Here is a 56,472-nt window from a genome sequence, read left to right as displayed (position 1 = left end):
CGACGGCCACACCTTCTACGCCTACCTGCCGGGCGGCGCGTCCGGCGGCATTTTGCCGGCATCGATGGACGACATTCCGCTCGATTTCGGCACGCTGGAGAAATACGGCTGCTTCATCGGCTCGGCCGCGATCGTGATCCTGTCGCAGAAGGACAGCGTGCGCGCCGCCGCGCTCAACCTGATGAAGTTCTTCGAGGACGAGAGCTGCGGCCAGTGCACGCCGTGCCGCGTCGGAACCCAGAAGGCGGCGCTGCTGATGCAGAAGCCGGTCTGGAACCGCGCCTTGCTGGAAGAATTGAGCCAGGCGATGCGCGATGCCTCGATTTGCGGGCTCGGACAGGCGGCATCGAATCCGCTTGCCACCGTGATCAAATATTTCCCTGACGAGTTCAAGGAAGCGGCCGAATGACCAAAATCACGTTCGAGCTCGACGGCAAGCAGGTCGAGGCAAGTCCCGGCGAGACCATCTGGCAGGTCGCAAAACGCCAGGGCCGCGACATTCCGCATCTGTGCTACTCGCCGGCGCCCGATTATCGCCCCGACGGCAATTGCCGCGCCTGCATGGTCGAGATCGAGGGCGAGCGCGTGCTCGCCGCATCCTGCAAGCGCACGCCGTCGGTCGGCATGAAGGTGAAGACCGAAAGTGCGCGCGCGGTTTCGGCGCAGAAGATGGTGATGGAGCTGCTCGTCGCCGACCAGCCGGCGCGCGAGACCTCGCACGATCCGGATTCGAAGTTCTGGCATTGGGCCGAGGCCACCGGCGTCACCGAGAGCCGCTTTCCCGCCGCCGAGCGCTGGGCGACCGACGCCAGTCATCCGGCGATGCGCGTCAATCTCGATGCCTGCATCCAGTGCGGCCTGTGCGTGCGCGCCTGCCGCGAGGTCCAGGTCAACGACGTCATCGGCATGGCCTACCGCAATCATGGCTCGAAGATCGTGTTCGACTTCGACGATCCCATGGGCGAGTCCACCTGCGTCGCCTGCGGCGAATGCGTGCAGGCCTGCCCGACCGGCGCGTTGATGCCGGCCGTGATGCTCGACGAGAAGCAGACCCGCGTCACCTATGCCGACAGGAAGGTGGACTCGCTCTGCCCGTTCTGCGGCGTCGGCTGCCAGGTCACCTATGAGGTCAAGGACGAGAAGGTGATCTATGCGGAGGGCCGTGACGGTCCCGCCAACCGCAACCGTCTCTGCGTCAAGGGCCGCTTCGGCTTCGACTACATCCACCATCCGCATCGCCTGACCAAGCCGCTGGTGCGGCTGCCCAATGCGAAGAAGGATGCCAACGACCAGGTCGATCCGGCCAATCCCTTCACCCATTTCCGCGAAGCGAGCTGGGAGGAAGCGCTCGACATCGCCGCCAAGGGTCTCGTCAAGATCCGCGACACCAATGGCGTGAAGGCGCTGGCCGGCTTCGGCTCGGCCAAGGGCTCGAACGAAGAGGCCTATCTGTTCCAGAAGCTGGTGCGCACCGGTTTCGGCTCCAACAATGTCGACCACTGCACCCGGCTCTGCCACGCCTCGTCGGTGGCGGCGCTGTTCGAAGGTCTCAGCTCGGGCGCGGTGTCGGCGCCGTTCTCCGCGGCGATGGACGCCGAGGTGATCATCGTGATCGGCGCCAACCCGACCGTGAACCATCCGGTCGCCGCGACCTTCATCAAGAACGCGGTCAAGCAGAATGGCGCCAAGCTGTTCGTGATGGACCCACGCCGGCAGACGCTGTCGCGCCACGCGACCAAGCATCTGCAGTTCAAGCCCGGCTCCGACGTCGCCATGCTGAACGCGATGATCAACACGATCATCACGGAAGGCCTGACCGACGACCAGTACATCGCCGGCTACACCGAGGGCTTTGAGGACCTCAAGGAGAAGATCAAGGAATTCACGCCGGAGAAGATGGAGACGATCTGCGGCATCCCGGCGCAAACGCTGCGCGAGGTTGCGCGCACCTATGCGCGGGCAAAGTCGTCGATCATCTTCTGGGGCATGGGCATCAGCCAGCATGTCCACGGCACCGACAATGCGCGCTGCCTGATTGCGCTGGCGTTGATCACCGGCCAGGTCGGCCGCCCCGGCACCGGCCTGCATCCGCTGCGCGGCCAGAACAACGTCCAGGGTGCCTCCGACGCCGGCCTGATCCCGATGTTCCTGCCGGACTACCAGCCGGTCGGCCGCGACGACTTGCGCGGCGCCTTCGAGAAGCTGTGGCAGCAGGATCTCGATCCCGTGCGCGGCCTCACGGTGGTCGAGATCATGAACGCGATCCATGCCGGCGAGATCAAGGGCATGTATATCGAGGGCGAGAATCCCGCGATGTCGGACCCCGATCTCCAGCATGCGCGCCACGCGCTCGCCATGCTCGATCATCTCGTGGTGCAGGATCTCTTCGTCACCGAGACCGCGTTCCACGCCGACGTCATCCTGCCGGCCTCGGCCTTCGCCGAGAAGGACGGCTCCTTCACCAACACCGATCGCCGCGTGCAGCTCGCGCGCCAGGTGGTCAAGCCGCCGGGCGATGCGCGGCAGGATCTCTGGATCATCCAGGAGATCGGCAAGCGCATGGGCCTGCCGTGGAATTATGCCGGCCCCGGCGAGGTCTACACCGAGATGGCAGAGCTCATGCCGTCGCTCAAGAACATCAGCTGGGAACGGCTGGTGCGCGAAGGTGCCGTCACCTATCCGGCGGACGATCCGAACAAGCCGGGCAACGAGATCATCTTCACCACCGGCTTCCCGACCGCGAGCGGGCGCGGCAAGATCGTGCCGGCCCACGTCATCCCGCCGGACGAGCTTCCCGACGCCGAATATCCGATGGTGCTCTCGACCGGCCGCGTGCTTGAGCATTGGCACACCGGCTCGATGACCCGCCGCGCGCAGGTGCTCGACCAGATCGAGCCGGAGGCGGTCGCCTTCATGAGCCCGAAGGACATGCACAAGAAGCAGCTCGCGCCGGGCGACTTCATTCGCCTGGAGACCCGCCGCGGCGCCGTCGAGGTCAAGGTCCGCTCGGATCGCGACGTGCCGGAGAACATGGTGTTCATGCCGTTCTGCTACGCGGAAGCGGCTGCGAACCTCCTGACCAACCCGGCGCTCGATCCGTTCGGCAAGATTCCGGAATTCAAGTTCTGCGCGGTCAGAGCCGAGCGCGCCGAGATGCGGGACGCGGCGGAGTAGGCGCTAGTCGCACTCCGTGGTTTTTGACGCGACAAGAAGGCCAAACCCTCGGTGTCGTCCTGGCGAAAGCCAGGACCCATACCGCGTGATCTATCGATTGGGATTGGTGATGGTACCGCGCACCACGAATCTTCGCCAAACGCCTCCCTGGGGTAATGGGTCCTGGCTTTCGCCAGGACGACGGCTGAGGGCGCGACCCCAGGCACTTCGCTCCTCGCAGCGGCGGTGGTAAACATCGCCCATGTCCAAGGTCACTCCCGCCACACGTGCGCTCGCGGCCGCCGGTGTTGCCTTCACCGTGCACGCTTACGACTATGATCCCGATGCCGAGAGCATCGGGCTCCAGGCCGCCGCCGCGCTTGGCGAGAATCCCGCGCGCGTCCTGAAGACGCTGATGGCGCTCGTCGACGGCAAGCCGGTCTGCGTGATCGTTCCGTCCGACCAGGAAGTCTCGATGAAGAAGCTCGCCGCGGCGGCGAGCGGCAAGTCGGCGCAGATGATGAAACCGCCGGAGGCAGAGCGCGTGACCGGCTTCAAGGTCGGCGGCATCAGCCCGTTCGGGCAGCGCAAGCCCGTGCGCACCGTGATCGAGCAGAGCGCGCTCGCGCATGACTACGTCTATCTCAATGGCGGCCAGCGCGGACTGCAGGTGCGGCTCAAGCCCGCCGACGTCCGGGATGTCTCCAAGGCGGTCGTCGCGGATGTGCTGGCGTGAAGGCGACGGAGCGGGATCATGAGGCGGGCCCGGCTGCTGTGGCTCGCGGCTCTGCTCGGCGCCTGCTTTTCCGCTGAGGCGCATCAGGTCAACCTCGCGACGGCGCGCGTGGCGCTGACCGGCGATCGCACGGTGACCGTCGAGCTGGGATTGAAAGGCAGCGACGTCGATCGCCTGATCGGCACGAAGATTTATGATGCGAGGCAGGATGCGGTCGATCCGGCCGCGGTCGAAGCGGCCAGGACTGCCATCCTTGCCTATCTCGACGGGCATCTGGCCGTGACAGCCGGCGGCACGGCTTGCGCGCCAGGTGTTGCGGCGATCCTCCCGGATGATGATGGCGTCGTCTATCGCAACAGTTTCGCCTGCGCGAACACGGCCGGCGATATCGTCTATCGCTCCACCGTGCTGACCGAGAAGGACAGGGCCGCGCGTCAGGTGGTGCTGATCGCGCAGGGCAGGTCCGAGGCGCAGGCCCTGCTCGACGCCGGCAACACGACGGTCACGCTCTCGACGGCGCCGCCATCGCTGTCCTCGACCATGCAGCGCTATCTCGTCGCCGGCATCGAGCACATCTTCCTCGGCTACGATCATGTCGCGTTTCTGGTCGCAGTCATGCTCTGGGCACGCCGGCTTGTTCCGGTCATCAAGATCGTTACCGCCTTCACCATCGCCCATTCCATGACGTTGTCGCTGGCGGCGTTGAATGTCCTCGTCATCCCGGGCCGCACCGTGGAGCCTGCGATCGCGGCCTCGATCGTGTTCGTGGCGGTGGAGAATTTTGTCTCGCGCGATATCGACAAGCGCTGGCGCGTGGCCTTTCTGTTCGGCCTGATCCACGGCTTCGGCTTTGCCGGCGCGCTTCGGGAGATCGGCTTGCCGCCGAATGCCATCGTCCCGGCGCAGGCCGCCTTCAACGTCGGCGTCGAGATCGGGCAGATTGCGATCGTTGCGGTCATGCTGCCGATGCTCGGCCTGTTGGACCGGCTGACCAGTGCCGGCCGGACCGAGCCGGTGCGAACTGCGAAGCTCGTCTACACGGTGTCCGCAATCATCAGCCTGCTCGGTGGCTATTGGCTGCTGACGCGCGTGTTCGAGGCGTGATCGGGCGGACGATCGGCCTATTGCTTCTGCAACAATTTCAGCCGGCAGCGCAGCGCCTCGCGGATGTGTGCGCGCGCGAGCCGTTCGGCCCTGTCGCCGTCGCGCGCGGCGATCGCGTCGATGATGGCCTGGTGCTCGCCGTGGCTGGTCGTGGGACGTCCCGTCACCGTGAAGGTGGTCGGGCCGAGCAGGGCGATCCAGTCCTGTAGTTCGCGGGAGGCGTTGTCGAGATAGCGGTTGCGCGCGGCGCGGCAGATCGCCTCGTGGAAGGCGCGGTTGAGCCTTGCCATCTCGGTGGCGTCGGTCTCGGACGCCTCGACAAAGGTCTGCTCGATGTCCCTGAGCGCGTCGATCTCCGTCGCCGAGGCGTGCTCCGCGGCCAGGCGCGCGGCGGCGCCTTCCATGATCTCGCGCATGGCGTAGAGCTCGAGCACCTCGGAAATATCGAGGTTGCGGACGATCAGGCCGCGGCCGCCGGCGGGCTCGACGAAGCCGCGCGCGGCGAGGCGGCCCAGCGCTTCGCGAACCGGCGTGCGACTGACCTTCAGCCGCTGTGCCACCTCCTCCTCCCGCAGGCGATCGCCCGCGCGGTAGCTGCCGGCCTGGAGCGCTTCGCACAGTGAGCGGAACACGGCTTCGCCCAGCGCGACGCCCGCGCCGCGCGCGATCGATCCTGCCTTTGCCGGGCGTCTGGTCATGCATCCTCGAAGCGCCAAGCGCATCCTGCCCATGCAGAGATGCCGCTTGCGCAGTTTCTGTATATCTTTGTATACAAAAGTACGCAATGGCGGACCGGTTGACCGAGGCCGCCGGCGGGCAGAATGTCTCCAACTTCGTCGCATCGGGCAGACGGCATGAGCAGCAAGTACGACGTGCTGGTGATCGGCGGCGGCAATGCGGCGCTGTGCGCGGCGATCGCGGCGCGTCGTGGCGGCGCCTCGGTGCTGGTGCTCGAAGGCGCGCCAAAATTCTATCGCGGCGGCAACACCCGCCACACCCGCAACATGCGCTGCGCCCACGACGCCGCCACCGAAATCCTGACCGGCCCCTACACCGAAGAGGAGTTCTGGGAGGACCTGCTGCGCGTGACCGGCGGGCAGACCGACGAAGTGCTGGCTCGCCACATGATCCGCGAATCCAAGGACATCCTGAACTGGATCGTGGAGCAGGGCGTGCGCTGGCAGCCTTCGCTCGGCGGCACGCTGAGCCTCGGCCGTACCAACTCCTTCTTCCTCGGCGGCGGCCGGGCGATGCTGAATGCGCTCTACCTCACCGCCGAGCGGCTCGGCGTCGATGTCGAATACGATGCCGAGGTCATCGACCTCGTGATCGAGGACGGCATGTTCCTGGCCGCGCGCCTCAAGCGCCCGATCAAGGGCGAGACCGAGATCCGCGCGACGTCGCTGGTCGCCGCGGCCGGCGGGTTCGAGGCGAACATCGAATGGCTGAAGCAATATTGGGGCGAGGCCGCCGACAATTTCCTGATCCGCGGTACGCCCTATAACCGCGGCTCGATCCTGAAGATGCTGCTCGACAAGGGCGTGCAGGAGGTCGGCGATCCCACCCAGTGCCATGCGGTCGCGATCGACGCCCGCGCGCCGAAATTCGACGGCGGCATCATCACCCGCCACGACTCCGTGGTGTTCGGCATCGTGGTCAACAAGCACGCCCAGCGCTTCTACGACGAGGGCGAGGACATCTGGCCGAAGCGCTATGCGATCTGGGGCCGGCTGGTCGCCGCGCAGCCCGACCAGATCGCCTACATCATCTTCGATTCGACTGTCGTCACGAGCTTCATGCCGACGCTGTTTCCGCCGATCGCCGGGCAGACGGTGGCCGAGCTCGCCGGCAAGCTGGAGCTTGATCCGGCCGCGCTGGAAAAGACCGTCACCGAATTCAACGCCGCGGTGCGGCCCGGCACCTTCGATCACACCATCCTGGACGACTGCCGCACCGAAGGCATCACGCCGCCGAAGACGCATTGGGCGCGGCGGATCGAGACGCCGCCCTATCTCGCCTATCCGGTGCGGCCCGGCATCACCTTCACCTATCTCGGCACGCGCGTGACCAGGGAGGCGCGGATGCTGATGGCTGACGGCAAGCCGTCGCCGAACATGTTCGCGGCCGGCGAGATCATGGCCGGCAATGTGCTCGGCAAGGGCTATGCGGCGGGCATGGGCATGACCATCGGCAGCGTGTTCGGGCGGATCGCAGGACGGGAAGCGGCACGCCATGCGAAGAACTAGAATGAAGAAAAGACTCTGGGAGGAACCATGTCACGCATTGCGATTGCGTCGATCACGGCATTGCTGATCGTCGGCCAGGCCCGCGCCGCCGAGCCGATCACCCTGCGCGACATGGGTTCGTTCCATGTCGGCGGGCGTCTTGTCGAAATCTCCGGCAAGCCGGTGAAGGAGGTCGTGTTCGCGCCTGGCGGCGTACCGGCCAAGGTCGATCCCAACGGCACCTATCAGGTCGAGCAGATGTACGTGCAATATTTCCTGCCGGCGAACGAGAAGGGTGCCTATCCGCTGCTGATGTGGCACGGCGGCGGACTGACCGGCGTCACCTACGAGACCACGCCTGACGGACGCGAAGGTTGGCTGAACTATTTTCTGCGCAAGGGGTGGGCGGTCTACAATTCCGACGCGGTGGAGCGCGGACGCGCAGGCTGGGCGCAATACCCCGACGTCTTCAAGAGCGAGCCGGTCTTCCTCACCACAGCCAATCCGTTCGAACGTTTCCGCATCGGCGATGGGCCGAATTCCTACGACCCCGATCCCGCCAAGCGAAAGGTGCTCCCGGGCAACCAGTTTCCCGTCGAGGGCTACGAGAATTTCGTCAAGCAGAACGTGCCGCGCTGGACCACGACTGACGATGCGACCATCGCCGCCTATATCGCCGAGATTGATCGCGTCGGCCCCTCGGTGATCCTGTTCCACAGCCAGGCTGGCAGCTTCGGATTCAAGGTCGCGCAGGCCCGGCCTGACAAGGTCAAGGCGCTGATTGCGATCGAGCCGGCCGGCATCGGCGATCCCGCCAGGGCGGATGTGCTGAAGAACATTCCGACCCTCATCATCTACGGTGACTATATCGAGCGCGATTCGCGCTGGCCCAAGATCCGCGCCAACGGCATCGCCTTCGCGGACGCCATCAAGGCGGCTGGCGGCAGCGTCGATATCGTCGACCTCCCGCAGGCCGGCATCAAGGGCAATTCGCATCTGGTGATGATGGACAAGAACAACCTCGAGGTCGCAGCCCTGATCCAGAAATGGCTCGAGGGAAAGGGCCTGACGAAGTAAAGCTATGCACGGAACCCAAATTTTGGACGAAGCCGACCGTCTGATGACGGTCTGCAATTCCTGCCGCTATTGCGAGGGATTGTGCGCGGTGTTCCCGGCGATGGAGATGCGCCGTGCGTTCTCCGACGGCGACCTCAACTATCTCGCCAACCTTTGCCATGCCTGCGGCGCCTGCTACGTCGATTGCCAGTTCTCGCCGCCGCACGAATTCAACGTCAACGTCCCGAAGACGCTCGCGGTCGCGCGCGCGGAGTCCTATGCGGCCTATGCCTGGCCGCAGGCGCTGTCCGGCGCCTTCGCGCGCAATGGTCTCGTCATCAGCATCGTCGCCGCGCTCAGCATGGCGCTCTTCATCCTCGGCTTCGCCGCCCTGAACGACCGCGGCGTGCTGTTCGGTGTCCATACGGGGCCGGGCGCATTCTACAGACTGATGCCGCACAATGCGATGGCCGCGCTGTTCAGCGCCGCGTTCCTCTATTCCATCCTCGCGCTGGTCATGAGCGTGCGCGCCTTCTGGCGCGATATCGGCACGCCGATCGGCGGCCGCGCCGACGGAAGTTCGATTGTCCAGGCGATCCGCGATGCCGGTGAGCTGCGCTATCTCCATGGCGGCGGCGTCGGCTGTTACAACGAGGACGACAAGCCGACCGACCGGCGCAAGCTTTTCCATCACCTGACGTTCTACGGCTTCCTGCTGTGCTTTGGCGCGACGTCTGTCGCCACGCTCTATCACTATCTCCTTGGACGCGAGGCGCCGTATCCGTGGTGGGATCTGCCCGTCGTGCTCGGTGCGCTCGGCGGCATCGGCCTCATCGTCGGGCCGATCGGCCTGTTCGTCGCGAGATTGCGCAGGGCGCCGGAATTGCTCGACGAGCAGCGCTACGGCATGGATGTCGGCTTCATCGCCATGCTGTTCCTGACCGGGCTCACCGGCATGCTGCTTCTGATCCTGCGCGAGACGGCCGCCATGGGACCGCTGCTGGCGCTGCATCTCGGCGCGGTGTTCGCGCTGTTCATCACCATGCCCTACGGCAAGTTCGTGCACGGCATCTATCGCTTCGCGGCGCTGGTGCGCTATGCACAGGAACGGCGGACGGCGCCGTGACCCGTTACCCCGACTGAAAACGGCCTTCACGCAGGAAGGCGATCGTCTGTGCGATCGCGGCGGCGTGACGCGGCAGCCCGGTGTGGGATGCCTTCACCACGATATGGTAGGCCATGCCGGCCAGCATCGCGCTTTGCACCGACACCCGGCCGTCGTTGGGCTTCGGCAGGACGAACAGGCCGGCGACGGGATCGATGAAGCGGCTTCCTGCGATCACGCCGACGGGATAATCCACAGCGGGCAGGGCGTCCGGCTGGGCCACAGTGGTGAGCTCGAGTCCGGCGGGTCCGTAGAATGCGCGGTAGAGGCGAGATCCGCTCAGGAGATCGGCGACCTCACTGCCGCCGTTCGGCGTGCCCAGCATCACGATTCCGGCAAGCCTGGCCGGCCGGTATTTTGCGATGTAGGCGCGCGCCACGAGGCCGCCCATCGAATGCGCGACGAAATGCAGCGGCGCGTCACGTTCGGCGAAGCTGACGATGGCCGGATGGATGTCGTCCGCGAGCGCTGCGATCGGCCTGCTGCGGCTGGCATAGTCGATGTTGAGCGTCGCGAACCCGCTCGCCTGAAGCTCCCGTTCGAGCCTGGTCAGGGATGCCGAGGTGCGCGCGATGCCGTGGAGCAAAACCACTCCCGGGCGTCGCGCGCTGCCTGTTTCAGGCGCCTCGTGCATCCGGCTTACGCCACCTCGCGTTCCGGCGGGGACGCCTGCTCACGGGCCATCGTCGTTGCCGTGACATAGTCGGTCTTGCCGGTGCCGAGCAGCGGCACCTTGTCGACCACCATGATCGCGGCGGGAACGGTCAGCTCGGAGGCGCCGATCGCCTTGGCCTGGCCCTGCATCGCGCTGCGCTCGGCGTTCTTTTCCGTCGTCAGCAGCACGATGCGCTCGCCCTTGCGCGGGTCGGGGATCGACACGGCGACCGAGCCGGCCTGCGGCCACAGCGTCGCTGCGATGCTTTCGACCGCCGACAGCGAGACCATTTCGCCTGCGATCTTGGCAAAGCGCTTGGCGCGGCCCTTGATGGTGATGAAGCCGGCCGCGTCGATCGCCACGATGTCGCCGGTGTCGTGCCAGCCCTCCGCGAGCACCTCGAGCACGCCGGGATTTTCGGCCCGCAAGTAGCCGAGCATCACGTTCGGTCCGCGCACCGAGAGGCGGCCACCTTCTTCGATGCCGGGGACCGGATCGAGGCGGCTTTCCATCAGCGGCGACAGGCGGCCGACGGTGCCGGGGCGGTTGGCCATCGGCGTGTTCATCGCCAGCACCGGCGCGGTCTCGGTGACGCCATAGCCTTCGAAGATGCGGATGCCGTAGCGCTCCATGAACACCTGCCGCGTGCGATCCTTGACCGCTTCGGCGCCGGCGATCACGAGACGTAAGGTGCGGAAGTCGTAGGCATGCGCCGAGCGCGCATAGCCGGTGAGGAACGTATCGGTGCCGAACAGGATCGTGGCGCCGGTCTGGTAGATCAGCTCCGGCACGATCCGGTAGTGCAGCGGCGAGGGGTACATGTAGATCGGAATACCCGCGAGCAGCGGCATCATCATTCCGCCGGTCAGCCCGAAGGAATGGAACACCGGCAGCACGTTGAACACCTTGTCGTTGGCGTTGGCATCGACGCGCGCCAGCGCCTGTGCGGCGTTGGCAAGGATGTTGCGGTGGGACAGCACCACGCCCTTGGGCGTGCCTTCCGAGCCCGACGTGAACAGCACGACGGCCGGATCGTTGGCCTGGCGGGTGACACGCGGCGCGGTACCTGCGAGCAGGCCTTTGATCTTGTCGGCCGTCCCGATCGAGGCGCGGACATCCTCGAGATAGACGATTCGGGCCTCCGCGGAGATCGCGGCCATCAACTTGTCGAGCTTGCCCTTCTCGATGAAGGCCTTCGAGGTCAGCACGGTCTTGACCTGCGCGGCCCTCATGGCGGCAAGCACGTTGACCGGGCCGGCCGAGAAGTTGAGCATGGCCGGCACCCGGCCGATGTTTTGCAGCGCCATGAAGACGACGGCGACGCCCGCGGAATTCGGCAGCAGCACGCCGACATTCTCGCCGACGGAGGTGCAGTCTTCCAGCTTCCGGCTCAAGACCTGCGCGCCCAGGATCAGCTTGCGATAGGTCAGCTTGGTGCCGAGCGCGTCCTCGACGATGACCTTGCCGGTGTCGCGGTCGCGATAGGCGTGTCCGAGCGCTTCGAACAGCGTGTGATCGAGCATGGCGTTCTTGACGAGAGCGTCGATCATCACGTCCTGGAGCGCGGCGCCGGCGGCATTGCGGCGCGCCTTGCCCTTCAGCGACGGATCGACCGGCAGCTTGACCGGCGGCAGGATCGTGACCGTCACCCGCGGAAACCACGAGCGCTTGATCTGGCTGCTGTCGAGATAGCTGAGATGTGAGCGCTGCGCGCCTTCGATGCGCACCGGCACGACCACCGCGTCGGCCTTGTCGGCGATCATCGCGGTGCCGTCATAGACCTTCATCAGCGAGCCGGAGACGGTGATGCGTCCTTCCGGGAAGATCACCACCGGCTCGCCGGCGGCGACCAGCTTGATCAAGTCGCGCGCGGCCAGCGGCTTGGTCGGGTCCATGGTGTAGTGCTTCACCACCCGCAGGAACGGCTTGGCCCACCAGGCCTTGGAGATGCCGGTATCGACCGCGAAGCTCGCGTCGATCGGCAGCACGGCGTGCAACAGCGGGCCGTCGATCAGGCTGACATGGTTCGGCGCGATCAGCATGCGCGTGCCGGCAGGCGGCAGGTTCTCGAGCCCGCGAACCTCGGTGCGGAACAGCGCGCGGAACAAGAGCCCGCCGAAGTCGCGCACGCCTTCCTTGCCCCACTTGGTCAGCACGAACCACACCGCGCCGAAGCTGGCGACGCCGAGGCCGAAAAAGATCCAGCCGACATGCAATCCGCCCGCCTGCAACAGCGCGACGAACAGCGAGCCGACCACCATGAAGGCGGCTTGCAACACGTTGCCGGCGGCGATGATGCGGGCGCGCTCGGACGGTGCCGACCAGGCCTGCACGGCGGCGAAGGACGGGACGACGAACAAGCCGCCGCCGAATGCGAAGGCGACGAAGTCGATCAGCATGCGCAGGCCCGCGAACGAGGTTGCGAAGTCGAGCGCGGTGATCTCGTGTCCCTTGCTGGTCACGCCGATGGCCCAGGCGAGGTCGAGGCCGGCAAACCCCATGATGATGGCGCCGATCGGCACCAGCGCGAGGTTCGGGCGAACGTGGCTCAGTTGCGCCGCGAACAGCGAGCCGATGGCGATGCCGATCGCGAAGATGGCCAGACACAGCGTCACCACGCCTTCGGTGCCGCCGACGACCTCCTTGACCAGCGACGGCAGCAGCGACAGCACGATGGCGCCGACCAGCCAGAACCAGGAGACGATGACGGTGCCGTCCCACAGCCGGTGATCGGCATGGAGCGTCTTCAGCAGGCCAAGCGTCGAGGTCCAGGGATTGGCGTCGACGGGCAGATCGGGCGCGGATGGCGTGGTCGCCGGGATGCGCGAGGCGAAGGCCCAGGACAATAGGGCCAGCACGACCACGGCCGACGCGACCCAGCCCATATGGGCGGAGCCGGCCACGAACTGGCCGCCGGCGACGGTGCCGAGCAGGATGGCCATGAAGGTCGCGCCTTCCACCAGCGCGTTGCCGGTCGCGAGCTCGCCGAGCTCGAGCTGGTCCGGCAGCATGGAATATTTCACGGGGCCGAACAGGGCGGCGATGATGCCGAACAGCGCGAGCGCTGCGAACAACAGCGGCACCGAATGCAGGAAGAAGCCGGCGGCGGCGAAGCCCGCGGCGAAGATCTCGGCGAATTTGAGCCGCCTTGCGACGACGGATTTGACGTATTTGTCGGCGAGCTGTCCGCCGAGCCCGGACAGGATGAAATAGGGGAAGATGAAGACGGCGCCTGCCACCGTCACCAGAGCATCGCCATGGCCGGTTGCGGCGCTGTAGAGCAAGATGATGACGAGTGCGTTCTTGAGCACGTTGTCATTGAGCGCCGAGAAGAACTGCGCCCAGAACAGCGGCGCGAAGCGGCGTGACGACATCAATTCCCTGATCATGACTAGTCCTGTTTTGGAAAGGCAGCCTGAGGTTGTTTCGGTGGCGGTAAAAGCGTCACGACCGGAAGGGCATGGGACGAACGATTGCAGGGTGACGATTGTCGTCGGCCTGCCTCTGTCCCCTCGATCCCTCCGATCCTGTTGGTCTCCAAATGGTCTCGTTAGGTTCGCAAATTTCCGGTTGCGGCCGCGTCGGCTTTGGGTGGAAGGGCCGCGCTGACCCGGATATGCGACGGGCCGTGAGCAAAAACTGAACCGTACCGGTAAGGCCCGCGACATCGGCTGCGAATGTCGGCAAATGGTAAGTCCTTCATTGCAGCCTTTTCTTGCATTCGAACCGCTTCGCGGCGCGCGCCTCAGGTGAGATGGGCGAGGTGGCGAAAGGGTGAGAAGCGACCAAGCAGGCTGGACCTGCGGCCTTCGCGGCGGGCGCGGCTACGGTTGGCGCGCCACATCCGGAACGTCGCGCGACGCTCAGCGAGCACGCCGGCAATGTCGCAGGCATTGGCGATGCGATCGATCGGCGCCATCGCGCGCTTGAGGGCGGCCCGGCCAAGGCCGGTCACGAGGGCGGCGGCGTCATCGATGAAGGTGGCGGCGATATCAACAGCGAGGGTTTGCATTTTGCAGGTCTCCAGGTTAATTTGAACAATGTTCACATGAGTAGCTTGAAAATGAACAATGTTCAAGAAGAATCGTTGCGGGACCAGAAAAAAAATCGGCGGCGGCTCCTGATCCTGGAGATCGCCCGCACCATAATTTCAACTAAGGGATTGAAATCACTGAAGGTTCGTGACGTCGCCGAAGCCGCCGGCTGCTCGGTCGGCAGCGTCTATAACGAGTTCGGCGACTTCGACGGGGTGATCCTGACCGTCAATCAGGAGACGGTTCAGGCGCTCACGGCGCGGCTTGCCGGGGTTTCGGCCGAGGATCCGGTTCGCCAGCTCTACGGGCTTGCCGAGACCTATCTCGAATTCTTCGCGGAGCACGCCAATTTGCTGCGTTCGCTGTTCGAGCATCGGATGGAGGACGATCGCCCCTATCCGGACGACATCCTTCAGATGGTGATGGACGCGTTCGCGCTGATGCACCCGCCTCTGGTGCGGCTGCTACCGGATGCGGATGACGTGAAGATAGCGCTGCTGTCGCGCACCCTGTTTTCGGCGGTGCACGGCATCATCTCGCTCGGTCTCGAGGAGCGCATGGTGGCCGTGCCGCCCCAGTTGCTGCGCCAGCAGGTTGAGCAGTTCCTCGACGCGCACCTCGCGGGCCTCGGGATTCTGCCTTTGCGGTGACAGGGCAAGGCAGCCTCAGGCGCGTGCAGCTTCGCGTGGCCGCGCTGCAATGAGGACGACGTCGGGCCGCACTCCGTCGACCTGAACCCGGTTGCGTCCCTTTTCCTTGGCGCGATAGCAGGCGGCATCCGCGCGCCGCATCGCGTCCTCGAGCGTGGTGTCGCGGTCGGTGATGCAGGTGACGCCGATGCTGGCGGTCACTGCAAAGCAGCGATCGTCCCAGGCGAAGCTGAACAGCTCGAGCGATCGCCGCAGCCGTTCGGCGATGTCGGCTGCGTCGAACGGCGAGCACTGCGGCAGGATCAGGCCGAATTCGTCGCCGCCGAGCCGGGCCACCAGATCATGCGGCCGCCTGTCCTGTTGCAGGAGGCGCGAGACCTGGCAGAGCAGGCGGTCGCCCGCAAGATGGCCGCAGCTGTCGTTGACGTTCTTGAACTGGTCGAGGTCGAGCAGGATCAGGCCCAGCGAGCCTGCCGCGACATTGTCCAGCTCGCCTTGCAGGCGCGCCTCGAAGGCGCGGCGGTTGGCAAGGCCTGTCAGCCAGTCGTGCGAAGCCTGCCAGGCCAGGCGCTCCTTCTCGGCATGCAGGGCATCCTCGAACGCCTGTCGTTCAGCACCAATCGCCGCGTATGCCAGATCAGCAGCAGGATCAGCGTCACGGCGGTGACGATGTTGATGCAGGTCAGCGTCAACTTGATCGCGCGGGAGCCTTCGCCCAGGACCGTGGAGAAGCGGTTCGCATGCACCGTGAACTGGGTGTTGAGCTCCGAGAGCCGCAACGACAGGAATTGCAGGCGGCTGCCGTCCCGAACCGGGCCGTTCTCCAGCTCCGACCGGATGACCTCGCCGAATACGCTCAGCTCCAGCAGCATGGGATCGGTGGCGGCCCACTCGCGGATGGCTTCCTGGAGAAAGCTGACGCGGTTGAAATAACGAAACAGCCAGATCAATCCGGGAACGTCATCGGGATGGTTGCCGCCCTGCAGGAAGCCGATGCGGGCGGCCTCGACGTCGACCGGATCGCGCTCGAGCGCCCAGCGCGCGAACTGGTCGCCGATGGGGACGGCGAGCGAGGCCCGGTATTGCGCGAACTGGCTCGGCTCGCCCGAATGCAGATAGCGATTGAGGAAATAGACGGCATTCTTCTGCGAGCGCGACCACAGCGCTTCGCCCGCGACATAGGCGCGGACCGATGACATCACCTCGAGGCTGAATCCCGCAATCGTCGCCTGGAGGACAACGACCATCACGAAAGGCGAGACGAGCTTGATGACGTGAAGGAAGCTGTGCCCCTTCGTCGACGTCGATGTTCTCCGAAACACCCTTAGTTCCCCAAATCGATCAACGACCCCAGTCGAGCGTTGCGCCTGCAACGCCAAGTAGAGGAGATGGTTGCTTAACTCGACCTGAAAGAGACGAGGGACTGCATCGCAGGGTGAAGGCGTCGTGAAGTGGATGCGTGCAGATCGTTGCAAATGCCGACAAACCGGAACCGGTGCGGCATCGGCGAACCAATGCCTCGCATTTGTCCTGCGCGGTTTACTTGATCGAGAGAGTTGGGGCCGGTGCTAGACCAGCACCGGCTTGCGCACGCGGCCGACGTCGCCGAACACCCGCAGGTAACGCTCGATTTCCGACGGAAGGCCGGTCGCCTTCTCCGGATTGTCGGAGAGCTTGACGGCCGGGTGGCCGTCGGCCGACGACACCTTGCAGACCAGCGAGATCGGATCGAGATTGAACGAGCCGTCCGGGGTGCAGCCCACGAAGTCGTTGGTGAGGTTGGTGCCCCAGCCGAAGGAGAGCCGCACGCGGCCTGTGAAGTGGTGATAGGTCTCCTCGATCGAGCCGACGTCCATCGCGTCGGAAAAGACGAGCAGCTTGTCCCTGGGGTTGCGGCCCTTCTTCTCCCACCAGGCGATGATCTCCTCGCCGGCCTGGATTGGCGGCGCGCTGTCGGGGCGGAAGCCGGTCCAGTCGGCGACCCATTCCGGCGCATCGCGCAGGAAAGCCTTTGTGCCGAAGGCGTCGGGCAGCGCGATCAGCAAATTGCCGCCATAGGTCTGACGCCACTGGTCGAGGATGCGATAGGGCGCCCAGCGCAACTCCTCGTCGTCCTTGGCGAGCGCGGCCGCGACCATCGGCAGCTCGTGCGCGTTGGTGCCGATGGCTTCGAGATCGTTGTCCATCGCGAGCAGCACGTTGGAGGTGCCGATGAAGGATGAGCCCAGGCCTTCCTTCACCGCCTCGACGCACCAGCGCTGCCAGAGAAAGCCGTGACGGCGGCGGGTGCCGAAGTCGGAGAGCCTCAAATTCTCCAGCTTGCGCAGCCGCTCGACCTTGGTCCACAGCTTGGCCTTGGCGCGGGCATAGAGCACGTCGAGCTCGAAGCGGCCGCGGCCCTTGATCGCCGCGCGCGAGCGCAGCTCGTTCAGGATCGCGAGCGCCGGAATCTCCCACATCGTGGTGTGGGTCCACGGCCCGTGGAAATGTATTTCGTACTGGCCTTCGACCTTGCGCAGCTCGTATTCGGGCAGGCGGAATTCGGCGAGCCAGCGGATGAAATCCGCCGAGAACATGTGGGTCTTGCCGTAGAAGGTGTTACCGGCAAGCCAGATCAGCTCTTTCTTGGTGAAGCGGATGGTGCGGGCGTGGTCGAGCTGGGCGCGCAGCTCGCCCTCGTCGATGATCTCGGCGAGCCGCACGTGGCGCGAGCGGTTGATGACCGAGAAGGTCACCCGCCGATCCGGGTAGTCCTCCCGAATCATCTGTAACATCAATAGCTTGTAAAAGTCGGTATCCAGCAGGCTGCGGATGATGGGATCCAGCCGCCAGCTGTGATTGTAGGTCCGGCTCGCAATATCGGTCACTGTCATGGGGCAATTCTAGCGTGGCTGCCGCAGGGCAACCAGTGGGTTCGGCGGAGGGCAGGCTTCCGCGAACCGTGACCGAGGCTCAGTCTCCCGCGGCCGTCGCCGCCACGGTCTCGAGCTGGCTCCTGACCCAGCGATGGGCCGGGTCCTTCTGGTAGCGCTGGTGCCAGACCATGAACATCGGCAGCTCGGCCAGCGTCCGGGTGCGTGAGGCCAGCGGAATTCGCGTTTGCGCGAAGCCCCCCATCACTCCCGAGGCGAGCAGGCTCGGCATGCTCGCGAGCATCTGTGAGCCGCGCAGGAACGACGGTACGCCGGAGAAGCTCGGCACGGAGATGGCGATGTCGCGGTGGAAGCCGTTCGCCGCCAGCCGGCGGTCGAAGTCGAGCCGCTCATTGTCGGTATAGACCACGGTGATGTGGCGTGCTGCGAGATAGGCGCTGCGGCCGGCGGGCGCAGTGCGCGCCTTGGGATCGAAATAGCAGACGTAGTGATCGCTGAGCAGGCGCTTCTGCACGATGTCGATGCCGGATGGCGGCAGCGGCGTGATCAGGAGATCGCAGCGGTTCTCGCGCAGCATCGCGGGCGAGGGCGATTGCGAGGGGATCACGCGCAGGTTCAGGCTCTTCACCTGGCCGGTGACATGGCCGAAGAAGCGCGGCAGCAGGAGGTCGCGCTGGAAGTCGTTGGCGGCGATCGTCAGCGAGAGCTGGGCCTGCGCCGGCTCGAAGCTGACGCCGCCGGCAAAGCTGCGCATCTCGTCGATCAGCGCGCGCGCCTTCGCGGCCAATGCCTGCGCATGTGCGGTGGCGACGATGCCGCGGCCCGATTTGGCGAACAGCGGATCGCCGGCGATCCGCCGCAGCTTGTTCAGGGCGTGGCTGACCGCGGATTGCGTCAGGCCGAGCCGCGTTGCGGCCGCCGTCACCGAGCCTTCCTCCAGCACGGCAAGGAACAATTCGAGGGCGTGGCCGTCGAGGGCCAAATGATCGATTTTTTTCATGGAATTCATTATAATCGATCTATTTATCTTGAGAATAGGTGGCGGCATTATCGTTCAATAAGCCGCGCACCCGGACCCCGGGATGCCCTAGGGAGAGACAACGCCGATGAATGCCCAGGCGCCAGCCTTGCAGGATCCCCGCCTCAACCGCCCCGAGCCGTTCGCCTCGCCGCTCGGCGACGGCGGCTTCTTCCAGCGCGACCGCTCCATCCATCCGCCGGCCCATGCGCCGGGCTACAAATCCTCGGTGCTGCGCTCGCCGCGCCAGTCGCTGTTGTCGCTGGAGAACTCGGTCTCGGAGATCACCGGGCCGGTGTTCGGCCACAACGATCTCGGCCCGCTCGACAACGACCTGATCCGCAACTACGCCAAGGACGGCGATCCCGTCGGCGAACGCATCATCGTCCACGGCCGCGTGCTGGACGAGACCGGCCGCGGCGTGCCGAACACTCTGGTCGAATTCTGGCAGGCCAATGCCGGCGGCCGCTACCGGCACAAGAAGGACACGTATCTGGCGCCGATCGATCCGAATTTCGGCGGCTGCGGCCGCGCGCTGACCGACGACACCGGCTATTACTATTTCCGCACCGTGAAGCCCGGGCCCTATCCCTGGCGCAACTACGTCAACAGCTGGCGGCCCGCCCATATCCACTTCTCGGTGTTCGGCTCGGGCTTTGCGCAGCGGCTGATCACGCAGATGTATTTCGAGGGCGATCCCCTCATCCCGATCTGCCCGATCCTGACGACGATCCCGGACAAGGATGCGCTCGACCGCCTGGTCGCGCCGCTCGACCTCAACGCCTCGACGCCGTTCGATTCGCTCGCCTACCGTTTCGACATCGTTCTGCGCGGCCAGCGCTCCACCTATTTTGAAAATCGCACCGAGGGGAACTGAGCCAATGCCGCAGCCGCTCAACTATCTCAAGGAAACCGCCTCGCAGACCGCCGGCCCCTACGTCCACATCGGCCTGATCCCGGCCATGGCCGGCTTCGATATTTTCGAGAAGAACTTTTCCAACGTGCTGGTGACGCCGAACACGCAAGGCGAACGCATCACGCTGGAAGGCAGGGTGCTCGACGGCACCGGTACGCCGCTGCGCGACGTGCTGCTGGAAATCTGGCAGGCCAATGCGGCCGGCCGCTACAATCATCCGGCCGACCGCTCGGCCGGCGCGCTGGAGCAGGAGTTTCGCGGCTGGGGCCGCGCCGGCTCCGACTTCGACAGCGGGCTCGTGACCTTCGAGACCATCAAGCCCGGCGCCATCACCGACAAGGCGGGCCGCAAATGCGCGCCGCACGTCAATGTCTGGATCGTCGCGCGCGGCATCAATATCGGTCTCAACACGCGGCTGTATTTCTCGGATGAAGAGGCCGCCAACGCCGCCGACCCCGTGCTCAACCTGATCGAACAGCCGACCCGGCGCAAGACATTGATCGCAACGCGAAGCGAGCGCGCCGGCAAGGTCGTGTATTCCTTCACGATCAATTTGCAGGGGCCCGAGGAGACCGTGTTCTTCGACGTCTGAGAGTCGGGCGGCCTTCCGCAGGATCACTCCACCTGGTCGCCGCGATCGATCGCTCCGCGCGCGAGGAATTGCGGCGACTGACGCATCTCGCGCGATCCCGGCCGATTGGCCGGATCGCGCCCCACTTTTGGTTTCAGTTCTGCCAAATCGATGAATACGTCCGCCTGTCGGCGCAGGTCGTCGGCGACCATGGCTGGCTGAGTGGAGAGTGTGGAGACGACCGTCACGCGGACACCGCGGCGTTGCAGGGCTTCCACCAGCGAACGAAAATTCCCATCGCCCGAGAACAGCACGATCTGATCGACGTGCCCGGCGAGCTCCATCGCATTTACGGCGAGATCGACATCCATGCTGCCCTTCACCTTGCGGCGGCCGGTGATGGCGTCGACGAATTCCTTCGTGAGCTTGGTGACGACGGTGTATCCGTTATAGCCGAGCCAATCGATCAACGGGCGGATCGACGAATACTCCTGATCCTCGACGACGGTCGTGTAGTAGAAGGCCCGCAAGAGCGCACCTCGGCTTTGGAATTCGCCGAGCAGACGCCTGTAGTCGATATCGAAGCCGAGCGCCTTGGAGGTGGCATGGAGATTGGAGCCATCGATAAAGAGTGCGATCTTCTCAATCGAAGGCATTATGCAAAAATCTCCCGTTGCACGCGAAAGGCGGCCGGTCCAACCGCCAGGTCGCGGTGTGTCGGCCGGAAAAACATTGAAGGCACCGATGGCTTGCTGAAAAAGCAGCGCAGACGACCGGACAGGGGCGGCCGTCTTGCGCCTAGGTTAGGGAGGTTCCAAATGCCACCAGCGCCAGGGCGCCGAATGCAGCCAGGGTAAGGCGCGCGCATTCCCCGCTCAATTGTACTGAGGTAAGGGGCCCCTATCCAAAGGATAGGACCCCATATACGAAGGTAAGTGGCTGCGCTGGCAACAAAGGCCGTTGCGGTTCGCAGCGTGGGGCTGTTCGATCGGCCGATGGGTCAGCCTTCATCGCCATGCAGCTGGGTGCGAAAGGCGCGCGGCGAGAGCCCCGTGGCGGCAGCATAGACCCGGCTGAAATAGGCGGGGTCCTCGAAGCCGAGCGCGTAGGCGATCGTCGAGACCGGCAGGTTGGTGTAGACGAGGTTGCGCCGCGCCTCGCGGATCAGGCGGTTCAGGATCAGGTGCGAGGCGGTGTCGCCAGTCGCCGCCCGTGTCACCCGGTTGAGATGGGTCGGCGTGATCGACAGCGCGCCTGCGTAGTCCGCGACGCTCCAGCGTTCCAGATGATGCTGCTCAAGCAGCGCCTCGAAGCGGCGAAACAGGCCGGATTCGGCGGTGCCATTGCCACCGCTTTCGCTCGTGAGCGCGCGGGCCACCAGCCCGATCATGGCTGCCGACAAGGCACGCAGCACATGCGCGCGGCCGAAATCGCGGGCGGCGTGTTCGGCGAAGATCTGCTTCATAGTGGCGCGGATCTGCGGCGTGCTGCGCACCACGCCGGATCGTGACAGGGCGCCGCGCAGGCCTTCGGCGGCGAGCAGCGCCTCGTCCAGGATCTCCGCCGCGATGGTCAGCACCCAGCCTTGGGTCTCAGGCACGAAGCGGAACCCGTGGACGTGTCCGATGGGTACGTTGACGATCTGCATCGGCCTTAACGGCACCACGCGTCCGTCGAGCGTCGCCTCGCCGCCGCCGCGCTCGATCAGCAGCACCTGGTGCAGCCGGGCATGGCGGTGCACGGCCAGGGTCCAGTCGTGAAGCACGGAGCGGGACGCGATCGTCTCGCAATGCACGACGTCCGGCAGGTCGCCGGACTCGCCGAACAGATTGTAGACCCGGATCGCGGGGGCAGGGGCGGCGCTTCTCATGTTCGAATAGTACAAGACAAAGACGAAACCCTCCATCGGTTTGCGCAGTTGAATCTGCAAAAAAGTGCCGACGGGAGGACGCAAAAATGAAAGTTCAGGTCTGTATCATCGGCGGCGGGCCGTCCGGGCTGCTCTTGTCCCAGCTTCTGCATCTGAAGGGCATCGACACGGTCGTGCTGGAGAAATACAGCCGTGAGCACGTGCTGGCCCGGATCCGCGCCGGCGTGCTCGAGCACGGTTTCGCAAAACTGATGCGCGAGGCGCAATGCGGCGAGCGGATGGACCGCGAAGGCGAGATCCACCGGGGGTTCGAGATCGCCCATGACGGGGTGCTCTCCCAGATCGATCTGCACAAGCACTCCGGCGGCAATTCGGTTCTGGTCTACGGCCAGACCGAGCTGACGCGCGACCTCTACGAGGCACGCGACCGCCTCGGCGGCAAGGTCGTGCATAATGCTGAGGACGTGACGCCGCATGACCTGGCGTCGGACCGCCCCTACGTGACGTACCGATCGAACGACGAGATCGTTCGCGTCGATTGCGACTACATCGTCGGCGCCGACGGCTTTCACGGCGTCAGCCGCAAGTCGATCCCAAAGGACGTGCTGCGCGAATACGAGAAGGTCTATCCGTTCGGCTGGCTCGGTGTGCTGTCGCGCACCAAGCCGGTGTCGCCCGAGCTGATCTATGTGAAGCACGAGCGCGGCTTTGCGCTGTGTTCCCTGCGCTCGCAAGTATTGAGCCGCTACTACATCCAGGTGCCGCTCACCGACAAGGTGGAGGACTGGTCGGACGACGCGTTCTGGGCCGAGCTGAAGCGCCGCCTGCCGGAGCAGGTCGCCGGCCGCCTGATCACGGGGCCCTCGATCGAAAAAAGCATCGCGCCGTTGCGCAGCTTCGTTGCCGAACCGATGAGCTATGGCCGCCTGTTCCTCGCCGGCGATGCCGCCCACATCGTGCCGCCGACCGGCGCGCGCGGGCTGAACAGCGCCGCCTCCGACATCTACTATCTCTATCATGCCATGCTCGCACATTATCAGAGCGGCGATGATTCCGGCCTCGAAGGCTATTCCGCCAAGGCACTGGCGCGGATCTGGAAGGCGCAGCGTTTCTCCTGGTGGATGACGATGCTGCTGCATCGTTTCCCCGATCGTCTCGACTATGAGGATCGTCTTCAGCAGACGGAGCTGGACTATCTGCTCTCGTCCGAGACGGCACAGCGCCTGCTTGCGGAGAATTATGTCGGACTGCCGTTCTAAGCGGGGTGATTTTACCGCACGGACGCTGACTTCCTCCTCTCCCCTTACAAGGGGAAAGGGGGAAGTCGGTGCCCTTGGCTAGCCACGCTACTTCCCTTCGAGCGTGTTGACCGGCGTCCACTCCGGCGGTGGTGGATTTGCGACGAGCGTCCTCGCGCGCTTTGCAAACATGGATGATGGCGGATCGACCGTCGCCGCCCCGTCGAACGCATCGGCCGCCTTCGCAAACTCCCTTGCCCGCCAGCACGCCAACCCTTCCGCATACGCCGCGGTGACCTTCGTCTGCTCGCCGCTCTCCGCGCCTTTCTCCGCTAGCGGCTCGAACACCTTGATCGCCTCGCCGCGGCCCAGCACCCTGATCGCGTCGAGCTCGCGCCAGGCGAAGGCGTCACCTGTCTGCGCCACCGTCGCCTCCGAGGCCATGATCGCGGTGCCGTAATATTTGTTCGCCCCCTCGAGCCGCGAGGCGACGTTCACGGTGTCGCTCATCACGGTGTAGTTGAAGCGGCGGCGGGAGCCGATATTGCCGACCACGGCTTCGCCGCTGTTGAGGCCGATGCGGTGCGACAGGCCGTGACCGGCGAAGGCGGCGTTGTTGGCGTTGAGGTCCGCCAGTTTTTCGTGGCACTTCAGCGCCGCGCGGACGGCGTTGCGCGCGTGGGCGGGATCGTCGGCGGGCGCGCCGAACATGGCGACGATGGAATCGCCGATATATTTGTCGACATAGCCGCCATGGCCTTCGATGATGTCGGTCATGGCGGAGAGATATTCGTTCATCAGCGTGACCAGCTCGCCCGGCGTCATCGTCTCTGCGATCGAGGAGAACCCGCTGAGGTCGGAGAAGAACATGGTGACGTTGCGCATCTCGCCGCCGAGTGCCGGCATCTTGCCGGAGGCAACCATCGTCTCGATCACCTCGGGCGCGAGATAGAATGCAAAGCTCCGGCGCAGGAAGCGCTCGTCGCGATCGGCCAGCATGAAGCGGTAGCCGATCATCATTGCGAGTGCGGCCAGGCTCGCGAGCGCGGGCTCCGTCAAGGGCAGCGCCAGCGCATGCACGAACGCGCCGGTGGCCACGGCGGCGTAAACGGCGGTGAGGGCGAGCCAGGCGATCAACGCGCCGCCAGGTGCGAGCATGCAGGCCGCGCAGGCGATGACCGCCGCGAACGCAATAGTGAGGATGGTCCGCGCCGGAAAGCCGAGCTCGGTCACGGCATCGCGCTCGATCAGGTTTCGGACCGCGGTGGCATGCACGAAGACGCCGGCGATGTCGCTGCGGGCCTTCTGTGCGGCGCCCGCCGGGGCGGGCAGGGCGCATCGTGGCGCGGGCGAGCCGTCATATCCGCGGGACAGGCGCATCGAGGTGAGCTTGCGGTCCTCGAAATTGAGGACGGTGCCGAGCAGGACGACCTTGCCTTCGAAGGCGCGGCGGAAGAAATCGCGGTCGTCCTTCTCGACACAGGCGCGCAGGTCGGCGAAGGAGAAGGTCGGGACGTCGCGTCCCAGCCCCCGAAAGTTGAGCGTCATTGTATTCGGTATCGCGCTCGGGATCGCATAGCCGGACAGCTCGGTCGCGCCGGACGGCGCAATTTCAGGCTTTCCGCCAAGCGCACGCGCAGCGAGCTCCACCGCCATCGCGGGGATCGACCTGCCCTGGATGGCAAAGCTCAACGGCATTCGTCGGATCACGTCGTCGTGGTCGGTGTGGACATTGAGCGCGCGGATGGTGTTGCGCACTGCCACTTGCTGCGCACGATAGGGCACTTCCGGATGGTCATTGCTCAGGATTTCGCCGAGCACCAGCTTGCCGCTGTCGGAGAGCTGCCGGAGCGCGATGAGGTAGTCCCGGTCAAATCCTCTTATGCGACTGCCGAACGACGTATCGCCGAACGGAATCTCCGACTGCTCGATTGAGTTCTTGAAGATGACGTCGAAGCCGATGACCTTGGCGCCGCCTTCGGTGATGCTCCCGAGCACCCGGCCGATCTCGCGTGTCCAGGTCTGCGTCGGCGATCCCTTGAAGGGCGGGGTGTCGTAGGTCTCACCATCGATGGCCACGACGACGACCGGCGATGTCGCGGGATCACGGCGGTCGCCGTCCAGCATGCCGCGCATCGCGGTGAGGATGTCGAGCGACAGGCCTTGCAGCGTCTGAAGCGGCGGAGACGTGAAGACGGCGCCCGCGAGGAGCGCAATCAGGATCGTCGCAACGATGTCCCGCCTTCCGATTCGCCGCATCGCCCCGTCGCAAGCCGCCTATTCGAGCCGCAGCAGGCGGCCGACGATCGGCGTCGGCGATGACGTGGCGCCGGCATCGACCTGGAAGGCATAGCGCTTGGCGCCGAGAATGGCGAGATAGCTGCCGCCGGGGGTCAGCGACTTCCCGGCTTTGGCAAAGTCATAGAACTTGCCGCCGATCATGGTTTCGTTCCTGAGCGGCACGCTGATCGTGGGTTCCTTGCCGTCGGTGCGCTCGATCACCAGCGTGCCGCCGCTCTTGGCCTGCACCAGCGGTGCGACGCCGTAGATCGTCGGCAGCTTGGCCGGCGCGCTCTTGGCGTCCGAGCGCACGGTCCGGAAGGTGGTCGCGGCGCTCTGGTTCGCCTCTCGCTCGGACAGCTGCGCCGCGTTGGTGTCGCAGGGCACCTTGTCCCGCTTGACCTCGCCGAGCTGCACGGTGCTCTGCTCGGTGCCGACCAGGACGACGCCTTCGCTGATCGTCTCGCGCAGGCAGGATTTGAGGTAGCTGAGCGTGATGCTCGCCTTCGGGCCGAGCTTGATGATCTTGCCCGGCGCCACATAGTCCATGAACGCGATGCCGTCGACCTTGCCCTGAACGTCCTCGACGATCGCGGCCGGGGTCTCCGCCAGGGCGGGGGTCGCAACATACAGCGCGCCGACAACGGCGCCGATCAGGCTTCTCATGGGTACTCTCATCCAATTCGACCGCTGCTCTGCCGGTCCCTGTCCTGGTCCGATGTTTAGCAGCGGAGCGCCCAGGCAATGTGACCAGAATCACTCTTAGATATTGGTGCACTCTATCAGGAACGGGTTCAAACCGGCGACCGGAGAAAACAGAGCCGCGGCAAGCTGTTGGCCGGATGGTCAATGTCAGGCGAGCGAAACGGCCTCCGGCGAACGGTCTTCGGCCGGACGGCCCTCAACGGCTCGCTCCACACCAGGAGCGAGCATGGCCTCCGTCTTCTGAAATGGCGCCGCCTGCTGCCCGGCGGCGATCTCCACGACCTCGTCCCAGCGCGACAGAAAAGCCTCGACGCAGGCCGGGTCGAACTGCCGTCCCTGGTTCTCGACCAGGTAATTGCGAGCCACTTCGAGCGGCATCGGCTCTTTATATGGCCGCCGCGTCGTCAGCGCGTCGAAGACGTCGGCGACCGCGACCACGCGTGCGGCAACCGGGATCTCGTCCGTCTTGAGGCCGTTCGGGTAGCCCGCGCCATCCCAGCGCTCGTGATGTCCTGCGGCAATTTGCGCACCGAGCTGGATCAGCTCGCAGCCGGAGTCCGCCAGGATACGCGCGCCGATCATGGCGTGGGTGCGGATCACCGCCATCTCCTCGTCGGTCAGCCGGCCGGGCTTGAGCAGGATATTGTCGGGAATGGCGACCTTGCCGACGTCGTGCAGCGGCGCGGCGAGATAGATGTCGCGGCAGAGCCGGGCCGGCAGGCCGAGCTGCTCGGCGATGATGCGGCTGTAGCGGGCGACCCGCAGGGTGTGCTCGCCGGTGTCGTTGTCGCGGTATTCGACCGCGAGCGCGAGCCGCAGGATAATCTCCTCCTCGCGCTCGCCGAGCTTGCGTGTCGCGGCCGCGACTTCGCTGGCCAGATGCGCGGCGCGATCGTTGAGCTTGCGTACGGCTGCACCAAGCTGAATCAAATTCCGCAGACGCACCGTCATCTCGACGCTCTGCGGCTGCTTGGGCAGGAAATCGGTTGCACCGGCCTGCAGCGCTTCCATCTTCACGTCATCGGTCTGCCGCGACGTGATCATCGCGATCGGGATGTCGGCGCAGCCGGGAAGGGTGCGGAGCGTGCGGATGAAGCTGATGCCGTCCATGTGCGGCATCTCGTAGTCGACCAGCACGAGGTCGAAGACGCGCTCGCGTGCGCAGGCCAGCGCCTGCACGGGATCGAGGAAGGTGGTGGCCTCGACCAGACCTTCGGCCTCGATGTGACGTTTCAGGAAGTTGAGGACGGAGCGGCTGTCGTCAACCAGAAGCGCTTGAGTCAGCATCGGCGGCCGGGGCTCTCTTCGCTGGCAAGGGCACGAACCCACTGCATAACCCGAGCGAATTTAACGCGAAGCAAATGCGCGTGCGTGCGCACGGTGCCGCGGACATGCGCGCCTCGCATGAGATTTCAGCAGGCTATGCAAGGTTGCATGCAGTTGCGCGAAGTCCTTGGGAATGTGACCCGTAGTTGTACGGAGTCCTCCGTTAGGGGTTTGCTCACTTGATTCACGTCAAACGTGTATCGGAATTTTGCAAGGGCGGGGACAGCGATGGCGCTCAATCCGACGGAGCCGAAGTGGTCGTTGCGGTTACCCGCCGATTGCAGCATCGCGGCCATTCGCAGTGTCTATGATCTCATTCGCGAGGCGTTCGGCCGCCAGGAGCGGCTCGAGATCGACTGCTCGAGCGTCGACAAGGCCGACGTGACTTCGATTCAGCTTCTGCTGTCGACCGCCAAGACGGGCGAGGCCCAGGGCCGCCCGGTGGTGCTCACCTCATTCTCCCAGTCTCTGCGCAACACCCTTCGCCGCGCCGGCTTTGCCAGCGAGGCGATGATCGATCAGCATTTCCTGCAAAAGAAAGATGGCACCTAATGGCCACGATTCTGACCGTCGACGATTCCCCCAGCATTCGGCAAATGATCAAGGTCGTGCTCGAGCCGGCCGGTCACAACGTGATCGAGGCCGGTGACGGCGCGCAAGGGCTCGCCAAGGCGCAGGCCGGCAAGCTCGACCTCGTGATCACCGATCTCAATATGCCCGTGATGAACGGGTTGGAGCTGATCCGGGCGCTGCGCAAGCTGCCGAGCGCGGTCGGCATGCCGATCGTGTTCCTGACCACCGAATCCAACGACACGGTGAAGCAGGAGGCCAAGAGTGCCGGCGCCACGGGCTGGATCACCAAGCCCTTCAAGCCGGAGCAGTTGCTCGCCGTCGTCGGCAAGCTGGTGCGCGCATGAGTGCAATGGACCCGACCGAGGTCTTTCGTCAGGAAGCCAGTGAGCTCTTCGAAGTTCTTGAAGGTGCCCTGCTCGATCTCGGCCAGCGTCCCGATGACCGCGAACTCGTCGATTCCGCCTTCCGCGCCCTGCATACGATCAAGGGCTCGGGCGCCATGTTCGGCTTCGACAAGGTCGCCTCCTTTACCCACGAATTCGAGACCGCGTTCGATCGCGTCCGCAAGGGCGAGATCAAGCCGACGCAGGAACTGATCTCGGTCGCGCTCGCCGCCAAGGACTACATCCGCGCGCTGATCGAGGATCCCCAGTCGACCGATGACGTCATCGGCGAAGGCATCCTCGACGACCTCAAGCGCTTCGTCTCGTCCGACCAGCCTGTTGCGCCGGTCGCCGAGATCACGGAGGCCGCGGCACCGGTCGAGAGCAAGCAGGCCGGCTGGCACCTGTATCTGGAATTCGAATCCCACATCCTTCGCAACGGCTCGAACCCGCTCGACCTACTGGAAGACCTCTGCAAGCTCGGCCCCTGCTTCGTCGTGCCTGTTACCGACGGCATCCCGTTCCTCGACGAGATGGAGCCGGAAGACTGCTATCTGAAGTGGGACGTCAAGCTGCACGCGGCTTGCGACAAGGACGCGATCGACGACGTCTTCATGTTCGTCCAGGACGAGATGAAGCTGACCCTCTCGCCCTTGGCGCATGTCGAGGCGCCCGCGCCGATGCCGCTATTCCAGCTCCTCGACGAGGAGCCGGCGCCTGTGGCCGAGATGCCTGCGCCGGTGGTCGAGGCCGCCGCCGCGCAGCCCGCCGCAAAGGCGGAGCCCAAATCCGAACCGAAGCCGGAGCCAAAGGCCGAGGCCAAGCGAGACGATCGCGGCATCGCCACCGTCCGCGTCCAGGCCGAACGTCTCGACGAACTGATGGACCGGGTCGGCGAACTCGTCATCGCCCAGGCGCGGCTCACCCAGCTCGCATCTTCCGGCTCCGACCTCTCGATCAAGATGATCGCCGAGGAGATCGAGCGCCTCGCCTCCTCCTTGCGCGACACCACGATGGGCGCGCGCATGGTGCCGATTGGCTCCCTGTTCGGCCGCTTCCGCCGCCTGATCCACGATCTGTCGCGCGATCTGTCGAAGCCGGTCGAATTCGTCACCACGGGCGAGGACACCGAACTCGACAAGACCATGATCGAATGCCTGGCCGATCCGCTGGTGCACCTGATCCGCAACGCCATCGACCACGGCATCGAGGACACCGCAACGCGCGCCGCCAACGGCAAGACCGAGCAGGGCCGGATCGAGCTCGCCGCCGTTCATTCCGGCGCGCAGGTGCTCGTCACCGTGAAGGACAATGGCGGCGGCCTCAACACCGCGCGCATCCGCGCCAAGGCGGAAGAGCAGGGGCTGATCGCAGCCGGCGCCGTGCTGACCGATCACGAAATCCACCAGTTCCTGTTCCACCCGGGCTTCTCGACCGCGCAGACCATTTCGGCGCTGTCCGGCCGCGGCGTCGGCATGGACGTGGTCAAGCGCACCATCGAGAACATGCGCGGCACGATCGACCTGTCGACCCGGCCGGGACAGGGCACCACCGTGACGCTGCGCCTGCCGTTGACGCTCGCGATCATCGAAGGCCTCCTGATCCGCGTCGACGAAGGCCGCTACATCATTCCGCTGTCGGCGGTGGAGGAATGCGTCGAGCTGACGGCCGAGGACGAGCGCTCGCGCGGCCGCAACTTCCTCAACGTGCGCGGCAACCTCGTCCCGTTCCTGCGCTTGCGCGAGATCATGTCGTCGTCGGGGTCGCCCGACCGGCACCAGAAGACGATCATCATCTCGACCGGTGAAAGCCGCGTCGGTCTCGTCGCCGACCAGATCATCGGCAACCACCAGACCGTGATCAAGTCGCTCTCCAAGCTGCATTCGGACGTCACGATCTTCTCGGGCGCGACCATCCTGGGTGACGGCACGGCGGCGCTGATCCTCGACGTCGCGCAGCTCGTTGCGCTGGCGCAGTCGAAGGTCGAGAAGCAGCACATCAGCGAGGCGGCGTGATGAACGAAGGTTTGGCCGGCGAGCATCAGGCGGGCGCGATGCAGGTCGTGATGATCGGCCTCGGCGAGGAGAAGTTCGCGCTCGACGCGGGCCTCGTGCGCGAGATCATCGATCCCGTCCCGGTGACCAAGGTCGCCGGCGCGCGGGCTTTCGTTCCCAGCGTGATCAACGTACGCGGCAACGTCATCCCGCTTGCGGACCTGCGCATCCGCTTCGGCATGCCGCAACTCGACAACTCGGCCGACACGCGCATCGTCGTCATCGAGCTGGAGCTCGACGGCGAGCCTGTTCTGGTCGGCGTTACCGCCGACAAGGTCTACGAGGTCACTGAGATCTCGCAGGCCGACGTGCAGCAGACGCCGCGCGTCGGCATGCACTGGAAGCCGGAATTCATCCGCTTCATCGCCAAATGGCGCGAAGAGTTCGTCATCGTTCCCAACATGGAACGCATTCTGAATTGAAATGGGTCCCAGGGGCGGGACCTGAGGTTGAGGGGCTGGAAATGAGATTTACGGTCAAAGCGAAGCTGGCCAGTGCATTCGGCCTGGTCATCGTCCTGTCCATGGTCGCCGGCGGTGTCGCGTATATGAAGCTTGGCGACATGATGGCCACTGCTGACAGCATGGTCCTGCGCGCGACCCGGATGGAGAAGGCGACGCAAATCGAAAAGGATATCCTGCTTCAGCTGCGGGCGGAGAAGAATTCAATTCTCGGAACGGAAGCCCAGGCCGAACAGTTTGCCGCTGATGCCGCCAAGATTCGTGACCATGCGCTGAAGACCAAAGATGAGGTCTACGCGTTGGCGAGCGAAGCCGGCAGGAAGCTGCTCGACAGCTTCGCTGTGACATACGCCAAGATGAATGCGTATCAGGATGAGACGTTCAGACTGGCCAAGACCGACAAGGCAAAGGCCACCGAACGCTCCATGGGCGACGGCCGCAAGGTCATCGCGGACGCGATGGAAGCCATGGGCGCCTATGTCGGCAACACGAAAAAGCAGATGGCGGAGCAGGCGGTCCAATCCAAGGAGGAAGGCCATCAGGCGCAGTTCGTGCTGATGACGCTGCTCGGCATCTCGCTGGCGGTTGCGATCGGGGCTGCGCTCTGGATTTCCATCTCGATCAGCCGTTCGCTGGGCCGCGCCGTTGGCCTTGCCGGCGCGGTTGCGGAGGGCGATCTCAGCCAGACCATTCCCTCGGCGAGCAACGACGAGATCGGCGACCTCGTCAGGTCCCTGAACGTGATGGTCGAGAAGCTCCGGCAGATCGTCGAGGAGGCTCTCACCGCGGCAAGCAATGTCTCGGCCGGCAGCCAGGAGCTCTCCGCCAGCGCCGAGCAGCTCTCGCAGGGCGCGACCGAGCAGGCTTCGTCGGCCGAGGAAGCCTCGTCCTCGATGGAGGAGATGGCGTCGAACGTGAAGCAGAACGCCGACAACGCCAACCAGACCGAGAAGATTGCCGCGCAGTCGGCCAAGGACGCCGAGGCCAGCGGCGTCGCCGTCGGTCGCGCCGTCAATGCCATGCAGACCATCGCTGAGAAGATCACGATCGTGCAGGAGATCGCCCGCCAGACCGACCTGCTCGCGCTCAATGCGGCGGTGGAGGCTGCGCGCGCCGGCGAGCACGGCAAGGGCTTTGCAGTCGTGGCTTCCGAGGTGCGCAAGCTCGCTGAGCGCAGTCAGGCCGCGGCCGCCGAGATCGGCACGCTCTCGACGGAGAGCGTGAAGGTCGCGCAGGAAGCCGGCAGCATGCTGTCCAAGCTCGTGCCCGACATCAAGAAGACGGCCGCGCTGGTCCAGGAGATCACCGCCGCCTGCCGCGAGCAGGACGTCGGCTCGGCGCAGATCAACCAGGCGATCCAGCAGCTCGACAAGGTCGGCCAGCAGAACGCCAGCGCCTCCGAGCAGGTGTCCTCCACTTCCGAGGAGCTCGCCTCGCAGGCCGAGCAGCTCCAGTCGACCATCTCGTTCTTCCGCATCGAGCATGCCGGCCGCGGCGAGAGCGTCGCGCCCGCGCCGATCGACCGCGCCGTTACCCAGCTCCGCGCCAAGGCGGCGCACATGGCTGCGGCGGATCGCGGTGCCAAGAAGCCCGCACCCGTCCGCAAGCCGGCACGTGCGATGAAAGTCGCGGGCGGCGGCGGCTTCGCGTTCGACATGCACGACGGCGAGGACGACCGCGACGCCGAGTTTCAGCGCTGATCAACCGGTCCGGCCTCGTGCCGGACCGTACTCATGACCAAACCTTCGGACCCCTGGACTGCATCATGGCCGCAACCTCGCAATATCTGACGCTCGGGCTCGCCGGCGAGACGTTCGGCATCAGCATCCGCAACGTCCGCGAAATTCTCGACATGCGGCCGATCTCGCGGCTTCCGCACGCGCCGAACTTCCTGCTCGGCATGATCGACGTGCGCGGCAGCGGCTATCCGATCGTCGACCTCCGGGTCAAGCTCGGCCTGCCGAGCGTGGCGGCGACCGAGGCGACCCGCATCATCATCCTCGACGTGCCGATGAAGGACCGCCTGGTCGGCGTCGGCTTCGTCGCCGACTGCGTGTTCGAAGTCACCGACATCGACGAGCAGGCGATCGAGCCGATCCCCGAGGTTGGCGGCAAATGGCAGTCCGACTATGCCGCCGGAATCGGCCGTAAAGGCGAGAAGTTCGTGGTCATCTTCGATCTCGCCAAGCTGATGGCGCACGACGAGATCCCGGAAGGGCGCGATGCGCCCCGCGCCGCCTGAGTTTGCAAGAGTGAAGCGTGGTCAAGCGTAAGCACCCCAATTCGAACCAACGAGACTGACATGAGATTCACCGTCAAAGCCAAGCTTGCCAGCGCCTTCGGCGTCGTCATCCTGCTCTCCATGATCGCCGGGGCGGTCGGCTACATCAAGCTGGCCGATATGGTCGGAACCACCGAGAGTCTGGTGAGCCGTGCGGGCCGGATGGAGAAGGCCTCCGAGCTCAAGGAAGGCATTCTCTTCCAGCTTCGCGCGGAAAAGAACTCAATCCTCTCGTCGGACGCCGAGTACGATCAGTTCGTGGCCGATCTCGCCAAGACCCGCGAACAGCTCGCCAAGTCCAGGGACGAGATCTATGCAGCCGCCAGTGAAAGCGGCAAGAAGCTGATCGATGGCTTCTCCGCCGCCTATGGCAGGATGAACGCCTACCAGGACGAGACGGTCAAGCTCGCGAAGACCGACAAGGCGAAGGCGATGGACCGGTCAATGCATGACGGCCGCAAGGTGGTCGCCGATGCCCTGGATGCGGCCAATGCCTACATCAACAACGTCAAGAAGAACATGGCGGAGCAGGCCGAGCAGGCCAGACAGGACGGCTCGCGCGCCGAGATGCTGCTGATGAGCCTGGTGATTGCCTCGCTGCTGATCGCAGCGGTCGCCGCCACCTGGATCGCGCTCAACATCAGCCGGGCGCTGGCACAGGCCGTCGGCCTTGCCGACGCCGTTGCGATCGGCGATCTCAGCCGCAAGATCGAGTCGTCGAGCAATGACGAGATCGGCGATCTCATCAAATCGCTGAATGCGATGACCGTGAACTTGAATGCCACCGCGGCGGTCGCCAACGAGATTGCGCAGGGCAATCTCATGGTTGAGGCCAAGCCGCAGTCGGACAAGGACACGCTGGGCCTTGCCCTTGAGCGCATGGTGGAAAAGCTCCGGCAGATCGTGTCGGAGGCGCTGACCGCGGCGCAGAACGTCTCGGCCGGAAGCCAGGAACTCTCGGCCAGTGCCGAGCAGCTCTCGCAGGGCGCGACCGAGCAGGCTTCGTCGGCCGAGGAAGCCTCCTCCTCGATGGAGGAGATGGCCTCGAACGTGAAGCAGAACGCCGACAACGCCAACCAGACCGAGAAGATCGCCGCGCAGTCGGCCAAGGATGCCGAGGCCAGCGGCGCAGCCGTCGGCCGCGCCGTCAACGCGATGCAGACCATCGCCGAGAAGATCACCATCGTGCAGGAGATCGCGCGCCAGACCGACCTGCTCGCGCTCAACGCGGCGGTGGAGGCCGCGCGCGCAGGCGAGCACGGCAAGGGTTTTGCAGTCGTCGCCTCCGAAGTGCGCAAGCTTGCCGAGCGCAGCCAGGCTGCCGCGGCCGAGATCGGCACGCTCTCGACCGAAACCGTCAAGGTGGCGCAGGAAGCCGGCACTATGCTCTCCAAGCTCGTCCCTGATATCAAGAAGACCGCCGAGCTGGTCGAGGAGATCACCGCGGCCTGCCGCGAGCAGGACGTCGGTTCGGCCCAGATCAACCAGGCGATCCAGCAACTCGACAAGGTCGGCCAGCAGAATGCCAGCGCCTCCGAACAGGTGTCCTCGACCTCCGAGGAACTCGCCTCGCAGGCCGAGCAGCTCCAGTCCACCATCGCCTATTTCCGGATCGAGCAAGGCGCAAAGGGCCATGCGGCTGCGCCGATCGACCGGGCGGTGAACCAGCTGCGGGCCAAGGCAGCCACCATGGCGGCGGTCGAGCGTCCGGCGAGGAAGTTCCAAGGCAAGCCCGCGCGCGCCCTGAAGGTTGCGGGCGGCGGCTTCGCCTTCGACATGAATGACGGCGAGGACGATCGGGACGCCGATTTCCAGCGCTAAGGCTCTTTGAGGGATCGGCCCCCACCGGGGGCCGATCTGTCGTCAGTGATTGCGTGAAAGTGTGGGATTCAAGATGGCCCGTACGGCCCGACATTCAGTGCAGGCGGCCATCTCGGACCAGGGCCGGCGACCATGATGCCCGCCATGCAGGACTCGGCCGTCCATCTGTCGGACCGTCACTTCCGGACCATCGCCGAATTGATCGAGGGCAAAGTCGGCATCAAGCTGCCGCAAGGCAAGCGGCTGATGCTGGAGGGGCGGTTGCACAAGCGCGTGCGCGCGCTGAACTTCTCCGGACTCAACGAATATGTCGACAACCTGTTCGGGGCCGAGCATTTCGACACCGAGCTCACCCATCTGATCGATGTGGTGACGACCAACAAGACCGACTTCTTCCGCGAGCCCCAGCACTTCACCTTCATGCGGGACGTCGCGATTCCGGCCCTGCTCAAATTGCATGGACGCAGGAACGCAAACCTGAAGATCTGGAGCTCGGCGAGCTCGACCGGTATGGAAGCCTACACGACCGCGATGGTGCTGGACGACATGACGCGGAACGGCTCGCGGTTTCAGTACCGCATCCTCGGGACCGACATCTCGACCGCGGTGCTGCGCCTCGCCAAGACCGCGATCTACACCCGCGACGTGCTCGCGCCGGTGCCGGAGCACTTCGTGAAGCGATACTTCCTGTCGTCGCGGGACAAGTCGCGCGACGAGATGCGGGTGGTGCCGGAATTGCGGCGCATGACGCATTTCATGCGGATGAACCTCATGGATGCGTCCTATCCCGTCGACCGCGACGTCGACATCATCTTCTGCCGCAACGTCCTGATCTATTTCGAGCGCGAGACGCAGCGCAAGGTGATCGAGCAATTGTGCAGCCATCTGCGGCCGGGCGGCTATCTGCTGGTCGGGCATTCTGAATCGATGATTCACAGTGCCGTGCCGGGTTTGAAGCAAGTTCAGCCAACCATTTTCAAGGTCTAGCCGGAGCGCAACCAGAATGCCGAGGGAGAAAGTTCGCGTGCTGATCGTGGACGATTCGGCGTCGGTGCGCCAAATCCTTCAGACGATCCTTTCTGAAGATCCCGACATCGAGGTGATGGCGACCGCGTCCGATCCCTTCGTCGCGGCCCGCCGCCTCGAGAAGGAGCTGCCCAACGTCATCATTCTCGATCTCGAGATGCCACGCATGGACGGCATGACCTTCCTGCGCAAGATCATGGCGCAACGTCCGATCCCGGTGATCATCTGCTCCTCGCTGACCGAGGAGGGCTCGAACGTGATGTTCGAGGCATTCGAGGCCGGCGCGGTCGACATCGTGCCGAAGCCGAAGATCGACACGCGGCAGGCGCTGCTCGAATGCTCCACGCGGCTGCGCGAGGCCGTGAAGTCGGCGGCGCGCGCGCGGGTGCGCCCGCGCTCGGAGCGTCGGGTGGTCGAGAAGAAGCTGACGGCCGACGCCATCATCCCGCCGCCGGTGCAGGGCAGGGTCCGGCCGACGACGGAGCGCATCGTGTGCATCGGCGCCTCGACGGGCGGCACCGAAGCGCTCAACGACGTCCTCGAGATGCTGCCGTCGCACTGCCCTCCCATCGTCATCGTCCAGCACATGCCAGCGGGTTTCACTGCGGCATTTGCCAGACGTCTCGACAGCGTCTGCCAGATCCGGGTCAAGGAGGCCGAGGACGGCGAGCCGGTGCTGCCGGGCTGCGCCTATATTGCCCCGGGCGCCCGTCACATGCTGCTCCAGCGCATCGGCCTGCGCTACCAGATCGCGATCAAGGACGGCCCGCCGGTGTCGCGGCATCGCCCGTCCGTCGACGTGCTGTTCCGCTCGGCGGCCCAGCACGCCGGCGCCAACGCGCTCGGCGTCATCATGACCGGCATGGGCGACGACGGCGCGCGCGGCATGCTGGAGATGCGCAAGCTCGGCGCCTCGACGCGGGCGCAGGATGAGGACAGCTGCGTGGTGTTCGGCATGCCCAAGGAGGCCATCGCCCATGGCGGGGTCGAGAAGGTCGTGCCGCTGCACCATATTCCGCGCGAGATTATGCTCTGGTACCAGGCCGGACACGTTGCGGTGGCAGGTTGATTGCAATGTCCGCCATTCCGGCCATCACGCTTACTGAAGCGACTGCGGCGATCGAGGATGTCTCCTCGCGCATCGAGGATGTCTTCGCGCGCGTCGGTCGGGAGCTGGGTCGCGGCCACCTCATCTTCAAGGAGCTGAACCAGGGCCTCGCGACGCTCTCCGGGGAGCTCTCCGGCGCCGAGATCGAGGGTGCTGCGACCGCGTTGCAGGAGATCGCCGCGCGGCTCAGCGAGCTGGCGCAGGCGTTGCCGGCCGAGAGCGCCCTGCTTGCAACGATCGGCGCGAGCACGGCAGAGGCGTCCTCGCTGCTCAAGCCGCTGTTCAAGCACATCGGGATGATCACCATCATCGCGCGCAGCGCGCGGATCGAGGCGGCTTCGCTCGATGGCGACCGTGAGGGCTTTCTCGCCTTCACGCAGGAAGCCTACGATCTCGGCAGGGCCGTGCAGCACTCGATCGAGGGCTGCGCGAGGGACCAGCAACGCCTGTCGGAAGCCGTCGCCACCGCCTCCGGCCGGCAGAAGGAGTTCGAGAACCGTTACCGGGATCAGCTGGTCTCGGAGAGCGCCGAGCTCGGCGAGGCCTATGGCGGATTGCGCGACCAGCGCAGCAAGAGCAGCCATGTCGCCGACCTCGCCGGCGCCAGCACCAGGAAGATCGCCGAGGCGGTCGGCAGCGCGATCATCTCCTTGCAGGCCGGCGACAGCACGCGCCAGCGCCTCGAGCATGTCTGTCACGGTCTCGGTCTTGCGTCAGGACCTTCTCCAAGCCTCGTTCCCGAACCGGTCACGAGCGATGACGGCGCGCGCGCCATCTGCCTGTTGCAGGCGGCCCAGCTCAGGGACGCCCAGCGCGAGTTCGGCGGCGACATCGGCCAGATCGTTCGCGCGCTGACGGCTATCCTGCATGATGCGGGCAGCGTCGTCGGTCACGGCCGTACGCTGTTCGGCGGCGAGGATGGCGGCTCGTCGTCGTTCCTGGCGCGCATCAAGCAGATACTGGCGCATGCCTCGACCCTGATCGCCACCTGTGAGGGCGCTGGCCGTTCGGTCGATGATGCACTGGCCATTGTCGAGGATACGCTGGCGAAGTTTCGCCAGGCGATCGCCGGGCTCGCCGATGCGACCGTCGACATCACCCTGATCGGGATGAATGCCGGCCTCAAGGCAAGCCATCTCGGCAGCCGCGGCAGCGCCTTCGTCGTGATCGCCAACGAGCTCAAGGCGACTGCCGACCAGGTTTCGGCGGGGGCGGGGCGCCTCCGGCCCGTGCTCGACGGCATCGAGCACTCGGCCAAGGCGCTGAAGGAGCTGCGCGTGCAGGGCGATCCCACGCAGCTTGCCAACCTCGAGCCGCAGATCCTCCAGGCGCTGCGCGAGGTCGAGGCCGGCAACGAACGGCTCGACAAGCTGATGAGCCGGCTCGTCGACGAGGGCGCGGAATTCGAAGGCCTGATGAATTCGGCACAAGGCCTGATGACCAAGCTCGGCGAAAGCTCCGCGACTTTGCCTGCGGTGGCCGCGCGCCTCGAGACTGCGAATGCGGTCGCCCGGCGACCGCAACCGCGTGCGCAGGACGAGGCCATGCTCGACGATCTCTTCGCGCGCTACACGATGGAGCGCGAGCGGGACGTCCACCGGGAGTTCCTGCAAACGCTCGGGCTAGCGTCGATCGCCGCCACGCGGCGCGTCGAGGCGGTCGAGACCGCCGATGACGGCATAGAATTGTTTTGACATCGGCCGCGGCGTCGCCTCGCGCGCCCGCGGCAATTCGATGGATTGGGTTTTCGGGGTGTTAACCCTGCCGAAAGCGCCGATGGTTTGGTCATTGCCGCGCCCCAGAGTTGGTCGCAAATAGCTGTGAATTTTCACGTCGAGAAATGTCGCATGTTGAGAGACGGCAAATACGCTGCCTGGTTCAGGACCCCGCGCGGCCAGGGCACCGGCGTCGTGGATCTGACTGGGGGCCGGATCTCGGGCAGCGACAGCTTCTTCACCTATGGCGGCTCCTATCGTGTCGAGGAGAAGCATTTCTCGGCCGTCTTGATCGTGAACCGGTACGCGGATGGTCCGCCGAGCGTGTTCGGCCCGGACGAAGTCGAGGTCGATCTTGCGGGTGTGTGCAGCGGCTTGGTCGCGACCTGCTCGGGCACGGCCAAGGAGGCGCCCGACGTCAAGTTCGAGGCGACGCTGATCTACAGCCAGGAAGATGCGCCGGCCGCCGACGCACGATGCGCGGTCGTGAAGCTCAATGCCGACAAATTGCCCAAGAGCCCCGACAGCCGCTCCCGGCCGCGCCGTCCATTTGCGCCGCCCAAGGGGCCTGCAAAGGCTCCCGCGTCTTAGCTTTGCATTGACGCTGTTGTCGCGAAAACCCTTCGTCACCGCACTGCGGCAACCGTGCCTTTAGAGGTGAAATCTAGGTTGGAGCCCATAACAAGAGACGGACAGGGATATGCCTCAAATCTGGATGACATATGACGAACTCGCGACGCTCAACGGCTGTAGCGCTGCCGAAGCCCGGCTTCAGGCGCAGCATCTGTCGCTCGACCGCCGCAAGAGCCGCGACGGAAACACCCGCGTCAAGCTGAACCTCGCCCTGATGGGCCGGTTCTTCGAGAGCATTCGCGAAGCCGAATTCGGTCTCGATGATGCGATCGTGGCGTTGCGTGAAACCCATCGGCAGATGTCGGGAGTTCTCGCGACCGAGCAGGAGAGGCTCAGGCGCGGCGTGGCGTAACTCCACCGCGCCCCCGGCCGTCGGCCGCGCTAGGACGGCGGCCTCGGCAGGAAAGCCAGGATGGTCTGGGCCAGAAGGACGCCGACGGTGCCGCCGGCGGCCTTTTGCAGCATATCGATGAGCCGCGGATCACGATCCGGCGTCACCGCCTGCAAGACCTCGAGGCCGACGGCAACGGCCACCACGAACGCGCAAGCCAGTTTGAGGCGCCCCGGCAGCAGGAACGACAGCAGGAAGCCCAACAGGCCGTAGGCGCTGAAGCGCTCGATGACGACGACCCAGTAGGCCTCCGCATGGCCCATGAGCACAGGCCTGCCCGCGAGCCTGGCGAGCGTGGCATAGATGATGAGCGCGAGGCAGATTCCCGCGGCTGCGATGAGATGGTTGCGGCGCATGGCGCCAACATAACCGGTCGGTCCGCCGGTCGCTTTCGAAAGCCAAGAATATCGTTAAGGTTCATGAACCTTCGAGGCCATGAACCGGCGTTCACGAGCGAACGGCTGCGACGGCCCATTTCGGCGGTTGCGCATCCTGACGACGTCAAGCGTGGCGATGCAGTCGCGACTTCATGCAGACGGCGCTGAGTTGGCTGGGGGCGTCATCAACCCGGCGGCTCGCTGGTCTCGTGACCCATAATCTCACGGCCATGAACAGGATGTTGATGCCAAGCCAGATCGACAGCACGATCAGGAAAGAGCTTGCCATGACTCCACCTCCCGCATTCCTTTCGGGACCAATGCGGGGCGCGGTCGAGAGTTCCGCTTTTGCGGAGGGGGCAGCCGATCGTCCCTGCCCAAATTCTCGTCATCGATGAGTCGGGCCAACCGGATCAGACTCGAAGCCGCACGCCTGATCGCATGACGAAGTCGTTCGCAGGAAAGCGTCGTTCAGCGCCGATTGTAGGACCAGCCCTTGTCGACATCGGTCGGGTAGTGGGCCGCAAAGTACGGATTCCTGAGGCAGTTTCGCGCAGGATCATAGATCCAGTCCGCGCATTCGCGGTAATTCAGGAATCTGCAATCGAAGCCAAAGGCACACCATGGCGCGCCATTCGGAAATCCGAACCGCACGGGGACTTGCGCCGACGCCATCGAGGGCAGAGCCAGGAGCAAAGCTACGGCCAGTGCGCGGAACAACATGATACATTCCTCCAACAAACAAACGGGCGGATATCGAAGCCGGTCGATGATCAATCTTCATCGCGGAACAGCTTAACATCCAGACGCGGAGAGATCGAGTGTGCTGAAGGCGTTGGGGCTGCGTCGATCGGCGGCTTTCCGCTCGCCGATCGACGGAGCAGGCGCGCGCGTCCGTGAACTGTCGCGCGCGACCGGCGCGACGGACGCTAGCCCTTCTTGGTGCCCTTGGATTTCAGCGTCAGGCCGAGACGCAAGGCCATGCGCTTGATCGCATCGGGCGAGCGACCGAGAAGTCTCGCCGCCTCTTCCAGCGAAGTCGAAGACTTGGCCAACTCCATCAGCCGGCGGTCTTCCTTGAACGACCAGGGCCTGCGCGCCATAACCGAATTCATCCTCTCGTCGACACAACGACAAAGCCGCCAAGCGGACCCACGTTCGCTCGACGGCTTTGCTTGGGTGGGGCCGGGCTTGGGGCAGCCCGGTGCTGAAGATGGATATGCGATCCCTCGGCATTCGCAACAAACAACGCGGATTAAGCTAACCGCTCAACCTTACCGCGATGAAATCGGCGCACGGCGCTCCGTAGTACCACGGTGTTTTTGTCAATCGCGGTTGATCCGCGCGCTCCGACAGCCGCGATCGAGGATGTTCTGTCATCATGTCCGGCCGTCGCAGAACCAGCGGACGGCTCTCGAATCCTGGCGGGGATGGCGGCCGGGCTCGCGTCGGATCTTGCCGGGATCGACGGCGTCGCGGAGCATGGCGTCGCGGAGATCGTGGCCGGGCCGATCCGCCACGAAGCCGGCCTGGCCGTGCCCCGTTGTGCGGAGCCGGGTCGTCGCCGCGCCGCATCCACGACTGAGGGGCGCCGCGCCAAAATCCGGAGACATCATCTTGCCGCGATGACTTGCGCGCGATCGCAGAATCGACGTCGCGGCAGCCGCGTCGCGCGGAGCCCGAAGTCAATTTCATTTGAATCACCGCGCGATGTCGATCGCAATCGCTCCGAACGAAAATCGATCCAATCGCGACGACACGCATGCTGCAAGCAAATCCCGACAAGCAGCATTGCGCTTCGCTCAGACGGCCCGTCACGAGATCGTCGAATTCGTTCGGCTATGTTCGCGCGAACGGCGGCGAACAAATCAAACAATCAGAAGACCGAGATGCTTCAGAGAGCGCGAGCGGCACTTCCCCTCACGAAGATCAGAGAGCGGGCATTCGAAGGCGCATTTTTCAGCGTTGCGCTGATTGCGATGGCGGGCTGGGTGTACTTCATCACGCTTTTGCTGGTGCGATTGTTCCTCTGGTTCTTCAGCTGAGCGCGCGGCAGACCACTTCGCAAGCACGGTGCTGCCCAAAAAATCCCGGGCGTGGCAAGAAAATCAGCGGCGCTCATCATGATCTCGACACAACTCGAAGACGAGACTGACGCATCGTGTTGGCGAGAGTGTGGCGTGTATTCTGAGGATTTGCAACCGGCGTGGCGGCGCCGGCTTGTATTGCGGCAGGGGAGTGGATCATGACGGGAACGCGGGCAGACGCCATCACCAGTTCGACCGACACCGCGCCGAGGCGCTATTTCGTCGATGCGGGTGGCCGGCGTGTCCTGATTGGCCTGACGCCCGAGGAGACGTTCGAGTTCGAGCGGCTCGACAGCGGACAGGCGCCGGGCCGGGTACAGGTAGCGTCCGAGGGCCGTGACGTGTGGCCGGATGCCGGTGAACGGCGCCGGCTCGAGCTCTACGAGAAGCACGAAGGCGCCTGGAGGGCCTGGATGGCGCAAAGCCGCACCGAACGGCGCGAAGGATTCAAGCTTTATTAACCATCCCGGACCCATTTTCTGGTCTGGCGCCTCGAACCGGAAAGTGCACGCATGTTTCAGCTCTTCTTGCGGGCCCGCACCCATAACTTCCTGAAAGATCGTTTCGGGGGCGAGCAGACGTTCCGTGCGCGCTCGCCCGAGCGCGATGCTGAAACCGATCGCACCCGCGTCGATGCAATCATGGCGGCAATCGAGGAGGCTCTGCACGCGGCGGAGCGGGAACAGTCGGGTCTGAACCGCCGCGTGGAAGACGTGCTGGCGCGTGCGGCCGTGACCTTCGGCAACGGCGATGACGAATATCTCGAGCGCGAGGCGCTCGACAACCACCACCAGGATCTGTTCGACAAGGAGATCCTGAACGGCCAGCGCCGGCTCAAGGAGCTCGGCGCCTCGATCGCTCATTTCAAGTTCCTGAAGGCGGCGATGCTGAGCCGCTTTCCGGAATACCGGCCTCCGGCAAGCTCCACCAATTAGAGTGCGGCGGGCGAGCCCGGTGGGCTAGATCGCGAGCATGCTGTTGCCCTGGATCGACAGCAGCGTCAGATTTCCGGTGGCGTACGCGCCGGTATCGATGTTGGCGCGGTTTTCCAGCAGCTCGGCCTGCCGCACCGGCGTGTGGCCGTGCACGACATATTTGCCGAAGCGCCTCTTGCTCTGGAGGAATTCGTCCCTGATCCACAACAGGTCGGATTCGCGCTGTTCGGAGAGCGGAATGCCCGGGCGCACCCCGGCATGGACGAAGAAGAAGTCGCCGCATGTGAATGTCGGCCGCAGCTGGCGCAGGAACGCGATGTGCTCCGGCGGCATCGCGGATGTGAGCTCGCGCACGAGATCGGACAGTTCGTCCTTGCTGAGGCCCGGCGCGGCCGACACGCCATACGACATCAGGGTCTGGAGTCCGCCGAACTGAAACCACTCGGTGGCGCGCGAGGGGTCCTCCAGCACCGAGGTGAAATAGGCCTCGTGATTGCCCTTGAGGAAGACCGTGTTGCGGCGGCGGCTGCGCCTGATCAGGAGGTCGAGGGTGTGGCGCGAGTCCGGTCCGCGGTCGATGTAGTCGCCGAGGAAGACCTCGATTGCGCGATAGGGCCGGCTGTTCGCCATGTCCGCATCGATGACGGCAAACATCTGTTCGAGCAGATGCGCGCAGCCGTGGATGTCGCTGAGCGCATAGATGCGCACGCCGTTCGGTAGCTTCGGCCGGGGCGAATTTCGGGGCGCTGTCGTGGGCATGGGGCCCAACTCTTTCAGAGAGCTTCGCCCGGGATGTCAATATGCTATCGACGAAATCGAGGCGCCACGAGCCGCTTTTTTCCTGCCGCCCGCTGCCGAAGGCTCATCCAGAGCTATGCAAACCGCCGATCGTCGCTGCTTCCAGGCCGACTAGCCGAAGCTCCGGCTGTCGAACGATGGCGCGGCCTTGCCACGATAGGCTGACGCTCGCACGCGGACCAGAGCCGCGCCGCAGAAATAGCCAAATTGGAGCACCGCCGCAAAAACCAGAATCGTGACAACGGTGTGAGCCGAATCATGTCCCTGCCAGGCCGCGCCCGCCCCGATGATCGCTGCACCGAGAATGATGGCAGGTGGCAGGATGAAGACTCGGAATCGGCCTCCCAGCAACGATCCGATCAGCAGGCTGAAGACGACGACGGTACTCACGACACAACTCCTCGAATTGGTCACGAGTGTTAATGGACGCGAGCTAATAACGGCTTAAGCGGCATGGTTGAACAGCCGTTCAAATGCGCGCGACAAGTTGCGCGAAAATGACGCGATTTGATAGAAATCGCGGCGCGATGCCCGCATAATTGTCACGTGTGTGACAGCAGTTTGAGCATTCTCTCGTTGCGATGCTGCGTTGCGTGAAAATCGATTTGATTTTTTCGGTGCACTGCCGCAATGTCGCTTTGTTTAGTTAAGATATACTTCGGCGCACGGCGAAAAAAATTCGGATCGATTTACTCGCAATTCATTGCGGGTGCGCGACGAGGCAGCGAGGTTCTGATGGCTGTAGCAACTTACGGTTCGGAAAACTATTATTCGGCTATATCGAACCGACGCGGTGCCCTCCAGAGACCCCTCCAGGTGGCCTTGATCGCCGGCGACTTCGTCGCCGTGCTGCTCAGCTATTTCGTGGCGAGCGGTTTGTATCGCGTGCTTGTCGTCGAGCAGGATTCGTCCGTCGGAGCCGGTCTCGTCGTCGGCGCGGTGTTCGTGATGATCGCCTATTTCCAGGGCGTCTACGATCATCATCGCCTGTTGAGCACGGTCTGGCAGCTGCGCAAGGCCCTGGCGGTCTGGCTGATCTCGCTGACCATCCTCGCGGTCGAGGCGTTTCTGCTCAAATCGTCCGCGGATCTGTCGCGCGGAACCACGCTGCTGTTCGCCGCGACCGGCGGCGTTGCCTTGGGCGGGCTGCGCGTGTTGTGGCGCCTGGCCCTGACCTCGAGCTATGCCAAGGGCCGTCTGGTCGATCGCAAGGTCGTGCTGCTCAGCCTCAAGCCGCTCGATTTCACTTCGACCCGCTTCAAGGATCTGCGCAAGCACGGCTTCAACGTCGTACGGCATTTCGTGCTCGAGCCGTCCGAAGAGGGCGCGGGCTGGGATCGCGAGATTCGCGACATCATTCGTCAGGGCCGGACGGCGGACGTGGAAGAATATCTCCTGGTCATCGACTGGGACGAGATGCCGCTTCTCCAGAAGCTGAGCCAGCACCTGCGCGTCGTTCCGCAGCCGATTCGTCTTCTGCCTGATTTCCCGATCGCCGATCTGGTCTCGCGTCCATTCCAGCCCGTCAGCGGCACGGTCGCAATCGAGATCCAGCGCGCGCCGCTCAGCGTGTTCGAGCAGGCGCAGAAGCGCTGCCTCGATATCGGCCTTGCCTCGTTCGCGCTTTTGTTGCTGGCGCCGCTGCTGGTGACGGCCGCGATCATGATCAAGCTCGATTCCAAGGGCAAGGTGATCTTCAAGCAGTCCCGGCGCGGCTTCAACGGCAAGCAGTTCGAGATTTGGAAGTTCCGCTCCATGACGGTGGCGGAGAACGGCCATGTCGTCACGCAGGCGACGAAGAGCGACGCGCGGGTCACCCGTGTCGGCCGCGTGCTGCGGCGGACCAGCATCGACGAACTGCCGCAGCTTTGGAACGTTCTGCGCGGTGAGATGTCGCTGGTCGGGCCGCGCCCGCATGCTCTCGCGCACGACAATTACTACGACGAGCTCATCAGCAATTACGTGTACCGGCATCACATGAAGCCGGGCCTGACCGGATGGGCCCAGGTCAACGGCTTCCGCGGCGAGACGCCGACCATCGACCTGATGGAAAAGCGGGTCGAGTATGACGTCTGGTACGTCAGCAACTGGAGCATTTGGCTCGACATCAGGATCATCCTGAAGACCGCGTTGGCGCTGATCCACCAGGAAGCCTACTGAGCCGGACCGGCATCGGGCCTCGCGTTTGCCGGGCCTGATGTGCACGACGTCCGTGCAGAGGGGAAACGGCCTGCATCTTGCAGCACGCGATTCGTTGCTGCCCATCCGGCCATTTTGCGCCACCCAAACGCTGAGCTTTGCAGATTGAGCCATCGCCTCGCCAAGTTCGCTGTCTTGCCGTTGCTTCTCGCCTGGGCGATCGCTGCGTCCTGCTCGGATGCGGTCGCGTTGGAGTGGGGCGTCGGGGGACCGCCGCAGAAGCGCAGGAATCTCGAGCCGATCTTCCAGCTCATGAAGGAGCGAGGGCTCACACAATATAGGACCGGTCTCAATCTGACGCAGGATGCCGAGGCGGTCGAAGCGCCGATGTTCCGGCAAACCATTGCGTTGGCCAGGAAATATTCGATCACGCTCCATCCTCTGATCAACTTCCCCTTCCGTTACGGCGACCGCACCGACAAGGGGCGGTACCCCAAGGGAGATCGGGACGCCCTCTACAGGCAGGGCTACGACCGCACCTACGCGTTTGTCCGGCAGTTCAGGGGAGATGTCTTCGACTGGGAATTGGAGAACGAGATCAACCTGCTCGCGCTCGATTCCGACGGGAAGAAGCTGTTCGGGCGCGGGATGACCGCGGCGGACTTCGAAATGCCGGTGATGGAAGACTGGGCCCAGGTGCTGCACGGCGCCTCCGATGCGATCGACCAGATCAATCGCGAGACGGGAAGCCATCTGCGCAAGGTGCTGAACACGACGTCAACGATGTTGGGCTTCCTGGACTTCATGGAGTCCCGGGGCGTGAAGTACGACGTGATCTCCTACCACTATTACGAAGTGGCGGGGCAAAATCCGCACCGGCACTGGAATGGACGAAACCCGCCATTCGATCTGTTCAAGAAGCTTGCGTCCTATCACCGTCCGGTGACGTTCAACGAAGTCAATTGTGCCGAGATCTACAAGCCGGCCTATGGAAATCAGCCTGGCGATCCGCTGACGGAGCAATGCCTCCGATCACTGCGCGATACCTTCCAGTATCTCAAGAACCAGAAAGACGTCGAGATCGAAAGCGTCATGGTCTACGAGCTGTTCGACGAGCCGCAGAAGAAGCCTCCGGAGAACAGGTTTGGACTCATGTACGAGATCGACAGGCCCAAGGTCGCGCTCTTTCTGCTTTTGGAATTTGCGGGCGGCCGTCTGTCGGCTGAAGAATTGACAGAGTTGAGAACCAGGGGGCTGTAGCTCTCGGTCTCCGTGCAAAAGAGAAGAACCAGCAATGTCTCAACTTGGATCCGACCGCCCCAACACCGAAAAGTCGGGCAGTATTCTAGGCTTCAACGGACTGCGCGGTCTTTCAGTCGTTCTGGTTTATCTCAATCACAAGTGCGGACTGCAATTCTACTCAGGCAGCGTCGGCGTCTGGATATTCTTCATCCTGAGCGGTTTCCTCATCATCGGCGAGCTCAACAGGCAGCGCAGCAAGGCCGAGACGGCCGCGTCCCGGCCCGCAGCGGAAATCGTCACCTTCTGGGTTAAGCGTGCGACGCGCATCTTTCCGGCGTATTATGCGCTTCTCGCCATCCTGTTCCTGACCCGGGCGTATTTTCAGCACGCGGGGCCCGACCTCGGCTTCCGCTATCACGTCGTGTACCTGTCCAACTACTGGATCGGCAGCGTCATCGGCGGGACCGCAGGTCCCTTCGGCGTGCTCTGGACGCTCTCGGTCGAGCAGCAGTTCTACGTGATCGCGCCCTTCCTGTTCATCCTGCTTCCTCTGGAGCGCCATTTCGTCACCTGCATGTGCGTCGTCGCCCTCGGGCTGGTCGGCCATTTCCTGATGTATTCGTCGGGCTTCAATCACACGGCCATCCACACCTTGTCGCCGTGGAATTTCAGCCTGATCGCGTTCGGTGGCGCGATCACGATCCTGCATCTTCACAGGCAAGGATGGGCTCCGAACGGCAACGGCACGTTCGCTTGTCTCCTCGTTGTCGCGTTCGCGTTGTGCTCGAACGGCGTGATTTACGACGCCCCTTCGTATCTTTCCCCTGTGATCGACACCGCGATCGGGCTTTGCCTGGTCGCCCTGGTGTGGTGGGTTCGCGCCAACCAGGAAAGTGTCGTTGTTCAGGCACTGGAGTGGAAGCCGCTCGAGCATCTCGGGAAAATCAGCTACGGCTTCTATCTCGTTCATAACTTCATCCCGAACCCGCTCGGCAAGGCGCTCACGCTCTATGGAGGGATGTCGGTGCCCAACAGCATGAAGATCAGCGCGGGCGCAGCGATCGGCTTCGTGATCTCCTACGCCGTCGCGCATGTGTCCTGGAAGTACTTCGAGTCGCCGATCCTGCGCAGCCGCCGCGGGCTGACCAAATTCTTCCTGCAATACCTGCCCGAGAGCCCTTCACAGGGCGTGCCGCGAACCGAACTGAAATAGGCGAGGTGTTTTGCGCGGCGCCGAATGTCGCAGACATCGGCGCATCCGCCGTGGGCTGTTGCCAAGCTCAGCGGCTCGTACGAAAGCCGCCGCCATCGGTTGGATAACAGCGATGGCGGACCCGCAGGCCCTTCTCTGCGACGAAATGCGAGAACAAGTCCCGATCAGCTTCCGGCGCTGCGCAAGTGCGTTCGAGCAGCGCGACGCGCGCCTCCGTGCCCGCCGCCTGATAGAGCGTGGCGGCGCTGGGGAACAGGCGGGCCTGGAAGATGTCGGCGAAGTCCTGGGCGGCGTAGTCCTTGAGCTCCGGCGAGGCCGCGTTGAAGACGCGAAGAGCCAACGGTGCGCGGATGAGCTGGAGCCAGGCCTCGTGCGGCGCGAAGTGATAAGAAAGACCCAGCAACTCCGCCGTCCGCGGCCCAAAGCCGACCTGGCGGATTTCGGCCCAGTACCGGCCGAACCAGCCCAGTCCTTCGGTCGGCGCGCACGTCAGCAATGCGCGGCTCGTGGAGGCGACGGCGTCTGCGTCGATGTCGATCTGCTTCAGATCGCCTGCGCGGGCCGAGTCGTCGGCAATTGCGAGCTGGAGCAGCAGGAGTTCACGCAGCGTCTTGGCGCTGCATAGCCGGCGGGCGGACGGCAGATTGTCCCCCACGATCCGCCTCAAGCGATCGGTTTCATAGCGCTCGCCGCGCGCCACGCGGCCGGCGATCTGCGGGACCGCTGGATTGGCCACATCCGGGGCGACCGATACGACCCAGACGAGCGCGACAGCAGCGAGAGCGATGGTTGAGCCGCGCAGAAGCCAGCGAAACGCGGATCCCGCCGGCTGTGCCGGCGGCTCGGCGCTAGGCGCCCTCGACATAATAGCTGTTGTAGTGCGAGCCCTTGTACGCCTCGATCCGCTTCAGCATCTTCGGATTGGCGCGATTGAGCACGGCGCCCAGGAGCTTCTTCTGAATGCCTTCGGAGCTCGCCATCGATTCCTGGAGCGCGTTGCGGCTCGTGCGGCCCCACTCGATCACGTAAACCATCGCATCGACGAGATGGCTGACGGCCTTGGCGTCCGCCACCGGCATCACCGGCGCCAGATCGATGACGATGTACTCATACTCCTCGCGAACCACCGCGAGCAGGTCGGCCATCGACTTCGAGGCAATCACGTCCGCCGAGTTCACCATGCGCGAAGCGACGACGGAGGGCAGGAAGTCGAGGCCGCTCTCCTTGCTGCGCTGGATGTGGTAGCCGAACGAGTGCGGATCCTTGAGGGCTTCGACCAGGCCGGTCTTGGAATGCGGAGCCAGCGCCCGCGTCAGCGAGCGGGTGTGGAGGTCGCCGTCGATCAGCAGCGTACGGTGGCCAGTCAACGCGGTCAGATGACCGAAATTGGCGGCGACCGTGGTTTTTCCTTCCTTCGGCAGGGACGACAGAATGCCGATCACCTTGACCTCGCGCGAAAGGCGGGCGACGTCGATCGACACCTTGATGTTCCGCAGTGTCTCCGCAAACCGCGAGAACGGGTGCTCGACGACGTAGCTCGATATGTTTGCTTCGGGATGATCCGCCGAAGCCCTTGCCGGGCGAATGTCGGGAAGGACGCCGAGGCATTTCACCCCGAGTTGATCCTCGACGTCGCTCGGAGATCGCAGTACGTCGCTCATCAGCTCCTTCGTGAAGGCGGCACCGAAGCCGAAGCAGAGACCGCCGAGCAGGCCGCCGGCCAGCGCCAGCAACGTCTTGGGCGAGCTCTTCTTGTCGGGCTTGACCGCCGTGCTGATGATGCGCGCTTCGCTGATCGGGAAGCTCTGGTTCTGCGTCGCGTTCTGGAGCTTTTCCAGGAAGTTGTTGTAGAGGTTGCGATAGGTGTCCGCAGCGCTCTCGAGGTCGCGCAGCTTGACCTGGGCCTGGCTGGTGCTGCCGGCCTGCGACACGAGATTCTTGAGATTGTCCTCGAGCGCCGTCTCGCGGCTCTTGGCGATCTCGTACTCGCTGCGATACGCGTCCGCGATACGACGCACTTCGTCGGCGATGGCCTTGCGCAGCTCGTCCATGCGGTTGGACAGATTGACGGCCGCCTGGTGGGTCTTGCCATAGCGGGTCGACCAATCGGCATACTGGGCCGCAAGGTCGAGATACTGGGCGCGCAGGCGTGTGATCACGGTGTTGTTGAGGGCGTCCGTCACCGTCGGCTGGACCAGATCCTTGTCCAGCAACGCTTCGATCCGGTCGAGGCGAGCCTTGGCCTCCGCGGTTGCCGCATGTGCGGCGATGAGCTGAGAGTTGACGTCGGCGAGCTGCTGCTCGCTCATCAGGCCCCGGCTGGTGCCGACGATGTTGTTCTGCGCCTTGAACGTTTGCACGGCGCGGTCGCTCGCGGTCGCTTGCTCACGCAGCTCGGCGCTGCGTTGCTGGAGCCATTCGCCGGCGCGCTTGGTCGACTGATATTTCGCTTCCAGGGCGCCCACGATGTACGCGTCCGCGATGGCGTTCGCGATCTGCGCCGCCTTGTTCGGATCGATCGAGCGGAAGTTCATCGAAAGGACATAGGTCGTCAGCACGCGCTCGACCTTGAGATTCTTCTGGAGCAGCTCGACCGCGCCGCGCTCGATCCGCTCTTTGGTGGGAGGGCCGTCCGATCCGAACAGCGCGATCACCTTGCCAATCACCAGCGGAAGCAATCCGGGATCGGAGCCGTTGAACTCCGAATCCTCGGTCAGTTTCAGGCGCCGGACGATCGACAGAAGCAGGTCGTCGGACTGGAGGATCTCGACCTGGCTGTCGACGAACCCCGGGTCGATCAGCGCGTTGGCGGTTCCGCTGTCCTTGTCCAGCACCTGGGTCTGACGCGTATCCATCAGGATGCGCGCATTTGCCGTGTACATCGGCGTCGCAACGATCAGGTAGACGAGAACGAGCGCGAGCGTACCGGCCACGATGGCGACGATTAGCGGCCATTGGCGACGTACGATGTCCAGAGCGCGCTCGGCGCTAAGCGTCGTGCCACCGACCTCGATGGCATATCTCGGACGTTGCGGAAACTGGTCTCGTGGTTGAAACATCTCTGGGAATCTTGAGGTTGTCACTCAGGGAGGGGAACGGGCTTGAACGGGTCGGCGAGTTCGGTCTTCCATTCACCCGACATCAGGCCGGCGCCCGGGCTCGAGCCTGCCGGCTGGTTATTGGCCGTAGATGGAGCAGGGCTCCCCGAAGCGGGTGTAATCGCCGTGTCCTGATCCGCGAAATATCCCTTGAGCACGGAGCCGTCGTGCAGCTTGGCGACGAATTCGCTGATCTTGCGCGCGACGTCGGGTTTGGTCGCGACGCAGCGCTCCTCGGCACGGTGAAGCCCGGCGCCGATTGCGATGCGATCGGCCTGGCTCGCCTCGCGCAACATGTCCCGGACCGGGTCGAGCGCCGCGATGTCGGTCACCAGCAATCCGGTCAGCCGGCCCGAAAGCTTGTCTCGGTCGTTCTTCGACTGCCGCAACAGAACCGAGGGATCCGAGACGAAGGCACTGATCGCGGCCGGCGGGGCGCGTTCGCCACGATCGACGCATTGCGCATGCGCCGGTGTTGCAAAGGCTGCGGACAGCGCAACGGCGACGGCAATCGGCGAAGCCCGGAACGGACCACGCAACAAGTTATCGAGTTTGAGGAGGATCGCGCTCATATCTCGTTGCGAACTATGGATGGCGTAACGATTTAGGCCGTAGGTCCTTGATGACCCAAAACTATGTCAAATTCTTGTGCGGCGCAAAATATAACCCCGCGCGGACCGAATAGCCATCCTCCGCACCGCGATTCAAATGAACAAAGCTGTTGCTGCAATCGGGCACAGATTCAGCGATGGTTGCATCATCGTCGCACGCCTTAAGCACGATTCTTAGGCAAACGCCATGGTCAAGACAACGCTCTGGCCAAGACAAAGGCGCGAGGGGATGGTCCAGGGACCATCTCCTCGCGCCTGTCGCAACTTGCGGTTAGGGGCGGGTAGAGTGGAACGTCGCGCGGTCTATTGGACGGTTCGCAACATCGCGAGACGCGTGGCGCGCAGGCGCTCGCCGTGCTCGCCGATCGCGACCCAGAAGTGCGGGTTGCTGCCGGACTGCATCGAGATCCACTCGTAATCCGCCGTGTTCCAGGAGCGCACCGAAGCGGACAGATTGTCGAGAACGAAGTCACCGTCGGCGAGACGCGCGACCAGCACGAGGTGGCCTCTGCCGCCCGTCAGGACAACTGCAAGTCGCAGTGCAGATTTGGGCCAGCCCATCTCGATCAGCTGATGGCGCTTGGTCACCGCGTAGTCGTTGCAATCGCCGGCGGACGGCGCAACCGTCCAGCGTGCCACCATCGGATTGGTAGATTTCTGCATCGGAGTGATGGACGCGTTGACCGAGCTGTTGACCTCGCGCAGCATGCTCATTGCCCGCTCGCCCGAAGGCAAGGTCCGTTCGGCGGTGTCGGCGGCGCATTCGGCGTCGTAGTTCATGCAGAACTTGACGAATTGCAGCGGCGCGAGCGCATTGTCGTACTCGCTGATGAAGGCGCGCTTTGCCTGGCTCTGCGAACCGTCGTTCAGCGTGTCGGCCTTGGCCGCAGCACCGGACGTCGCGACTCCGATCGCAACCAGCGATTTGATAATCCAGTTCATGACATCCCCGTCTCGCGTTTTCTTTTTGACGCTACCGGTATCTCACAAACGATTTGAGCTTTGGTTCCGCGGAAATTTACAATTGTAGCGAAATTGGCCGGTCTCGAGACCGGCCGCACAGGGGTGGTTAATCCGCTGTCAACGCGAAAGTTCCAGTCGTCAACGCGACGGGCTTACGGAGGTCAGAACCGAGGTCGACGTCGCTGCAAACAGCGTTTGCGTCTGCGACTGGGCGCTGCCGCCGTTCTGATTCAGCACCACAGGCTCGGTCGAGCTTGCCGGGCCACCGCGCGCCTCCGCGGCGGTCGAGCCTGGCCCACCTCCGGCAGTGGTCTCGCCCGTCGGATCGGCGCCCGCCGTCACTTCGGTGGCGATATCGCCGGTGATGCTGGTGAACGACTGGATCAGATCGGGATTGTCTGTCTTGAGAACCGCCTCCTGGATCAGCTGGGCAACGCCAGGCTGCGACAGAACACAGACGGAGGCGGCGGTGCCGAGGCCGGCGCCGATGGCGCGGCTCTGATCCGCGCTGCTGGCCTTCGCCAATGAGGCAATGCCCTCAACAGTCTCGGGGCGTGCGGTCAAAAGGTCACGGACTGCCGAGGCGAGACCGCCCTGGCCGTCCTTGAATTGATCGAGCAGGGCTCCCGGATTGGCCAGAAAGTCGGTGGCGCGCTCCGCCGAGACAGTCCCGGTGTTGGCGCCGCAGCCGGCGCTCACGCCCGTTGCGGCGAATGCCGCCGGCATTTCGGCAAACAGCGCCAAAGCTCCGACGATTGCCGTGAAGCGGCTCGCCGTAAAGCGGCTACCAGAATTCCAACTCATTGCCCTGCCCATTTCCAACTATTTTACTTTAACTCGATTTGCGCAGATTTGCCACGTTCTTTTCGCAGCTGTGACGGTAGCGATTGCGCGAGGCCACATCCGACGATGGCCACGAAAAACACGCCATATCCTGGAATTTGCAGTGAAAAATCGATGCAGCTATGTGATACGCCCAATACGGCGACGCTCGCGCCGATGACGGGTATGTAGCGATCACGCTTTCTGCGCAAGCTTCCGGTAAGCAAATGGTAAAAATACCAGAGGCTGACGAGCGCGATTACGGCAAAGGCGGGAATGCCCAATTCGACGGCAATTTCCAGCGGCGTGCTGTGAGCGCGGTCCCAGATGCCGAGACTGCCGAGCGCTGCAGGCCTGTAGGCGGGAAAAACAGCCTCGAAATTGCCGAGCCCGATTCCGAGCAGCCGATGATCGTCGATGATCCCCAATGAGGCCTGGTAGGCCGCAATCCTTTGGGGATCGATCAGCCCATGCTCGACGATTCGCCCTGCGACGAGGCCGCCGACGAGCTGCAGAAGCACGAGGCCTGCGGCCGCCGAGCCGCCAAGGACCAGCCATTTCCGCGATCTGCCGAGCTCGAGCGGCACGAGATAGAGGATGATGGCCAGCACGAAGGTGCCGACCGACAGCAGAAGGCCCGCGCGCGATCCGGTCATGGCCAGCGCAATCGTGCAGATCGCGAAGCCCGCGCCAAGCGCCACCGGTGTGGAGAGGATCTGCTCCAGCTGCTCTCGCCAATCCGGTTGCGCCGCCGGCCCGCTCTCCTGGCGGTGCATGGTGCGCAGGAGTGGCACCAGAAACAGCAGGGCACAGGTGCCCCAGAACGTCGCCGCGGTGTTTCTGTTGACAAAGGTCCCGGTGACAAAGCCCAGATAGGCTTCCTTTTGCCTGAACAGGACCACGTCAGGCGCGATCAGCTCCGCCAGGATTCCGTAGAGTGCATACAGGCACCCGGCCCATGCCAGTATTCGTAGCAGTGAACGGGCAGCTCTCGCATCGCTTGCAAGAATCACCGCGCGCGTGAAGGCGAGCGACAGCAGCAGGACCGATCCGAATGCCAGCCACGGTCCGCGCGCGGTCATAGAAAGGTGGTCAGACAGGGCAAGACCGAACAACCGCTGCGGCAGTTCCCAGACGGTTACGGATTGAGCAGGTGAATCGCTCCACATTTGCAACGCGACCATGACGCCCACTGTTGTGACGGCCACTGCCGCCGGAATCAGCAGCATGGCGTTGCGACGGCTCACCGCTGACAGATCGGCGGTCAGCAGGCTGCAAACGAGCAAGAAATTCCAGAAACAAATCCACGCGAGGTCGAGGGATCCGAGCGGAAGTGGCGCCAGCACAAACACGGCTGCGGCGAAAAATCGCGATATCGCGCCCAAAGGCCCCTCTGTCGTTCTGCTCAGCGCCGACGAGCTAACAGAACTTCATGCGAGATCAAGTTAATGTGCGCTGGGCGTATTGACGGTCATTCGCACGATTGCACGGAACGCGTTCGTGCGCGCAGCCCTGATCTGTTCCAAACGCAATGCCGTTGCCTCACGAAAGCTGAATTGAAGTTTATGAGCACGCTGCCGGAGTCGGGGCAGAGATGTGGCCGGCTTCTTGCTGCCGCATCTTGTGTGCAGTGTCGGCGCCGGAGATCGGCGGTTCGGCTCTTTTCAGTTGAATAAACCACCCGGTGGAGGCATTATATTGCACCGCAGCATTTCGCTTTGGTCGAATCGTAGAGCGTCTTTCAAGTGCTAGCTCATCAAACAAAGGCGCACTACGTTCCACTGGACAGCGTCCGCGGCCTCGCCGCCCTCTGCGTGGTCGTCCACCACTTCGTCGGATCGGATCCGCTTGCCGCTGCGCTGCCTCACCGCGCCTGGATCGACGTCGCGTTCTTTCACAATTCCTGGCTCTTCGTCGATTTGTTCTTCGTGCTGAGCGGCATCGTGATCTCGATGAGCTACGTTCAGTCGGAATTCAGCGAATTCGACTTCCGGACGTTCACTTTGCGTCGGATCGCACGCATCTATCCGCTGCACATCGTCATGCTGTTCGCGTTTCTGGCGTTCCGCCTGATGCGGCTATCGCTGACCGAAATGGGCCTGCTGCACTTCTCGACCAACGAATCGGCGGATCTCCAGGTTAACAACGTGTACTCGTTCGTCGCGA

General features: G+C 64.2%; 53 protein-coding genes and 1 pseudogene (2 of these 54 only partly in view). 30 read left to right on the top strand and 24 right to left on the bottom strand.

Annotated features, from left to right (window positions below):
* The 4 genes from BM118_RS23590 to BM118_RS23575 all read left to right on the top strand — a co-directional run.
* A protein-coding gene (locus BM118_RS23590; protein WP_092187872.1) for an NADH-ubiquinone oxidoreductase-F iron-sulfur binding region domain-containing protein crosses the window boundary here: on the top strand, positions 1–409 show its end. It extends 1,295 nt beyond the left edge of the window; only the last 409 of its 1,704 coding nucleotides appear in the window; its start codon lies beyond the left edge, outside the window; its stop codon occupies positions 407–409.
* Positions 406–3,174, top strand: coding sequence for a formate dehydrogenase subunit alpha (fdhF, locus tag BM118_RS23585; protein ID WP_092187871.1), 2,769 nt, complete (start codon positions 406–408; stop codon positions 3,172–3,174). The genes BM118_RS23590 and fdhF overlap by 4 nt, the downstream gene beginning before the upstream one ends.
* A 241-nt stretch (positions 3,175–3,415) precedes the next feature.
* Positions 3,416–3,889, top strand: a complete 474-nt coding sequence (gene ybaK, locus BM118_RS23580) for a Cys-tRNA(Pro) deacylase (protein WP_092187870.1) — start codon at positions 3,416–3,418, stop codon at positions 3,887–3,889.
* Between the two features lie 18 nt (positions 3,890–3,907).
* Positions 3,908–4,993: a HupE/UreJ family protein gene (locus BM118_RS23575; RefSeq protein WP_092187869.1), complete on the top strand. Its 1,086-nt coding sequence runs from the start codon at positions 3,908–3,910 to the stop codon at positions 4,991–4,993.
* A gap of 17 nt (positions 4,994–5,010) precedes the next feature.
* Here BM118_RS23575 and BM118_RS23570 read toward each other — a convergent pair whose 3' ends face one another.
* Complete coding sequence (locus BM118_RS23570) at positions 5,011–5,691, bottom strand: GntR family transcriptional regulator (RefSeq protein WP_177234618.1); 681 nt, start codon at positions 5,689–5,691, stop codon at positions 5,011–5,013.
* Positions 5,692–5,847: 156 nt separating this feature from the next.
* Between BM118_RS23570 and tcuA the strand changes: the two genes are divergently transcribed.
* The 3 genes from tcuA to tcuB are packed head-to-tail and all read left to right on the top strand — an operon-like array spanning position 5,848 to position 9,400.
* On the top strand, positions 5,848–7,239 hold the full coding sequence (gene tcuA / locus BM118_RS23565) for an FAD-dependent tricarballylate dehydrogenase TcuA (RefSeq protein WP_092187867.1): 1,392 nt from the start codon (positions 5,848–5,850) through the stop codon (positions 7,237–7,239).
* 27 nt (positions 7,240–7,266) lie between these two features.
* Positions 7,267–8,295, top strand: a complete 1,029-nt coding sequence (locus tag BM118_RS23560) for an alpha/beta hydrolase (RefSeq protein ID WP_092187866.1) — start codon at positions 7,267–7,269, stop codon at positions 8,293–8,295.
* Positions 8,296–8,299: 4 nt separating this feature from the next.
* On the top strand, positions 8,300–9,400 hold the full coding sequence (gene tcuB, locus BM118_RS23555; RefSeq protein ID WP_092187865.1) for a tricarballylate utilization 4Fe-4S protein TcuB: 1,101 nt from the start codon (positions 8,300–8,302) through the stop codon (positions 9,398–9,400).
* A gap of 4 nt (positions 9,401–9,404) precedes the next feature.
* Here tcuB and BM118_RS23550 read toward each other — a convergent pair whose 3' ends face one another.
* The 3 genes from BM118_RS23550 to BM118_RS23540 form a co-directional block, all read right to left on the bottom strand.
* Positions 9,405–10,073 (bottom strand): alpha/beta hydrolase family protein, encoded by a 669-nt coding sequence (locus BM118_RS23550; RefSeq protein ID WP_092187864.1) that lies wholly within the window; start codon positions 10,071–10,073, stop codon positions 9,405–9,407.
* Between the two features lie 5 nt (positions 10,074–10,078).
* Positions 10,079–13,483 carry an acyl-[ACP]--phospholipid O-acyltransferase gene (locus BM118_RS23545; RefSeq protein WP_092187863.1) on the bottom strand — a complete coding sequence of 1,135 codons (3,405 nt, stop codon included), beginning with the start codon at positions 13,481–13,483 and terminating at the stop codon, positions 10,079–10,081.
* A 356-nt stretch (positions 13,484–13,839) separates the two neighbouring features.
* On the bottom strand, positions 13,840–14,106 hold the full coding sequence (locus BM118_RS23540) for a hypothetical protein (protein ID WP_092187862.1): 267 nt from the start codon (positions 14,104–14,106) through the stop codon (positions 13,840–13,842).
* Between the two features lie 51 nt (positions 14,107–14,157).
* On the opposite strand from BM118_RS23540, the gene BM118_RS23535 reads away from it, so the two are divergent.
* A complete protein-coding gene (locus BM118_RS23535) occupies positions 14,158–14,778 on the top strand; it encodes a TetR/AcrR family transcriptional regulator (protein ID WP_092187861.1) in 621 nt (206 codons plus the stop codon).
* A 15-nt stretch (positions 14,779–14,793) separates the two neighbouring features.
* On the opposite strand, the pseudogene BM118_RS42675 reads toward BM118_RS23535, so the two are convergent.
* The 3 genes and pseudogenes from BM118_RS42675 to BM118_RS23520 all read right to left on the bottom strand — a co-directional run bounded on the left by BM118_RS42675 (position 14,794) and on the right by BM118_RS23520 (position 18,660).
* Positions 14,794–16,100 (bottom strand): annotated as a pseudogene (locus BM118_RS42675) (GGDEF domain-containing protein).
* A 246-nt stretch (positions 16,101–16,346) separates the two neighbouring features.
* Positions 16,347–17,651 (bottom strand): nicotinate phosphoribosyltransferase, encoded by a 1,305-nt coding sequence (gene pncB, locus BM118_RS23525; RefSeq protein WP_092187860.1) that lies wholly within the window; start codon positions 17,649–17,651, stop codon positions 16,347–16,349.
* A gap of 79 nt (positions 17,652–17,730) precedes the next feature.
* Positions 17,731–18,660, bottom strand: coding sequence for a LysR family transcriptional regulator (locus BM118_RS23520; protein WP_177234617.1), 930 nt, complete (start codon positions 18,658–18,660; stop codon positions 17,731–17,733).
* Between the two features lie 97 nt (positions 18,661–18,757).
* On the opposite strand from BM118_RS23520, the gene pcaH reads away from it, so the two are divergent.
* Together pcaH and pcaG are read left to right on the top strand one after the other, a co-directional pair.
* The gene (pcaH, locus tag BM118_RS23515) at positions 18,758–19,546 is read left to right on the top strand and encodes a protocatechuate 3,4-dioxygenase subunit beta (protein ID WP_092187858.1); all 789 of its coding nucleotides are present in this window, start codon (positions 18,758–18,760) and stop codon (positions 19,544–19,546) included.
* Between the two features lie 4 nt (positions 19,547–19,550).
* Positions 19,551–20,177 carry a protocatechuate 3,4-dioxygenase subunit alpha gene (gene pcaG, locus BM118_RS23510; protein WP_092187857.1) on the top strand — a complete coding sequence of 209 codons (627 nt, stop codon included), beginning with the start codon at positions 19,551–19,553 and terminating at the stop codon, positions 20,175–20,177.
* Between the two features lie 23 nt (positions 20,178–20,200).
* Here pcaG and BM118_RS23505 read toward each other — a convergent pair whose 3' ends face one another.
* On the bottom strand, positions 20,201–20,812 hold the full coding sequence (locus BM118_RS23505; protein WP_092187856.1) for a LabA-like NYN domain-containing protein: 612 nt from the start codon (positions 20,810–20,812) through the stop codon (positions 20,201–20,203).
* 344 nt (positions 20,813–21,156) lie between these two features.
* Entirely contained in the window at positions 21,157–22,062 is a 906-nt protein-coding gene (locus BM118_RS23500) for a helix-turn-helix domain-containing protein (RefSeq protein WP_092187855.1), read from the bottom strand.
* Positions 22,063–22,112: 50 nt separating this feature from the next.
* Between BM118_RS23500 and pobA the strand changes: the two genes are divergently transcribed.
* Entirely contained in the window at positions 22,113–23,285 is a 1,173-nt protein-coding gene (gene pobA / locus BM118_RS23495; RefSeq protein ID WP_092187854.1) for a 4-hydroxybenzoate 3-monooxygenase, read from the top strand.
* Positions 23,286–23,372: 87 nt separating this feature from the next.
* On the opposite strand, the gene BM118_RS23490 is transcribed toward pobA, so the two are convergent.
* From BM118_RS23490 to BM118_RS23480, 3 genes are all read right to left on the bottom strand, one after another.
* Entirely contained in the window at positions 23,373–25,523 is a 2,151-nt protein-coding gene (locus tag BM118_RS23490) for an adenylate/guanylate cyclase domain-containing protein (protein ID WP_092187853.1), read from the bottom strand.
* A gap of 18 nt (positions 25,524–25,541) precedes the next feature.
* Positions 25,542–26,210, bottom strand: coding sequence for a hypothetical protein (locus tag BM118_RS23485; protein WP_177234616.1), 669 nt, complete (start codon positions 26,208–26,210; stop codon positions 25,542–25,544).
* Between the two features lie 186 nt (positions 26,211–26,396).
* Entirely contained in the window at positions 26,397–27,536 is a 1,140-nt protein-coding gene (locus BM118_RS23480; protein ID WP_092187851.1) for an HD domain-containing phosphohydrolase, read from the bottom strand.
* A gap of 267 nt (positions 27,537–27,803) precedes the next feature.
* Here BM118_RS23480 and BM118_RS23475 point away from each other — a divergent pair, with 267 nt between their 5' ends.
* From BM118_RS23475 to BM118_RS41625, 12 genes are all read left to right on the top strand, one after another.
* Positions 27,804–28,127, top strand: coding sequence for an STAS domain-containing protein (locus BM118_RS23475; protein WP_177234615.1), 324 nt, complete (start codon positions 27,804–27,806; stop codon positions 28,125–28,127).
* Complete coding sequence (locus tag BM118_RS23470; RefSeq protein ID WP_008142319.1) at positions 28,127–28,492, top strand: response regulator; 366 nt, start codon at positions 28,127–28,129, stop codon at positions 28,490–28,492. The genes BM118_RS23475 and BM118_RS23470 overlap by 1 nt, the downstream gene beginning before the upstream one ends.
* The gene (locus tag BM118_RS23465) at positions 28,489–30,546 is read left to right on the top strand and encodes a chemotaxis protein CheA (RefSeq protein ID WP_092187849.1); all 2,058 of its coding nucleotides are present in this window, start codon (positions 28,489–28,491) and stop codon (positions 30,544–30,546) included. Before BM118_RS23470 ends, BM118_RS23465 begins: the two co-directional genes overlap by 4 nt.
* Positions 30,546–31,007: a chemotaxis protein CheW gene (locus tag BM118_RS23460; protein WP_177234614.1), complete on the top strand. Its 462-nt coding sequence runs from the start codon at positions 30,546–30,548 to the stop codon at positions 31,005–31,007. Before BM118_RS23465 ends, BM118_RS23460 begins: the two co-directional genes overlap by 1 nt.
* Before the next feature lie 41 nt (positions 31,008–31,048).
* A complete protein-coding gene (locus BM118_RS23455) occupies positions 31,049–32,746 on the top strand; it encodes a methyl-accepting chemotaxis protein (protein WP_092187847.1) in 1,698 nt (565 codons plus the stop codon).
* 65 nt (positions 32,747–32,811) lie between these two features.
* On the top strand, positions 32,812–33,288 hold the full coding sequence (locus BM118_RS23450) for a chemotaxis protein CheW (RefSeq protein WP_092187846.1): 477 nt from the start codon (positions 32,812–32,814) through the stop codon (positions 33,286–33,288).
* 60 nt (positions 33,289–33,348) lie between these two features.
* Entirely contained in the window at positions 33,349–35,148 is a 1,800-nt protein-coding gene (locus BM118_RS23445) for a methyl-accepting chemotaxis protein (protein ID WP_092187845.1), read from the top strand.
* Positions 35,149–35,280: 132 nt separating this feature from the next.
* Positions 35,281–36,135, top strand: a complete 855-nt coding sequence (locus BM118_RS23440; RefSeq protein ID WP_092187844.1) for a CheR family methyltransferase — start codon at positions 35,281–35,283, stop codon at positions 36,133–36,135.
* Between the two features lie 16 nt (positions 36,136–36,151).
* Complete coding sequence (locus BM118_RS23435; RefSeq protein ID WP_092187843.1) at positions 36,152–37,243, top strand: protein-glutamate methylesterase/protein-glutamine glutaminase; 1,092 nt, start codon at positions 36,152–36,154, stop codon at positions 37,241–37,243.
* Between the two features lie 5 nt (positions 37,244–37,248).
* Positions 37,249–38,976: a chemotaxis protein gene (locus tag BM118_RS23430; protein WP_092187842.1), complete on the top strand. Its 1,728-nt coding sequence runs from the start codon at positions 37,249–37,251 to the stop codon at positions 38,974–38,976.
* A gap of 153 nt (positions 38,977–39,129) precedes the next feature.
* Positions 39,130–39,588: a hypothetical protein gene (locus BM118_RS23425; protein ID WP_092187841.1), complete on the top strand. Its 459-nt coding sequence runs from the start codon at positions 39,130–39,132 to the stop codon at positions 39,586–39,588.
* Between the two features lie 109 nt (positions 39,589–39,697).
* Positions 39,698–39,982, top strand: coding sequence for a hypothetical protein (locus tag BM118_RS41625; RefSeq protein ID WP_177234613.1), 285 nt, complete (start codon positions 39,698–39,700; stop codon positions 39,980–39,982).
* 29 nt (positions 39,983–40,011) lie between these two features.
* Here the strand turns inward: BM118_RS41625 and BM118_RS23415 are convergent, their stop codons facing one another.
* The 4 genes from BM118_RS23415 to BM118_RS41610 all read right to left on the bottom strand — a co-directional run bounded on the left by BM118_RS23415 (position 40,012) and on the right by BM118_RS41610 (position 41,501).
* Positions 40,012–40,377: a VanZ family protein gene (locus BM118_RS23415; protein WP_092187839.1), complete on the bottom strand. Its 366-nt coding sequence runs from the start codon at positions 40,375–40,377 to the stop codon at positions 40,012–40,014.
* A 145-nt stretch (positions 40,378–40,522) separates the two neighbouring features.
* Positions 40,523–40,687 carry a hypothetical protein gene (locus BM118_RS41620; RefSeq protein ID WP_177234612.1) on the bottom strand — a complete coding sequence of 55 codons (165 nt, stop codon included), beginning with the start codon at positions 40,685–40,687 and terminating at the stop codon, positions 40,523–40,525.
* Positions 40,688–40,869: 182 nt separating this feature from the next.
* Positions 40,870–41,121, bottom strand: coding sequence for a hypothetical protein (locus tag BM118_RS41615; RefSeq protein ID WP_177234611.1), 252 nt, complete (start codon positions 41,119–41,121; stop codon positions 40,870–40,872).
* Between the two features lie 206 nt (positions 41,122–41,327).
* Positions 41,328–41,501 carry a hypothetical protein gene (locus BM118_RS41610; protein ID WP_177234610.1) on the bottom strand — a complete coding sequence of 58 codons (174 nt, stop codon included), beginning with the start codon at positions 41,499–41,501 and terminating at the stop codon, positions 41,328–41,330.
* A 327-nt stretch (positions 41,502–41,828) separates the two neighbouring features.
* Here BM118_RS41610 and BM118_RS41605 point away from each other — a divergent pair, with 327 nt between their 5' ends.
* The 3 genes from BM118_RS41605 (at position 41,829) to BM118_RS23395 (ending at position 43,420) form a co-directional block, all read left to right on the top strand.
* On the top strand, positions 41,829–42,443 hold the full coding sequence (locus BM118_RS41605; RefSeq protein WP_210189062.1) for a hypothetical protein: 615 nt from the start codon (positions 41,829–41,831) through the stop codon (positions 42,441–42,443).
* Positions 42,444–42,643: 200 nt separating this feature from the next.
* Complete coding sequence (locus tag BM118_RS41600; protein ID WP_177234609.1) at positions 42,644–42,946, top strand: hypothetical protein; 303 nt, start codon at positions 42,644–42,646, stop codon at positions 42,944–42,946.
* 51 nt (positions 42,947–42,997) lie between these two features.
* Positions 42,998–43,420, top strand: a complete 423-nt coding sequence (locus tag BM118_RS23395; protein ID WP_177234608.1) for a hypothetical protein — start codon at positions 42,998–43,000, stop codon at positions 43,418–43,420.
* 24 nt (positions 43,421–43,444) lie between these two features.
* Here BM118_RS23395 and BM118_RS23390 read toward each other — a convergent pair whose 3' ends face one another.
* Both BM118_RS23390 and BM118_RS23385 read right to left on the bottom strand, forming a co-directional pair.
* Positions 43,445–44,179, bottom strand: a complete 735-nt coding sequence (locus tag BM118_RS23390) for a metallophosphoesterase family protein (protein WP_092187837.1) — start codon at positions 44,177–44,179, stop codon at positions 43,445–43,447.
* Positions 44,180–44,329: 150 nt separating this feature from the next.
* Entirely contained in the window at positions 44,330–44,608 is a 279-nt protein-coding gene (locus tag BM118_RS23385) for a hypothetical protein (RefSeq protein WP_244550206.1), read from the bottom strand.
* A 345-nt stretch (positions 44,609–44,953) separates the two neighbouring features.
* Between BM118_RS23385 and BM118_RS23380 the strand changes: the two genes are divergently transcribed.
* The 3 genes from BM118_RS23380 to BM118_RS23370 are packed head-to-tail and all read left to right on the top strand — an operon-like array spanning position 44,954 to position 48,812.
* Positions 44,954–46,378: an undecaprenyl-phosphate glucose phosphotransferase gene (locus tag BM118_RS23380; RefSeq protein WP_092187835.1), complete on the top strand. Its 1,425-nt coding sequence runs from the start codon at positions 44,954–44,956 to the stop codon at positions 46,376–46,378.
* A gap of 39 nt (positions 46,379–46,417) precedes the next feature.
* A complete protein-coding gene (locus BM118_RS23375) occupies positions 46,418–47,617 on the top strand; it encodes a glycoside hydrolase family protein (RefSeq protein WP_244550205.1) in 1,200 nt (399 codons plus the stop codon).
* Between the two features lie 34 nt (positions 47,618–47,651).
* Positions 47,652–48,812, top strand: a complete 1,161-nt coding sequence (locus BM118_RS23370) for an acyltransferase family protein (RefSeq protein WP_092187834.1) — start codon at positions 47,652–47,654, stop codon at positions 48,810–48,812.
* A gap of 67 nt (positions 48,813–48,879) precedes the next feature.
* Here BM118_RS23370 and BM118_RS23365 read toward each other — a convergent pair whose 3' ends face one another.
* The 6 genes from BM118_RS23365 to BM118_RS23340 form a co-directional block, all read right to left on the bottom strand.
* On the bottom strand, positions 48,880–49,677 hold the full coding sequence (locus tag BM118_RS23365; RefSeq protein WP_092187833.1) for a hypothetical protein: 798 nt from the start codon (positions 49,675–49,677) through the stop codon (positions 48,880–48,882).
* The gene (locus tag BM118_RS23360; protein WP_177234607.1) at positions 49,661–51,871 is read right to left on the bottom strand and encodes a GNVR domain-containing protein; all 2,211 of its coding nucleotides are present in this window, start codon (positions 51,869–51,871) and stop codon (positions 49,661–49,663) included. The genes BM118_RS23365 and BM118_RS23360 overlap by 17 nt, the downstream gene beginning before the upstream one ends.
* Before the next feature lie 20 nt (positions 51,872–51,891).
* Positions 51,892–52,482, bottom strand: a complete 591-nt coding sequence (locus BM118_RS23355; RefSeq protein WP_092187831.1) for a hypothetical protein — start codon at positions 52,480–52,482, stop codon at positions 51,892–51,894.
* Between the two features lie 342 nt (positions 52,483–52,824).
* Positions 52,825–53,463, bottom strand: coding sequence for a transglutaminase-like cysteine peptidase (locus BM118_RS23350; protein ID WP_092187830.1), 639 nt, complete (start codon positions 53,461–53,463; stop codon positions 52,825–52,827).
* Positions 53,464–53,622: 159 nt separating this feature from the next.
* Complete coding sequence (locus BM118_RS23345; RefSeq protein WP_244550204.1) at positions 53,623–54,228, bottom strand: hypothetical protein; 606 nt, start codon at positions 54,226–54,228, stop codon at positions 53,623–53,625.
* 83 nt (positions 54,229–54,311) lie between these two features.
* Entirely contained in the window at positions 54,312–55,691 is a 1,380-nt protein-coding gene (locus BM118_RS23340; protein ID WP_092187829.1) for an O-antigen ligase family protein, read from the bottom strand.
* Positions 55,692–56,051: 360 nt separating this feature from the next.
* On the opposite strand from BM118_RS23340, the gene BM118_RS23335 reads away from it, so the two are divergent.
* Positions 56,052–56,472 carry the beginning of an acyltransferase family protein gene (locus BM118_RS23335; protein WP_092187828.1) on the top strand. 770 nt of this gene lie beyond the right edge of the window, so only the first 421 of its 1,191 coding nucleotides appear in the window; it begins with the start codon at positions 56,052–56,054; the stop codon falls past the right edge of the window.

The sequence above is a fragment of the Bradyrhizobium sp. cf659 genome, assembly GCF_900113725.1.
GTDB lineage: Bacteria > Pseudomonadota > Alphaproteobacteria > Rhizobiales > Xanthobacteraceae > Bradyrhizobium.
This window is presented reverse-complemented; position numbering and strand designations above follow the sequence as displayed.

Bases quoted from the DNA above. Each gene is read 5' to 3' on its own strand.
- fdhF (WP_092187871.1), top strand. From the start codon at position 406: ATGACCAAAATCACGTTCGAGCTCGACGGCAAGCAGGTCGAGGCAAGT.
- ybaK (WP_092187870.1), top strand. From the start codon at position 3,416: ATGTCCAAGGTCACTCCCGCCACACGTGCGCTCGCGGCCGCCGGTGTT.
- BM118_RS23575 (WP_092187869.1), top strand. From the start codon at position 3,908: ATGAGGCGGGCCCGGCTGCTGTGGCTCGCGGCTCTGCTCGGCGCCTGC.
- BM118_RS23570 (WP_177234618.1), bottom strand. From the start codon at position 5,691: ATGACCAGACGCCCGGCAAAGGCAGGATCGATCGCGCGCGGCGCGGGC.
- tcuA (WP_092187867.1), top strand. From the start codon at position 5,848: ATGAGCAGCAAGTACGACGTGCTGGTGATCGGCGGCGGCAATGCGGCG.
- BM118_RS23560 (WP_092187866.1), top strand. From the start codon at position 7,267: ATGTCACGCATTGCGATTGCGTCGATCACGGCATTGCTGATCGTCGGC.
- tcuB (WP_092187865.1), top strand. From the start codon at position 8,300: ATGCACGGAACCCAAATTTTGGACGAAGCCGACCGTCTGATGACGGTC.
- BM118_RS23550 (WP_092187864.1), bottom strand. From the start codon at position 10,073: ATGCACGAGGCGCCTGAAACAGGCAGCGCGCGACGCCCGGGAGTGGTT.
- BM118_RS23545 (WP_092187863.1), bottom strand. From the start codon at position 13,483: ATGATCAGGGAATTGATGTCGTCACGCCGCTTCGCGCCGCTGTTCTGG.
- BM118_RS23540 (WP_092187862.1), bottom strand. From the start codon at position 14,106: ATGCAAACCCTCGCTGTTGATATCGCCGCCACCTTCATCGATGACGCC.
- BM118_RS23535 (WP_092187861.1), top strand. From the start codon at position 14,158: ATGAACAATGTTCAAGAAGAATCGTTGCGGGACCAGAAAAAAAATCGG.
- pncB (WP_092187860.1), bottom strand. From the start codon at position 17,651: ATGACAGTGACCGATATTGCGAGCCGGACCTACAATCACAGCTGGCGG.
- BM118_RS23520 (WP_177234617.1), bottom strand. From the start codon at position 18,660: ATGAATTCCATGAAAAAAATCGATCATTTGGCCCTCGACGGCCACGCC.
- pcaH (WP_092187858.1), top strand. From the start codon at position 18,758: ATGAATGCCCAGGCGCCAGCCTTGCAGGATCCCCGCCTCAACCGCCCC.
- pcaG (WP_092187857.1), top strand. From the start codon at position 19,551: ATGCCGCAGCCGCTCAACTATCTCAAGGAAACCGCCTCGCAGACCGCC.
- BM118_RS23505 (WP_092187856.1), bottom strand. From the start codon at position 20,812: ATGCCTTCGATTGAGAAGATCGCACTCTTTATCGATGGCTCCAATCTC.
- BM118_RS23500 (WP_092187855.1), bottom strand. From the start codon at position 22,062: ATGGAGGGTTTCGTCTTTGTCTTGTACTATTCGAACATGAGAAGCGCC.
- pobA (WP_092187854.1), top strand. From the start codon at position 22,113: ATGAAAGTTCAGGTCTGTATCATCGGCGGCGGGCCGTCCGGGCTGCTC.
- BM118_RS23490 (WP_092187853.1), bottom strand. From the start codon at position 25,523: ATGCGGCGAATCGGAAGGCGGGACATCGTTGCGACGATCCTGATTGCG.
- BM118_RS23485 (WP_177234616.1), bottom strand. From the start codon at position 26,210: ATGAGAAGCCTGATCGGCGCCGTTGTCGGCGCGCTGTATGTTGCGACC.
- BM118_RS23480 (WP_092187851.1), bottom strand. From the start codon at position 27,536: ATGCTGACTCAAGCGCTTCTGGTTGACGACAGCCGCTCCGTCCTCAAC.
- BM118_RS23475 (WP_177234615.1), top strand. From the start codon at position 27,804: ATGGCGCTCAATCCGACGGAGCCGAAGTGGTCGTTGCGGTTACCCGCC.
- BM118_RS23470 (WP_008142319.1), top strand. From the start codon at position 28,127: ATGGCCACGATTCTGACCGTCGACGATTCCCCCAGCATTCGGCAAATG.
- BM118_RS23465 (WP_092187849.1), top strand. From the start codon at position 28,489: ATGAGTGCAATGGACCCGACCGAGGTCTTTCGTCAGGAAGCCAGTGAG.
- BM118_RS23460 (WP_177234614.1), top strand. From the start codon at position 30,546: ATGAACGAAGGTTTGGCCGGCGAGCATCAGGCGGGCGCGATGCAGGTC.
- BM118_RS23455 (WP_092187847.1), top strand. From the start codon at position 31,049: ATGAGATTTACGGTCAAAGCGAAGCTGGCCAGTGCATTCGGCCTGGTC.
- BM118_RS23450 (WP_092187846.1), top strand. From the start codon at position 32,812: ATGGCCGCAACCTCGCAATATCTGACGCTCGGGCTCGCCGGCGAGACG.
- BM118_RS23445 (WP_092187845.1), top strand. From the start codon at position 33,349: ATGAGATTCACCGTCAAAGCCAAGCTTGCCAGCGCCTTCGGCGTCGTC.
- BM118_RS23440 (WP_092187844.1), top strand. From the start codon at position 35,281: ATGATGCCCGCCATGCAGGACTCGGCCGTCCATCTGTCGGACCGTCAC.
- BM118_RS23435 (WP_092187843.1), top strand. From the start codon at position 36,152: ATGCCGAGGGAGAAAGTTCGCGTGCTGATCGTGGACGATTCGGCGTCG.
- BM118_RS23430 (WP_092187842.1), top strand. From the start codon at position 37,249: ATGTCCGCCATTCCGGCCATCACGCTTACTGAAGCGACTGCGGCGATC.
- BM118_RS23425 (WP_092187841.1), top strand. From the start codon at position 39,130: ATGTTGAGAGACGGCAAATACGCTGCCTGGTTCAGGACCCCGCGCGGC.
- BM118_RS41625 (WP_177234613.1), top strand. From the start codon at position 39,698: ATGCCTCAAATCTGGATGACATATGACGAACTCGCGACGCTCAACGGC.
- BM118_RS23415 (WP_092187839.1), bottom strand. From the start codon at position 40,377: ATGCGCCGCAACCATCTCATCGCAGCCGCGGGAATCTGCCTCGCGCTC.
- BM118_RS41620 (WP_177234612.1), bottom strand. From the start codon at position 40,687: ATGGCAAGCTCTTTCCTGATCGTGCTGTCGATCTGGCTTGGCATCAAC.
- BM118_RS41615 (WP_177234611.1), bottom strand. From the start codon at position 41,121: ATGTTGTTCCGCGCACTGGCCGTAGCTTTGCTCCTGGCTCTGCCCTCG.
- BM118_RS41610 (WP_177234610.1), bottom strand. From the start codon at position 41,501: ATGGCGCGCAGGCCCTGGTCGTTCAAGGAAGACCGCCGGCTGATGGAG.
- BM118_RS41605 (WP_210189062.1), top strand. From the start codon at position 41,829: ATGGCGGCCGGGCTCGCGTCGGATCTTGCCGGGATCGACGGCGTCGCG.
- BM118_RS41600 (WP_177234609.1), top strand. From the start codon at position 42,644: ATGACGGGAACGCGGGCAGACGCCATCACCAGTTCGACCGACACCGCG.
- BM118_RS23395 (WP_177234608.1), top strand. From the start codon at position 42,998: ATGTTTCAGCTCTTCTTGCGGGCCCGCACCCATAACTTCCTGAAAGAT.
- BM118_RS23390 (WP_092187837.1), bottom strand. From the start codon at position 44,179: ATGCCCACGACAGCGCCCCGAAATTCGCCCCGGCCGAAGCTACCGAAC.
- BM118_RS23380 (WP_092187835.1), top strand. From the start codon at position 44,954: ATGGCTGTAGCAACTTACGGTTCGGAAAACTATTATTCGGCTATATCG.
- BM118_RS23370 (WP_092187834.1), top strand. From the start codon at position 47,652: ATGTCTCAACTTGGATCCGACCGCCCCAACACCGAAAAGTCGGGCAGT.
- BM118_RS23365 (WP_092187833.1), bottom strand. From the start codon at position 49,677: ATGTCGAGGGCGCCTAGCGCCGAGCCGCCGGCACAGCCGGCGGGATCC.
- BM118_RS23360 (WP_177234607.1), bottom strand. From the start codon at position 51,871: ATGTTTCAACCACGAGACCAGTTTCCGCAACGTCCGAGATATGCCATC.
- BM118_RS23355 (WP_092187831.1), bottom strand. From the start codon at position 52,482: ATGAGCGCGATCCTCCTCAAACTCGATAACTTGTTGCGTGGTCCGTTC.
- BM118_RS23350 (WP_092187830.1), bottom strand. From the start codon at position 53,463: ATGAACTGGATTATCAAATCGCTGGTTGCGATCGGAGTCGCGACGTCC.